Consider the following 43,849-nt stretch of genomic DNA (forward strand, 5'->3'; position numbering starts at 1 on the left):
CGAGAAAACCGATATCTTCTTCGGCTCCCAGGCGAATCAACGCCTTACCCAGCGTACTGCCACCACCCAGCAACAACAGGCGCATGCGCATAACGAAACTAGAGGCTCCACAATCAGGTTTGAGCTCGCACCGCGCGATGGCGCGCCAGCCGCTATATTCTCGGCAGATCCCGGACGGTTAAGCCCTGTGGCCTGCATTTTGCTGTTTTTACCCCGCGGCGTCACCAACCACGCATAACCTTGACGCGCTCCGGCGGCGCGAGGACACCTGAGCAGCCAACCTGCATCGCGGGCAACCCGCGCCGAATGCTGTGGTCATAGTGCCGAGCGAATCGACAAAGAAGAAAGGACAGAAAATTTGAGAAAGCTGATGTTCCTGGCCTGCTGCGCGGTGCTCGCCTACGGCCTGTTCCGCCCGGAGCCACCACCGGATCTGTTCGAGGAATCGGACAAATTCCTCCACCTGCTGGCCTTCGCCGGCTTTTCGCTGGTCAGCCGTATCGCCTTCCCCGCCATACCAGGTTGGCTGCTGTGGAGCCTGCTGTATATCCAGGCACCGCTATTGGAATGGTTGCAGCACTACTTTCAACCGAGCCGCGAATTCAGCCACTTGGACATTCTCGCCAACCTGTTCGGCATCAGTATCGCCCTGGTGCTGTGGATCTGCCAGGGCCTGCTGCGTAAACGCTTTTTCAGTCCGGCCTGATTTGCCACCTGGACGCTGAATGACAAAGGCCCCGCATTGCGGGGCCTTTTGCTGTCACGTCTGACGATCAGAAGGGGATATCGTCATCGAAGCTGTCGTAGTCCTGAGCCGGCTGCGGCTTCTGCTGCTGCGGAGCGGACTGACGCGGAGCCTGTTGCTGCGGCTCACGCTGCGGCGCTGGACGCTGCTGGCGCGGCTCGCCACCACCGGCATTGTCCGGACGGCCACCGAGCAGCTGCATGGTGCCCTGCATGTCGACGATGATTTCGGTGGTATAGCGCTTGACGCCATCCTTTTCCCACTCGCGGGTCTGCAGCTTGCCTTCGATGTAAACCTGGGAACCTTTGCGCAGATACTCACCGGCGATTTCCGCGACCTTGCCGAACAACGACACACGGTGCCACTCGGTCTTTTCGACCTTCTGCCCGGTCTGCTTGTCCGTCCACTGCTCGCTGGTAGCCAGACTCAGGTTGGTCACGGCGTTGCCGCTGGGCAGATAGCGCGTTTCCGGATCCTGTCCGCAGGTACCGACCAGAATGACTTTGTTAACCCCACGGGCCATAACGCTCTCCTACTTTCAGCACGTCACCGGCGCCGCTTCGATCAAGCGCTGCAGTGACGTGCGATCCAATTGTTGGGTATCCACTTTGACATAGATGGCGGCCTCTTCGGCCACCACCACGGCATCCGCCACTCCGGGCACTGCCTGAATACGCTCGGCCAGTCCTGCTTCCTGCAATGCCGTGCTCGAAAGCGACAAACGCAGGCTGGTGACATACGGCGGTTCGCGCATAGTAACAGCAAAGGCCAACCAAAAAACCGTCAGCAATGCACAGCCGCCGAACACACCGGCCAGGCCATGGTGCTGGTACAGCCAACCACCGAGAATGCCGCCCAGGGCCGAGCCGAGGAACTGGCTGGTCGAATACACGCCCATGGCCGTGCCCTTGCCACCCGCTGGCGCCACCTTGCTGACCAGCGATGGCAATGAGGCCTCGAGCAGATTGAAGGCGGTGAAGAACACGATGATGCCGAATACCAGGTTGCTCAGGTCGTGGCCGAATGCCCAGAAGTACAGCTCACAGCCAAGCAGCACCACCACCGCGCCGATCAGCACACGGCGCATCTGGCGTTTCTTCTCGCCATAGATGATGAACGGCACCATGGCGAAGAAACCCGCCAGCAGTGCGGTGAGATAAACCCACCAGTGCTGCTCCTTGGGCAGCCCGCCCTGCTCCACCAGCGCCAGGGGCAAGGCAATGAAGCTGGCCATCAGGATGGCATGCAGGGCGAAGATGGCGAAGTCCAGGCGCAGCAGATCCGGGTGACGCAGGGTCGGCCACAGCGCCTGTCTGGCAACCCCGGACTCACGGTGCTGCAACGGCCCCGCGCTGGACGGCACCATACCGGCAACGATGACGATGCCCAGCAGGGCCATGGCCGCCGTCGCCAGGAACAGACCGGACAGGCCGAAAGCGCGGGTCAGCAGCGGACCGACCACCATGGCCACGGCGAAGGACAAGCCGATACTCATGCCAATCATGGCCATGGCCTTGGTACGGTGCTGTTCGCGGGTCAGGTCGGAGAGCAGCGCCATCACCGCCGCGGAAATCGCCCCGGCGCCCTGCAGCACGCGACCGGCGATCACCCCCCAGATGGAATCGGCATTGGCCGCCAGCAAGCTGCCGGCAGCGAACACCACGAGACCGAAATAGATCACCGGACGCCGGCCGATACGATCGGACAGCACGCCAAAGGGAATCTGCAGAAAGGCCTGGGTCAGACCGTAGGCACCAATGGCCAGCCCGATCAGTGCCGGGGTTGAACCCGCGAGTTCCTGCCCATAAGTAGCCAATACCGGCAATACCATGAACATGCCCAGCATGCGAAAAGCGAACACCAGTGCCAGCCCACCGGCTGCCCGAGTCTCCGCGCCACTCATGCGTTCGCTGTGCGAATCGCGCATCGTCGATAACCTGTTGAAACAAGCCGGCGATTCTACCAGTCGAAACACCACTGGCACAGCAGCGGCGCTTTGCCGCAGGGCTGTCGCCCCCCGTATACTCGGCGGTTTATCCGCCCGCCACGCGAGGCTGTTTTGGACAAGATTCTGATCCGGGGTGCCCGCACCCATAATCTCAAGAACATCGACCTGACCCTACCGCGCGACAAGCTGATCGTGATTACCGGCCTGTCTGGCTCGGGCAAGTCGTCCCTGGCCTTCGACACCCTGTACGCCGAGGGTCAGCGCCGCTACGTCGAATCGCTGTCGGCCTACGCCCGGCAGTTCTTGTCGATGATGGAAAAACCCGACGTCGACACCATCGAGGGTTTGTCACCGGCTATCTCCATCGAGCAGAAATCCACGTCGCACAACCCCCGCTCGACGGTCGGCACCATCACCGAGATCTACGACTACCTGCGCCTGCTCTATGCCCGCGCCGGTACGCCGCGCTGCCCGGATCACGACCTGCCGCTGGAGGCGCAGACCGTCAGCCAGATGGTTGACCAGGTACTCGCCCTGCCTGAAGGCAGCAAGCTGATGCTGCTCGCTCCGGTGATTCGCGAGCGCAAGGGCGAGCACCTCGCGGTGTTCGATGAGTTGCGCGCTCAGGGTTTCGTACGGGTACGGGTCAACGGCAAGCTGTACGAGCTGGACGAACTGCCGAAACTCGACAAGCAGAAGAAGCACAGCATCGATGCTGTGGTCGACCGCTTCAAAGCCCGTGGCGACCTGCAACAGCGCCTGGCCGAATCCTTCGAGACCGCCCTCAAGCTGGCCGATGGCCTGGCGTTGATCGCCCCCATGGAAGGCGAGGAAGGTGAGGAGATCATCTTCTCCGCACGCTTCGCCTGTCCGGTCTGCGGTCACTCGATCAGCGAGCTTGAGCCCAAGCTGTTCTCCTTCAACAACCCGGCCGGCGCCTGCCCGACCTGCGACGGCCTGGGCGTGAAGCAGTTCTTCGACACCAAACGCCTGGTCAATGGTGAACTGACCCTGGCCGAAGGCGCGATACGCGGCTGGGACAGACGCAACGTCTACTACTTCCAGATGCTAGGCTCCCTGGCCTCGCATTACGGCTTCAGCCTGGACAAGCCCTTCGCCGAGTTGGACAGCGACCACCAGAAGGTCATTCTCGCCGGTAGCGGCTCACAGAACGTCGACTTCAAATACCTCAATGACCGTGGCGATATCGTCAAGCGTTCGCACCCGTTCGAAGGCATCGTGCCCAACCTCGAGCGCCGCTACCGCGAAACCGAGTCGGCCAGTGTCCGCGAGGAACTGGCCAAGTTCCTCAGCACCCAGCCGTGCCCCGACTGCCGCGGCACTCGCCTGCGTCGCGAGGCCCGTCACGTATGGGTCGGTGAGAAAACCCTGCCGGCAGTCACCGGCATGCCGATCGGTTCGGCCAGTGACTACTTCGGTGGCCTGACCCTGGAAGGCCGTCGTGGCGAGATCGCCAGCAAGATCCTCAAGGAAATTTGCGAGCGCCTGCAGTTCCTGGTCAATGTGGGCCTCGATTACCTGACCCTGGATCGCAGCGCCGACACCCTGTCCGGCGGTGAGGCCCAGCGCATCCGCCTGGCCAGCCAGATCGGCGCTGGCCTGGTGGGCGTCATGTACATCCTCGACGAACCCTCCATCGGCCTGCACCAGCGCGACAACGAGCGCCTGCTCGGCACCCTGCGCCACCTGCGCGACATCGGCAACACGGTGATCGTGGTCGAGCACGACGAGGACGCCATCCGCATGGCCGACTACGTGGTCGATATCGGCCCGGGCGCCGGCGTGCATGGCGGCCAGATCGTCGCCGAAGGCACGGCGGCCGAAGTCATGGCTCACCCGGACTCGGTTACCGGCAAATACTTGTCCGGCCGATTGAAGATCAAGGTACCGGCCAAACGCACGCCACGTGACAAGAAGCTCTCGCTGAAGATCAAGGGCGCCCGTGGCAACAACCTGCAGAACGTCAACCTGGATATTCCCATCGGCCTGCTGACCTGCGTGACCGGCGTGTCCGGCTCGGGCAAGTCGACGCTGATCAACAACACCCTGTTCCCGCTCAGCGCCACCGCCCTGAACGGCGCCACCACACTGGAAGCCGCCGTCCACGACAGCATCGACGGCCTGCAGCACCTGGACAAGGTGGTGGATATCGACCAGAGCCCGATCGGTCGTACACCGCGCTCCAACCCGGCAACCTACACCGGTTTGTTCACGCCGATTCGTGAGCTGTTCGCTGGCGTACCCGAGTCTCGATCGCGGGGTTACGGCCCGGGCCGCTTCTCGTTCAACGTCAAGGGCGGTCGCTGCGAGGCGTGCCAGGGCGACGGTCTGATCAAGGTGGAGATGCACTTCCTGCCGGATATCTACGTGCCTTGCGACGTGTGCAAGAGCAAGCGTTACAACCGTGAGACCCTGGAGATCAAGTACAAGGGCAAGAACATCCACGAAGTGCTGGAGATGACCATCGAGGACGCCCGCGGTTTCTTCGACGCCGTGCCGGCCCTGGCGCGCAAGCTGCAGACGTTGATGGACGTGGGGCTTTCGTATATCAAGCTCGGGCAGTCGGCGACCACCCTTTCCGGGGGCGAGGCGCAGCGGGTCAAGCTGTCACGCGAGCTGTCCAAGCGTGACACCGGCAAGACCCTGTACATACTCGACGAACCGACCACCGGCCTGCACTTCGCCGATATCCAGCAATTGCTCGACGTGCTGCACCGTCTGCGCGACCACGGCAACACCGTGGTGGTGATCGAGCACAACCTGGACGTGATCAAGACCGCCGACTGGCTGGTGGATCTGGGCCCCGAAGGCGGCTCCAAGGGCGGCCAGATCATCGCCGTCGGCACACCCGAGGAGGTCGCCGAGATGGCGCAATCGCACACCGGGCATTTCCTCAAGCCGTTGCTGGAAAGAGACAGCGACAAGCCGCAAGCTCCAAGCGGCAAGTAGAAGAAAAAGCAAAAGCCAGAGCGGATCACCTCCGCTCTGGCTTTTTCTTGTGGCTTGAAGCTTGCCGCTTACATCTGGCCCTGCAGGTATTTCTCCAGGCCCAGCTTGCCGATCAGTTGCAGCTGAATTTCCAGCCAGTAGGCGTGATCTTCCTCGGTATCCTTGAGCTGCAGCAGCAGGATATCGCGGCTCTGGTAATCCTGATGACGCTCGCACAGCTCGATGCCTTTGCTGAGCGCCGCACGCACCTGATACTCCAGCGCCAGATCCAGCTTGAGTGCGTCAGGCACGGTTTGGCCGAAGGTGAAGGCGTCGGGCACCATATCCGGCACGCCTTCGAGGAAGATGATCCGTTTGAGCAAAGCGTCAGCGTGCTGCGTCTCTTCTTCCATCTCGTGGTTGATGCGCTCGTAGAGCTTGCTGAAGCCCCAATCCTCATAGAGTCGCGAATGAATGAAGTACTGGTCGCGCGCGGCCAGTTCGCCCTTCAACAGGGTTTTGAGGTAGTCGATGACTTCGATGTGGCCCTTCATGCCTGGGAATCCTTGCTGCACCCGATGGAATGGACGAATGCTCCGCCCGACATCCGTTTCGGTCAAGTAAAAAGCACAACGCCTCCATTAAGGAGGCGCTGGCTGCATCGACTCGACAGACCGGGCGCAAGCGCCCGGCCAGCAGTCAGGCGAGATCGAAGCGGTCGAGGTTCATCACCTTGGTCCAGGCCGCCACGAAGTCCTCGATGAACCGAGCGTCGGCGCTGGCATAGACCTCGGCCTGGGCGCGCAGGATGGCGTTGGAACCGAACACCAGATCGACACGGGTGCCGATCCACTTGAGCTCACCGCTCTTGCGGTCACGCCCTTCGTACAGGTTGTCGTCGCCCGGCACTGCCTTCCACGCCGTGCCCATGTCGAGCAGGTTGACGAAGAAGTCGTTGCTCAGTGCTCCCGGCCTGTCGGTGAACACTCCATGACCAGCCTGGCCCACGTTGATATTGATCGCACGCAGGCCACCGATCAGCACCGTCAGCTCCGGCGCGGTCAAGGTCAGCAACTGCGCCTTGTCGATCAGCAACGCCTCGGCCGGCACGCTGTAGCGGCCCTTGAGGTAATTGCGGAAGCCGTCGGCGATCGGCTCGAGCACAGCGAAGGAGTCGACATCGGTCTGCTCCTGCGAGGCATCGGCCCGACCAGGCGAGAACGGTACGCTTACCGCGTGGCCGGCATTCCTGGCGGCCTGCTCGATGCCGGCATTACCGGCCAGCACGATCAGATCGGCCAAGGTTACCTGCTTGCCGCCGATGGCGGTGCGGTTGAACTCGCCACGGATACCCTCGAGCACCGCCAGAACCCTGGCCAATTGCTCGGGCTGGTTGGCGGCCCAGTCCTTCTGCGGCGCCAGGCGCAGACGTGCGCCGTTGGCCCCGCCGCGCTTGTCGGATCCACGGAAGGTGGAAGCCGAAGCCCAGGCCGTGCCAACCAGCTCGGATACCGATAGACCGGAGGCCAGCACCCGAGCCTTGAGCGCGGCGACATCCGCCTCGTCGATCAAGGGATGGTGGATGGCCGGCAGCGGGTCTTGCCAGAGCAGGTCTTCCTTCGGTACTTCCGGCCCCAGGTAGCGCGACTTCGGACCGAGGTCGCGGTGGGTCAGCTTGAACCAGGCGCGGGCGAATGCCTCGGCGAATGCCTGCGGGTTATCCAAGAAACGCCGCGAGATCTTCTCGTAGGCAGGGTCGAAACGCAGCGACAGGTCGGTGGTCAACATCGTCGGCAAACGCTTCTTCGACGGGTCGTGCGCATCGGGAATGATGGCCTCGGCGCCCTTGGCCACCCACTGGTGCGCACCCGCAGGGCTCTTGGTCAGTTCCCACTCGAACTTGAACAGGTTCTCGAAGAAGTTGTTGCTCCACTGCGCAGGTGTGGTCGTCCAGGTCACTTCCAGGCCGCTGGTGATCGCATCGCCGGCCTTGCCGCTGCCGAATGAGCTGCTCCAGCCCAGGCCCTGTTCCTCGAGACCAGCGGCCTCGGGCTCGGCGCCGACGTTGTCCGCCGGCCCGGCGCCATGAGTCTTGCCGAAGGTATGGCCGCCGGCGATCAGCGCGACGGTCTCTTCGTCGTTCATGGCCATGCGGGCGAAAGTCTCGCGGATGTCATGGGCCGCCGCGAGCGGATCGGGATTGCCCTCTGGGCCTTCGGGGTTGACGTAGATCAGCCCCATCGTGGTGGCGGCCAGCGGATTCTCGAGGTGACGATCCTGGCTGTCGGTGCGCTCCTTCTCGAGGCCGTGCAACTCGGGGTCGGCCACTATGGTGCCTTCGTCGCTGGCAGCGTTGGCTTTGGCCTTGCCGTAGCGCTCGTCGGTGCCCAGCCAGGTCTTCTCGGTGCCCCAGTAGACGTCCTGATCCGGTTCCCAGGTGTCCTCGCGTCCGCCAGCGAAGCCGAAAGTCCGGAAGCCCATGGTCTCCAGAGCGACGTTGCCGGTGAGCACCAGTAGGTCGGCCCAGGAAATCTTCTGGCCATACTTCTGCTTGATCGGCCACAGCAGGCGGCGCGACTTGTCGATATTGACGTTGTCCGGCCAGCTGTTGAGCGGCGCGAAACGCTGCTGCCCACGCCCGGCGCCGCCGCGACCATCGCCGGTACGGTAGGTGCCTGCAGCGTGCCAGGACATGCGGATGAATTGCGGGCCATAGTGGCCGAAGTCGGCCGGCCACCAGTCCTGCGAATCGGTCATCAAGGCACGCAAATCCTTTTTCAGCGCCTCGTAATCCAGCGACTGAAAGGCTTCGGCATAGCTGAAAGTCTCGCCCAACGGGTTGGACTTGGAGGAATGCTGGTGCAGCAGGTCGACGCGCAGTTGGTTCGGCCACCAGTCTCGGTTGCTCGTGCCGCCGCCAGCAGTATGCTTCGGCGTTGCCTCAGAGGCGCCCCCCGAGAAAGGGCATTTGCCTTCGGTCTTCTCGCTCATTTTCTATCTCCTTAACCAAGCCTGATCATTCCCGACTAAGCGGGATTGGCTTTGAGTATTGATGAGATACGGAGAACGGACAAATAAATAAGAACTTACATACCGATAGATTTTGACTAAATAAAAGGCATAAAAAAACCGGGCGTGGGCCCGGTTCTTCTTGCAACGATGCCTTACTCGGCAGCTTCTACTGCGCCACCGACCGGACGGTCGACCAGCTCAACATAAGCCATCGGGGCATTGTCGCCAGCGCGGAAGCCGCACTTGAGGATACGCAGGTAACCGCCCTGACGGGTGGCGTAGCGCTTGCCCAGATCGTTGAACAGTTTGCCAACGATAGCTTTCGAACGCGTACGGTCGAAAGCCAGACGACGGTTGGCAACGCTGTCTTCTTTAGCCAGGGTGATCAGCGGCTCGGCAACGCGGCGCAGTTCCTTGGCTTTCGGCAGAGTAGTTTTGATCAGCTCATGCTCGAACAGCGATACCGCCATGTTTTGAAACATGGCCTTGCGGTGAGCGCTGGTGCGGCTGAGGTGACGGCCACTTTTACGATGACGCATGGTTCAATTCCTTACCAAACTTCACGTTCGGTGATGATGACGATCAGGCAGTCGCCTTATCGTCTTTCTTCAGACTTGCCGGCGGCCAGTTGTCGAGGCGCATACCGAGGGACAGACCACGGGAAGCCAGAACGTCCTTGATTTCAGTCAGGGATTTCTTGCCCAGGTTCGGCGTTTTCAACAGCTCTACTTCGGTGCGCTGAATCAGGTCACCGATGTAGTAGATGTTTTCTGCCTTGAGGCAGTTGGCCGAACGAACGGTCAGTTCCAGATCATCAACCGGACGGAGCAGGATCGGATCGATCTCGTCTTCCTGTTCGATTACAACAGGCTCGCTGTCACCTTTGAGGTCGACGAATGCAGCCAACTGCTGTTGCAGGATGGTTGCAGCACGACGGATAGCCTCTTCAGGATCCAGGGTACCGTTGGTTTCGAGGTCGATAACCAGCTTGTCCAGGTTGGTACGCTGCTCAACACGAGCGTTTTCCACCACGTACGACACGCGACGCACCGGGCTGAAGGAAGAATCGAGCTGCAAGCGACCAATGCTGCGGCTCTCGTCTTCATCACTCTGGCGCGAATCAGCTGGCTCATAGCCGCGACCACGAGCTACTACGAGCTTCATGTTCAGCGCGCCATTGGAGGCCAGGTTGGCGATAACGTGGTCGCCGTTGACGATTTCAACATCATGATCCAGCTGAATATCGGCAGCGGTTACGACGCCAGAGCCCTTCTTCGCCAGAGTCAGTGTAACTTCGTCTCGACCGTGCAGCTTGATTGCCAGACCTTTAAGGTTGAGCAGGATTTCAATTACGTCTTCCTGAATACCTTCGATGGCGCTGTACTCATGGAGTACACCGTCAATCTCGGCCTCGACTACTGCACAGCCAGGCATGGAGGACAACAGGATGCGACGCAGCGCGTTGCCCAGGGTATGGCCGAAACCACGCTCGAGAGGCTCGAGAGTGATCTTGGCGCGGGTCGGACTGACCACCTGCACATCGATGTGGCGGGGGGTCAGGAACTCATTTACCGAAATCTGCATGGATGCACCTATTTTCTAGCCCTTACTTGGAGTAGAGCTCGACAATCAGGCTTTCGTTGATGTCAGCGGAGAGATCACCGCGAGCCGGGACGCTTTTGAACACGCCAGACTTCTTCTCGGTGTCTACATCTACCCATTCAACGCGGCCACGCTGGGCACACAGCTCGAGAGCTTGAACGATGCGCAGCTGATTCTTCGACTTCTCACGAACTGCAACGACGTCGCCAGCCTTAACCTGGAACGACGGTACGTTTACAGTCTTACCGTTCACGCTGATCGCTTTGTGCGAAACCAGCTGACGGGATTCAGCGCGGGTAGCACCGAAGCCCATGCGGTAAACAACGTTATCCAGACGGCATTCGAGCAGTTGCAGCAGGTTCTCACCAGTAGCGCCTTTCTTGCCGGCAGCTTCTTTGTAATAACCGCTGAATTGACGCTCGAGTACGCCATAGATACGACGAACTTTTTGCTTCTCACGCAGCTGGGTGCCGTAGTCGGACTGACGGCCACGGCGCTGGCCGTGAATACCTGGGGCTGCTTCGAGGTTGCACTTCGATTCCAGAGCGCGAACACCGCTTTTCAGGAAAAGATCAGTGCCTTCACGACGAGACAGTTTGCATTTGGGACCAATGTAACGAGCCATTTCTCACTGTCTCCTGATTACACGCGACGCTTCTTCGAAGGACGGCACCCGTTATGCGGGATAGGCGTCACATCGGTGATGCTGGCGATCTTGTAACCGCAACCGTTAAGAGCACGGACTGCGGACTCACGACCCGGACCTGGGCCCTTGACGTTCACGTCGAGGTTCTTCAGGCCGTATTCCAGCGCAGCTTGACCAGCACGCTCAGCAGCCACCTGGGCAGCGAACGGGGTGGACTTGCGAGAACCGCGGAAACCCGAACCACCGGAGGTTGCCCAGGACAGGGCGTTACCTTGACGGTCGGTGATGGTCACGATGGTGTTGTTGAAAGAAGCGTGGATGTGGGCGATGCCATCAACCACCGTCTTCTTGACTTTCTTACGAGTACGAGCAGCAGGTTTTGCCATGACTAAATTCCTGTCGATTCGCGAACGCGATTACTTGCGGATCGGCTTACGCGGGCCCTTACGGGTGCGCGCGTTGGTCTTGGTACGCTGACCGCGAACCGGGAGGCCGCGACGATGACGCAGACCGCGGTAGCAGCCCAGATCCATCAAGCGCTTGATTTTCATGTTCACTTCACGGCGCAGATCACCTTCGGTATTCACCTTGGCGACTTCACCACGCAGCTGCTCGATCTGCTCGTCAGAGAGATCCTTGATCTTTGCTGCCGGGTTTACACCGGTAGCTGCACAGATTTTCTGTGCGGTGGTGCGACCGACACCAAAGATGTAGGTCAGCGAGATAACAGCGTGCTTGTTATCCGGAATGTTAACGCCTGCAATACGGGCCATTCAGTGGAACTCCAATTGACAGCTACCTACGCCCCGGAAGCCAAGAAATGGGGCGCGAGATATTATCGCTGTAGAAACAAATAATCAACCCGGCAGCGCACTAGCTGCCGGGCTTATAGCTTCGATCACACTCAGCCTTGGCGCTGTTTGTGACGCGGTTCCGCGCTGCAAATCACTCGCACAACACCTTCACGGCGAATAATTTTGCAGTTACGGCACAGCTTTTTCACCGATGCACGAACTTTCATCACCAACTCCTCGAACCTTATGGACACTTCAGCGGAGCATGCCGCTGCCGTAGCCCTTCAGGTTGGCTTTCTTCATCAGGGATTCGTACTGGTGCGAAACGAGGTGCGATTGTACTTGGGACATGAAGTCCATCACAACCACTACCACGATCAGCAACGAGGTCCCGCCAAGGTAGAACGGTACGTTGGCCGCCACCACCAGGAACTGGGGCAACAAGCATACGGCCGTCATGTACAGAGCACCGAACATGGTCAAGCGAGTCAGAACGCCATCGATATAGCGCGCCGACTGCTCACCGGGACGGATACCCGGAATAAAGGCACCGGACTTCTTCAGGTTTTCCGCTACGTCTTTCGGGTTGAACATCAAGGCTGTGTAGAAGAAGCAGAAGAAAATGATCCCTGCACTAAACAGCAAAATGTTCAACGGCTGACCAGGAGCGATAGCCTGTGAAATATCCTGCAGCCAGCCCATACCTTCGGACTGACCAAACCAGGCACCCAGCGAGGCCGGGAACAACAGAAGGCTGCTGGCGAAAATGGCCGGGATTACGCCCGCCATGTTCACCTTCAACGGCAGGTGGCTGGTCTGCGCCGCGAAGACCTTACGGCCCTGCTGACGCTTGGCGTAGTGCACCGCAATGCGACGCTGACCACGCTCAATGAACACCACGAAACCGATAATCGCTACTGCCAGCAAACCGATGGCGATGAGAGCGAAGATATTGATATCGCCCTGCCGAGCAGACTCGAAAGACTGCCCGATCGCCGACGGCAGACCGGCTACGATGCCCGCAAAAATCAGCATCGAAATACCGTTGCCAACACCGCGCTCGGTGATCTGCTCGCCTAACCACATCATGAACATCGCACCCGCCACGAAGGTGGTGACTGCAACGAAGTGGAAGCCGAAATCGACCGAGAACGCTACGCCCTGACTCGCCAGACCAACGGACATGCCGATAGCCTGGACGAAAGCCAGAACCAAGGTGCCGTAGCGGGTGTATTGACTGATCTTGCGACGACCAGCCTCACCTTCCTTCTTCAACTGTTCCAGCTGCGGGCTGACGGCGGTCATCAGCTGCATGATGATCGATGCCGAGATGTACGGCATGATCCCCAGTGCAAAGATGCTCATCCGCTCCAGCGCGCCGCCGGAAAACATGTTGAACAAGCTAAGAATGGTCCCCTCATTCTGTCGGAACAGATCAGCTAGACGATCCGGGTTTATGCCTGGAACTGGGATATGCGCACCGATTCGATAGACGATGATCGCCATGAACAGAAAGCGCAGACGAGCCCAGAGCTCGGACAACCCGCCACCAGCCAGCGCAGAGAGAGCACCTTGCTTAGCCATTTATTCCTCGAACTTACCGCCAGCTGCTTCGATAGCCGCGCGCGCACCTTTGGTGGCGGCGATACCTTTAAGGGTGACCGCACGAGTAATCTCACCGGACAGCATGACTTTCACACGCTGTACGTTTTGATTAATCAGGTTGGCATCCTTCAGCGCTTGCAGAGTAACTACGTCGCCTTCGATCTTGTTCAGCTCGGAAGTACGCACTTCTGCGCGATCCATAGCTTTCAGAGACACGAAACCGAACTTGGGAAGACGACGGTGCAGAGGCTGCTGGCCGCCTTCGAAACCCGGAGCAATGGTGCCACCGGAGCGGGAGGTCTGACCTTTGTGGCCGCGGCCACCGGTCTTGCCCAAACCACTACCGATACCACGGCCCGGACGGTGCTTCTCGCGGCGGGAACCCGGCGCTGGACTCAAATCGTTCAGGTACATGGATCAACCCTCCACACGGAGAAGGTAATAAGCCTTGTTGATCATGCCGCGGTTTTCCGGAGTATCCAGAACTTCGACGGTATGATTGATGCGACGCAGGCCGAGACCCTTGACGCAGGCTTTGTGATTGGCCAGACGGCCATTGGTGCTCTTGATCAGAGTCACTTTGACGGTGTTAGCCATGGTTAGAGAATCTCCTCGACACTCTTGCCACGCTTGGCTGCAACCGAATCCGGAGACTGCATAGCCTTCAGACCTTTGAAAGTGGCATGAACCACGTTCACTGGGTTGGTAGAGCCGTAGCACTTGGCCAGAACGTTCTGAACACCAGCGACTTCCAGGACGGCACGCATGGCGCCACCAGCGATGATGCCGGTACCTTCGGAAGCAGGCTGCATGTACACCTTGGAAGCGCCATGGGCGGACTTCATTGCGTACTGCAGAGTGGTGCCGTTCAGATCAACTTGGATCATGTTGCGACGAGCAGCTTCCATAGCCTTCTGGATGGCAGCCGGCACTTCACGAGACTTGCCACGGCCAAAACCTACACGGCCCTTGCCATCACCCACCACGGTCAACGCGGTGAAGGTGAAGATACGGCCGCCTTTAACGGTCTTGGCAACGCGGTTCACTTGAACCAGCTTCTCGATATAGCCTTCGTCGCGCTTTTGGTCGTTATTTGCCATAACTTAGAACTCCAGCCCGCCTTCACGAGCAGCATCAGCCAGCGCCTTGACGCGGCCGTGGTACTTGAAGCCAGAACGGTCGAATGCAACCTGAGTCACACCAGCGGCTTTCGCACGCTCGGCAACCAGCTCACCAACTTTCTTGGCCGCGTCGACGTTGCCGGTGGCGCCGTCACGCAGTGCTTTGTCCAAGGTAGAGGCGCTGGCCAGAACCTTGCTGCCGTCGGCCGAGATGACCTGGGCATAGATATGCTGCGAAGAGCGATACACGCAGAGACGCACGGCTTCGAGCTCGTGCATTTTCAGGCGTGCTTTGCGAGCGCGACGCAGACGAGTAACTTTTTTGTCGGTCATTTCCTAGCCCCTTACTTCTTCTTGGCTTCTTTACGGCGGACGACTTCGTCAGCGTAACGAACACCTTTGCCCTTGTAAGGTTCAGGACGGCGGAAGTCACGAATCTCCGCGGCAACCTGACCAACCAGCTGCTTGTCGACACCCTTGATGAGGATCTCGGTCTGGTTCGGGGTTTCGGCCACAACGCCTTCCGGCAGTTGATAGTCGATAGGGTGAGAGAAGCCCAACGCCAGATTGAGAACCTGGCCCTTGGCCTGTGCCTTGTAACCAACACCGACCAGCTGGAGCTTGCGCTCGAAGCCTTGGCTTACGCCGATGACCATGTTGTTAACCAGTGCACGGGTAGTACCAGCCATCGCACGAGTCTGCTGATCGCCATTGCGAGCAGCGAAACGCAGCTCACCGGATTCCTGCAGAACTTCAACGGACGAGTGAACGTTCAGTTCCAGAGTGCCCTTGGCACCCTTCACCGAAAGCTGCTGACCGGCGAGTTTGATCTCTACACCAGCAGGCAGCTTGACGGGGTTCTTAGCAACGCGAGACATGCTTATCCCCCCTTAGAACACAGTGCAAAGCACTTCGCCGCCGACACCGGCAGCGCGCGCAGCGCGGTCCGTCATCACACCTTTGTTGGTGGAGACGATGGAAACACCGAGACCGCCGCGAACTTTCGGCAGATCATCGACGGATTTGTACTGGCGAAGGCCGGGACGGCTGACGCGCTTGACTTCTTCGATAACCGGACGGCCTTCGAAGTATTTCAGCTCGATGGACAGCTGCGGCTTTGCTTCGCCGCTGATCTGATAACCCGCAATATAACCTTCGTCTTTCAGAACTTTGGCTACAGCCACCTTCAGGGTAGAAGAAGGCATGCTTACGACGGACTTTTCAGCCATCTGGGCATTACGGATACGAGTTAGCATGTCCGCTAACGGGTCCTGCATACTCATGGGCTAGACGCTCCTGATACAAAAAGAATTAGCCTTTCGGCTAAGAATCACCAGAGCTCACGAAAATCCGGGCTCAGGCGAGCCGGGCATTCTAGAGACTGATCAAAAATGAATCAAGCCCCAAAAGGGGCTTGATTCATTTTGCTTGTCCGCCGGAGCTAACTCCGGCGTTTACCGCAGCGGCTTACCAGCTGGCTTTAACCAGACCTGGTACGTCGCCACGCATGGCTGCTTCACGCAGCTTGATGCGCGACAGACCGAACTTGCGGAAGACACCGTGCGGGCGGCCGGTGATACGGCAGCGGTTGCGCAGGCGCGAGGCGCTGGCATCACGGGGTTGCTTCTGCAGGGCGACCTGGGCTTCCCAACGCGCTTCCGGAGAGGTTTCCGGATTGACGATGGTAGCTTTCAGCTCGGCACGCTTTTTGGCGTACTTGGCAACCGTGCGCTGACGCTTCAGCTCGCGGTTTTTCATGCTCGTCTTGGCCATGTTCCTACTCCAATCAGTTGCGGAACGGGAATTTGAAAGCACGCAGCAGAGCGCGGCCTTCGTCATCCGTACGGGCAGTAGTGGTCAGAGTGATGTCCAGACCACGCAGTGCATCGATCTTGTCGTAATCGATTTCCGGGAAGATGATCTGCTCTTTCACGCCCATGCTGTAGTTGCCACGACCATCGAAGGACTTGGCATTCAGGCCGCGGAAGTCACGCACGCGCGGCAGGGAGATGGACAGCAGACGATCCAGGAACTCGTACATACGCTCGCGACGCAGAGTGACCTTGACGCCGATCGGCCAGCCCTCACGAACCTTGAAACCTGCGATCGATTTACGAGCATAAGTCACAATGACTTTCTGACCGGTAATCTTCTCGAGGTCGGCAACTGCGTTTTCGATGATTTTCTTGTCACCGATCGCTTCGCCCAGGCCCATGTTCAGGGTGATCTTGGTGATGCGTGGAACTTCCATCACGTTACCCAGCTTCAGTTCTTCCTTCAGCTTGGGCGCGATTTCCTTCCGGTAAATCTCTTTCAGTCGTGCCATGGTGTTTTACCTATGATTCTCAAGCGCCAACCGGCTTCTGGGTGGACTTGAAGACACGAATTTTCTTGCCGTCTTCAACCTTGAAACCAACGCGGTCAGCCTTGTTGGTTTCGCCATTGAAAATGGCAACGTTGGAAGCGTGCAGAGGCGCTTCTTTCTCGACGATACCGCCTTGAACGCCCGACATCGGGTTCGGCTTGGTATGACGCTTCACCAGGTTGATGCCACCGACGACCAGACGGTCGTCAGCGAGAACCTTGAGCACCTTACCGCGCTTACCTTTGTCTTTGCCGGCGATCACGATGATCTCGTCGTCACGACGAATCTTTTGCATGTCGGATCTCCTTAAAGCACTTCAGGGGCGAGCGAGACGATCTTCATGAACTTCTCAGTACGAAGTTCACGGGTCACTGGCCCGAAGATACGGGTACCGATCGGCTCTTGCTTGTTGTTCAGCAGAACAGCAGCGTTGCCGTCGAAGCGGATGATCGAACCGTCGGCACGGCGAACGCCGTGACGGGTGCGAACGACCACTGCGGTCATGACCTGACCTTTCTTCACTTTGCCGCGCGGAATTGCTTCCTTGACGGTGACCTTGATGATGTCGCCGATGCCAGCGTAGCGGCGATGCGAGCCACCCAGCACCTTGATGCACATGACGCGGCGTGCACCACTGTTGTCGGCCACATCGAGCATGGATTGAGTCTGAATCATATAATTTCTCCGACCCCTAGCCCTTAGACTTCCACTGCGCGTTCGAGAACTTCAACCAGCGCCCAAGACTTGGTCTTGGCCAGCGGACGAGTTTCGGTAATCGAAACCTTGTCGCCGATTTTGCATTGGTTGCTTTCGTCGTGCGCGTGCAGCTTGGTCGAACGCTTGACATATTTGCCGTAGATCGGGTGCTTGACACGACGCTCGATCAATACGGTGATGGTCTTGTCCATCTTGTCGCTGACGACACGGCCGGTCAGCGTACGGACTGTTTTTTCGGCTTCAGCCATGATCACTTACCTGCCTGCTGGTTGAGCACAGTTTTCACACGAGCGATGTCGCGCTTAACTTGCGAGAGCAGGTGAGACTGCCCCAACTGGCCAGTTGCTTTCTGCATGCGCAGATTGAACTGGTCGCGCAGCAGGCCGAGCAGTTGCTCGTTCAGCTGCTGTGCTGATTTTTCACGAAGTTCATTCGCTTTCATCACATCACCGTCCGCTTAACAAAAGTGGTGGCGAGCGGCAGCTTTGCAGCAGCCAGGGCGAAAGCCTCACGCGCCAACTCTTCGGAAACGCCTTCGATCTCGTACAGGACTTTGCCTGGCTGGATCTGGGCTACCCAATATTCAACGCTACCCTTCCCTTTACCCATCCGCACTTCGAGAGGCTTCTTGGTAACAGGCTTGTCAGGGAACACGCGAATCCAGATTTTCCCGCCACGCTTAACGTGACGAGTCAGAGCACGACGAGCGGACTCGATCTGGCGGGCGGTGAGACGACCGCGGGCAACAGACTTCAGCGCGAATTCGCCGAAGCTGACTTTGCTACCGCGCTGAGCCAGACCACGGTTGTGGCCGGTCATCTGCTTGCGGAACTTCGTACGCTTTGGTTGCAACATTTGGCGTACCCCTTACTTAGCAGCTTTTTTACGAGGCGCAGGTGCTTGCGGCTTCAGTTCTTCATGGCGGCCACCAATGACCTCACCCTTGAAGATCCAAACCTTGACACCGATCACACCGTAGGTGGTGTGCGCTTCGTACGTGGCATAGTCGATATCGGCACGCAGGGTGTGCAACGGCACACGACCTTCGCGATACCATTCGGTACGTGCGATTTCCGCACCGCCGAGACGACCGCTCACTTGGATTTTGATGCCCTTGGCACCAATACGCATGGCGTTCTGTACAGCGCGCTTCATGGCGCGACGGAACATCACACGACGCTCCAGCTGCTGAGCTACGCTCTGCGCAACCAGCATACCGTCGAGCTCCGGCTTGCGGATCTCTTCGATGTTGATGTGCACAGGCACACCCATTTGCTTGGTCAGGTCCTGACGCAGCTTCTCAACATCTTCACCTTTCTTCCCGATAACGATACCTGGACGAGCGGTGTGGATGGTGATGCGTGCGGTTTGAGCCGGACGAGCAATCTCGACACGGCTTACGGACGCGCTTTTTAGTTTGTCGAGGAGATACTCACGCACCTTCAGATCAGCGAACAGATAGTCCGCATAAGTCCGGCCGTCTGCATACCAGACGGAGGTGTGATCCTTGACGATTCCCAGGCGAATGCCAGTGGGATGTACTTTCTGACCCATCTGATCGACTCCGTTACTTGTCCGCAACCTTGACAGTGATATGGCAAGACCGCTTGACGATGCGATCAGCGCGGCCTTTGGCACGCGGCATGATTCGCTTCAGCGAACGCCCCTCGTTGACGAAAACGGTGCTGACCTTCAGGTCATCAACGTCTGCGCCTTCGTTGTGCTCGGCGTTGGCTACAGCCGACTCCAGCACTTTCTTGATGATTTCAGCGGCTTTCTTACTGCTGAAAGCCAGCAGGTTGAGCGCTTCGCCCACCCTCTTCCCGCGAATCTGGTCGGCGACCAAGCGGGCTTTCTGGGCGGAGATGCGAGCGCCCGACAACTTAGCGGCTACTTCCATTTCCTTACCCCTTAACGCTTGGCTTTCTTGTCAGCCACGTGCCCACGATAGGTACGGGTGCCGGCAAATTCGCCCAGTTTGTGGCCGACCATGTCTTCGTTCACGAGAACGGGGACGTGTTGGCGACCGTTATGCACGGCGATGGTCAGACCGACCATCTGCGGCAGAATCATGGAACGGCGCGACCAGGTTTTCACTGGCTTGCGATCGTTCTTTTCTGCTGCCACTTCGACCTTCTTCAGTAGGTGAAGATCGATAAAAGGACCTTTTTTCAGAGAACGTGGCACTGTCGTATCCCTCTAGTTACTTGCGACGACGGACGATCATATTGTCGGTGCGTTTGTTACCACGAGTCTTCGCGCCCTTAGTCGGGAAGCCCCATGGAGACACCGGATGACGACCACCAGAGGTACGACCTTCACCACCACCGTGTGGGTGGTCGACCGGGTTCATGGCAACACCACGAACGGTCGGGCGAACGCCACGCCAGCGTTTGGCACCAGCTTTACCCAACGAACGCAGGCTGTGCTCGGAGTTCGAGACTTCACCCAGGGTCGCGCGGCATTCGGCCAGCACTTTACGCATTTCACCGCTGCGCAGACGCAGGGTGACGTAGACGCCTTCACGAGCGATCAGCTGAGCCGAAGCACCAGCGGAACGAGCGATTTGAGCACCCTTGCCCGGCTTCAGTTCGATACCGTGAACGGTCGAACCAACCGGAATGTTACGCAGCGGCAGGCTGTTACCAGCCTTGATCGGCGCCATCGAACCTGCAACCAGCTGATCGCCGGCGCTCACACCTTTCGGTGCGATGATGTAACGACGCTCACCATCTGCATATTTCAGCAGGGCGATGTGCGCGGTACGGTTCGGGTCATATTCCACGCGTTCGACAGTGGCAGGAATGCCATCTTTGTCGTTGCGGCGGAAATCGACCAGACGGTAATGCTGCTTGTGACCACCACCGATATGACGGGTAGTGATACGGCCGTTGTTGTTACGACCGCCAGTCTTCGACTTCTTCTCGAGCAGTGGAGCATGAGGAGCGCCTTTGTGCAGCTCCTGATTGACCACCTTGACCACAAAACGGCGGCCCGCGGAAGTCGGTTTGCATTTAACGATTGCCATGATGCACCCCTTCCTTACTCAGCACTGCTGGTGGCGAAATCGAGATCTTGGCCTGGCTGAAGGGAGATGATCGCCTTCTTCCAGTCGTTACGCTTGCCCAGACCGCGAGCGGTGCGCTTGCTCTTACCCAGAACGTTCTGAGTAGTGACATGCTGAACCTTCACGCTGAACAGGCTTTCGACGGCCTTCTTGATTTCCAGCTTGGTTGCATCGGTTGCAACCTTGAAAACGAACTGGCTTTTCTTGTCTGCCAGAGTCGTGGCCTTCTCGGAGATGTGCGGGCCAAGCAGCACTTTGAATACGCGTTCCTGGTTCATCCCAGCAGCTCCTCGAATTTCTTCACGGCAGAAACGGTGACCAGCACCTTTTCATACGCGATCAGACTGACCGGATCGGAACCCTGCACGTCACGAACATCGACATGCGGCAGGTTGCGGGCAGCCAGGTACAGATTTTGATCGACAGCGTCGGACACGATCAGAACGTCAGTCAGACCCATGTCGTTCAGCTTGCCCAGCAGCTCTTTGGTTTTCGGAGCTTCGACAGCGAAGTCTTCAACCACTACCAGACGGTCGCTACGAACCAGCTCAGCAAGAATCGAACGGATCGCAGCGCGATACATCTTCTTGTTCAGCTTCTGATCATGATTCTGCGGACGAGCTGCGAAGGTCACACCACCGCCACGCCAGATCGGACCACGAGTGGTACCGGCACGCGCACGGCCAGTACCCTTCTGACGCCATGGGCGTTTGCCGCCACCGGAAACGTCGGAACGAGTCTTCTGCTGCTTGCTGCCCTGACGGCCGCCAGCCATGTAGGCTACGACAGCTTGGTGAACCAGGGTCTCGTTGTAGTCGCCACCGAAAGTCGCATCAGAGACTTCGATCGCTTGAGCGCCATTTACATTTAATTGCATGTCAGCTTCCCCTTAACCGCGAGCCTTGGCAGCCGGACGTACAACCAGGTTGCCGCCAGTAGCGCCAGGAACGGCACCCTTGACCAGCAGCAGGTTGCGTTCAGCATCCACGCGCACTACTTCCAGGGACTGCACAGTCACGCGCTCAGCACCCATGTGACCGGACATTTTCTTGCCCTTGAAGACACGACCCGGAGTCTGGCACTGGCCAATCGAACCCGGAACGCGGTGGGACACGGAGTTACCGTGAGTGTTGTCTTGGCCGCGGAAGTTCCAACGCTTGATGGTACCGGCAAAGCCTTTACCTTTGGACTGACCGGTCACGTCGACCAGTTGACCAGCTTGGAAGATTTCAGCGTTGATCAGATCGCCAGCCTGGTAGTCGCCTTCTTCAAGACGGAATTCCAGAACGGTACGACCTGCCGCGACGTTCGCCTTGGCGAAGTGACCGGCCTGAGCCTTGCTGACACGAGAAACGCGACGCTCACCGACAGTGACTTGCACTGCACGATAGCCATCGGACTCTTCAGTTTTAAACTGGGTGACGCGATTCGGTTCGATCTCAATGACCGTGACCGGAATGGAGACACCTTCTTCGGTGAAAATACGGGTCATGCCGCATTTACGACCGACTACACCAATAGTCATGTTGTAACCTCATGAGTGTACGGGGCTTTCACCCGCTATGGCCGCCCATTTCAGAGCGTTACACGACTAAAACCGCTGGGTTTTAGCCGAGGCTGATCTGCACTTCCACGCCAGCCGCAAGATCGAGCTTCATAAGAGCATCAACGGTTTTATCCGTTGGCTGGACGATGTCCAGTACGCGCTTATGAGTGCGGATTTCGAACTGATCGCGCGCGTCTTTGTTGACGTGTGGCGAAGTCAGAACGGTGAACCGCTCTTTGCGAGTTGGCAGAGGAATCGGACCACGCACCTGAGCACCAGTACGTTTCGCGGTTTCCACGATTTCCTGGGTTGATTGATCGATCAGGCGATGGTCAAAAGCCTTCAACCGTATACGGATTTGTTGGTTTTGCATTTTGACCTCAGATTCCAAGCTGCGAGTCCCAGTCAACGGACGCAGTACGCCCGTTAAAAGGAGGCGTGATTCTATAGACGCCCCCTGAGGGTGTCAACCCGGTTAGAAAATAACCAACGAAGATACCGTCCATAAAAAAGCCCCCGCAATGCGGGGGCCTTTTTTACATCAGATCAGACGATTACTCGACGATCTTGGCAACTACACCAGCACCAACGGTACGACCACCTTCGCGAATCGCGAAGCGCAGGCCGTCTTCCATGGCGATCGGCTTGATCAGGGTGACAACCATCTTGATGTTGTCGCCCGGCATTACCATCTCAACGCCTTCCGGCAGTTCGCACGAACCGGTCACGTCAGTGGTACGGAAGTAGAACTGCGGACGGTAGCCCTTGAAGAACGGGGTGTGACGACCACCTTCTTCTTTGGACAGAACGTACACTTCAGCTTCGAACTTGGTGTGCGGCTTGATGGTGCCTGGCTTGGCCAGAACCTGACCACGCTCCACGTCGTCACGCTTGGTGCCGCGCAGCAGTACACCGCAGTTCTCGCCAGCACGACCTTCGTCGAGCAGCTTGCGGAACATCTCGACACCGGTACAGGTGGTCTTGGTGGTGTCACGCAGACCAACGATCTCGATTTCTTCCTGGATCTTGACGATACCGCGCTCTACACGACCGGTAACTACAGTACCGCGGCCGGAGATCGAGAATACGTCTTCGATCGGCATCAGGAACGGACGGTCGATGGCACGAACCGGCTCCGGGATGTAGCTGTCCAGAGTTTCGACGAGTTTCTTGACGGCAGTGGTGCCCATCTCGTTGTCGTCCTGGCCGTTCAGAGCCATCAGCGCGGAACCGATGATGATCGGCGTGTCGTCGCCCGGGAAGTCGTAAGTGCTCAGCAGATCGCGCACTTCCATTTCCACCAGCTCCAGCAGCTCGGCGTCATCGACCATGTCAGCCTTGTTCAGGAACACGACGATGTACGGAACGCCTACCTGACGCGACAGCAGGATGTGCTCGCGAGTCTGAGGCATCGGGCCGTCAGCGGCCGAACAAACCAGGATCGCGCCATCCATCTGCGCAGCACCGGTGATCATGTTCTTGACGTAGTCAGCGTGACCCGGGCAGTCAACGTGTGCGTAGTGACGTACGGACGAATCGTACTCAACGTGCGCAGTGTTGATGGTGATACCACGAGCCTTCTCTTCCGGCGCGCTGTCGATCTTGTCGAAGTCGACCTTGGCCGAACCGAATACTTCGGAGCAGACGCGGGTCAGAGCAGCGGTCAGAGTGGTTTTACCGTGGTCAACGTGACCGATGGTGCCGACGTTGACGTGCGGTTTGTTACGTTCGAATTTTTCTTTAGCCACGACAATTAACTCCTAGCGTAAAGGGGCTGAATCAGCCTTGTTTTTTAACCAGAGCTTCGACGATGTTCGACGGAGCTTCGGAGTATTTGGAGAATTCCATAGAGTAGCTCGCGCGACCCTGAGACATGGAACGAACGTCGGTTGCGTAACCGAACATCTCACCCAGCGGCACTTCGGCACGGATTACCTTGCCGGACACTGTGTCTTCCATACCCTGGATCAGACCACGACGACGATTCAGGTCACCCATCACGTCACCCATGTAGTCTTCTGGGGTTACCACTTCCACTTTCATGATCGGCTCAAGCACTACACCGCCGCCCTTCTGGGCCAGCTGCTTGGTCGCCATGGAAGCGGCCACCTTGAACGCCATCTCGTTGGAGTCGACGTCATGGTAGGAACCGTCGAAAACGGTAGCCTTCAGGCCGATGAGCGGATAGCCGGCAACGACGCCGTTCTTCATCTGCTCTTCGATACCCTTCTGGATGGCCGGGATGTATTCCTTCGGAACCACACCGCCCACGACTTCGTTGACGAACACCAGACCTTCCTGACCTTCGTCTGCCGGCGCGAAGCGAATCCAGCAGTGACCGAACTGACCACGACCACCGGACTGACGCACGAACTTGCCTTCGATTTCGCAGTTCTTGGTGATCTTCTCGCGGTAGGAAACCTGCGGCTTGCCGATGTTCGCCTCGACGTTGAACTCGCGACGCATACGGTCAACGAGAATGTCCAGGTGCAGCTCGCCCATACCGGAGATGATGGTCTGGCCGGTTTCTTCGTCGGTCTTGACGCGGAACGACGGGTCTTCCTGAGCGAGCTTGCCCAGTGCGATACCCATCTTCTCCTGGTCAGCCTTGGTCTTCGGCTCAACAGCTACCGAGATCACGGGCTCCGGGAAGTCCATACGCTCGAGGATGATCGGCTTGTCGGCGTTGCACAGGGTGTCACCAGTGGTGACGTCCTTCATGCCGATCAGAGCTGCGATGTCGCCTGCGCGCACTTCTTTGATCTCTTCACGCTGGTTGGCGTGCATCTGCACCATACGACCAACGCGCTCTTTCTTGCCCTTGACCGAGTTGATCACGGAGTCGCCCGAGGTCAGGAAACCCGAGTAGACGCGCACGAAAGTCAGAGTGCCCACGAACGGGTCGGTGGCAATCTTGAAGGCCAGAGCCGAGAACGGCTCGTTGTCGTCGGCATGACGCTCATCGAAGTCAGCATCGACCAGCTCTTCTTTCGGCTTGTCGATGAGATCCGGATGAATACCCTTGATCGCAGGGATCTCGGTCGGCGCCGGCAGGTAGTCGATGACGGCGTCGAGAACCAGAGGAACACCCTTGTTCTTGAAGGAAGAACCGCAGACAGCCGGAACAATCTCGCTGGCCAGAGTGCGCGCACGCAGCCCCGCCTTGATTTCCTCGATGGTCAGTTCACCGCCTTCAAGGTACTTGTTCATCAGCTCTTCGTTGGCTTCGGCAGCGGCTTCAACCATGTTGGAGCGCCACTCTTCAGCCAGCTCCAGCATATCGGCAGGAATCTCTTCCTCGCGATAGGTGGTGCCTTTGTCATCGTCGTTCCAGTAGATAGCCTTCATCTTGATCAGGTCGACCTGACCCTGGAAGTTATCTTCCGAACCGATAGCCAGCTGGATCGGCACCGGGGTGTGACCCAGACGGTTCTTGATCTGAGCTACAACACGCAGGAAGTTGGCACCGGCGCGATCCATCTTGTTCACGTAAACGACACGTGGAACGCCGTACTTGTTGGCCTGACGCCATACGGTTTCGGACTGAGGCTCGACACCGGAGGTGCCGCAGAACACCACGACCGCGCCATCGAGTACGCGCAGCGAACGCTCTACTTCAATGGTGAAGTCAACGTGGCCGGGGGTATCGATGACGTTTACGCGATAGTTGTCGTACTGACCAACCGAACCTTTCCAGAAGGTGGTAACGGCAGCGGAGGTAATGGTGATACCACGCTCCTGCTCCTGCACCATCCAGTCGGTAGTGGCTGCACCGTCATGCACCTCACCCATTTTGTGGCTGAGGCCTGTGTAGAACAGGATCCGCTCGGTAGTAGTGGTCTTGCCCGCATCGACGTGCGCACAAATACCAATGTTACGGTAGCGGTTAATTGCTGTATTACGAGCCATAAAGCCCTCGCAAATTGAGTGATGCCGGATTTAGAAACGGTAGTGCGAGAACGCTTTGTTGGCCTCGGCCATACGGTGCACATCTTCACGCTTCTTAACTGCGGCGCCTTTGCCTTCGGCAGCGTCCAGCAGTTCACCAGCCAGGCGCAGAGCCATGGATTTCTCACCACGCTTACGGGCGAAATCCACCAGCCAGCGCATGGCCAGGGCGTTACGACGGGAGGGACGAACTTCGACCGGAACCTGGTAAGTAGCACCACCTACACGGCGCGACTTCACTTCGACCAGCGGAGCGATGGCGTCGAGAGCTTTCTCGAAGATTTCCAGGGGATCGCTGTTCTTACGCTCTTTAACCTTGTCCAGGGCGCCATAAACGATACGCTCGGCAACGGCTTTCTTGCCGCTTTCCATCACGTGGTTCATGAACTTGGCCAGGATTTGGCTTCCGTATTTTGGATCGTCAAGCACTTCGCGCTTGGCTGCTACACGACGTCTTGGCATTTGATAAGCCCTCAAACGGTCTTCAGGTTAGCTCGGAACTGTAACCATGGGGGTTACGCCCGACCTTACTCTTATCGACTCAATAAAATTAGAAACTGCATTCAGTACTGACGACCGATCACTTCGGACGCTTGGTACCGTATTTCGAACGACCCTGGTTACGGCCTTTGACACCCGAGGTGTCCAGCGAGCCGCGAACGGTGTGATAACGCACACCTGGCAAGTCTTTTACACGACCGCCACGGATCAGCACGACGCTGTGCTCTTGCAGGTTGTGGCCTTCACCACCGATGTACGAGGAAACCTCGAAACCATTGGTCAGACGCACACGGCAAACTTTACGCAGTGCCGAGTTAGGTTTTTTCGGGGTGGTGGTATACACGCGAGTGCACACGCCACGACGCTGGGGGCAGTTCTGCAGCGCAGGTACGTCGGATTTCTCGACGATACGCTTGCGCGGCTGACGCACCAGCTGGTTGATAGTTGCCATCTACTAGCTCCACTGTCCGTCTTTCGACGCTATTTATTTACACCATAAATAAATGGCAGGGCTTATGCCCTGCCATATTTAGGGGTGCATGAGTCTAAAGAGACTCTCACCCCCAGTCAAGACACGAGCCCCGACCGCCAGGCGGCCGGGGCACGTTCTCAATTGTCGCTGGAGTTCAACGCTTCGGTCAGCGCCGCTTCCACTTCGCTCGCGCTCACACGCACAGGCTTGTCAGCCTCGCGACGACGTTTGCGTTCGCTGTGGTAAGCCAGGCCGGTACCTGCCGGGATCAGACGACCCACGACCACGTTCTCCTTCAGGCCACGCAGGAAGTCGCGCTTGCCAGTAACCGCCGCCTCGGTGAGGACGCGAGTGGTTTCCTGGAAGGATGCCGCCGAGATGAACGACTCGGTGGACAGCGACGCCTTGGTGATACCCAGCAGTACGCGGGAGTACTTGGCGATGAACTTCTCCTGCTCGGCCAGGCGCTCGTTCTCGCCCAGTACCTGAGTCAGCTCCATCTGGTCGCCCTTGATGAAGGTGGAATCTCCGGACTCGGCGATCTCGACCTTGCGCAACATCTGACGCAGGATGGTCTCGATGTGCTTGTCGTTGATCTTCACGCCCTGCAGACGGTAAACGTCCTGGATCTCGTTGACGATGTACTTGGCCAGCGCGCTGACGCCCAACAGACGCAGGATGTCGTGCGGATCGCTCGGACCGTCGGAGATGACTTCGCCCTTGTTGACCTGTTCACCTTCGAACACGTTCAGGTGACGCCATTTCGGGATCAGCTCTTCGTACGGATCACTGCCATCGGTCGGCGTGATGACCAGGCGGCGCTTGCCCTTGGTCTCCTTGCCGAACGAGATGGTGCCGCTGATTTCCGCCAGAATCGAAGCTTCTTTCGGACGACGCGCTTCGAACAGGTCGGCAACGCGCGGCAGACCACCGGTGATGTCACGGGTCTTCGAGGTTTCCTGCGGGATACGGGCGATAACGTCACCGACCGCAACCTGGGCACCATCCGCCACACCGACAAGGGCGTTGGCAGGCAGGAAGTACTGAGCAGGCACGTCGGTACCTGGCAGCAGCAGATCCTTGCCGTTGGCGTCGACCAGTTTCACCGCCGGGCGGATTTCCTTGCCGGCAGCCGGACGATCCTTGGCATCGAGAACCTCGATGTTGGTCAAACCGGTCAGTTCGTCGGTCTGACGCTTGATGGTGATACCTTCCTCCATACCCACGAAGGTGACGGTACCTTTCATCTCGGTAACGATCGGGTGGGTGTGCGGATCCCACTTGGCGACGATGGCGCCAGCGTCGACCTTGTCGCCTTCCTTCACGGAAATCACCGCGCCGTACGGCAACTTGTAGCGCTCGCGCTCACGACCGAACTCGTCAGCGATAGCCAGCTCACCGGAACGCGATACCGCGATCAGGTTGCCGTCCAGACGCTCGACGTGCTTCAGGTTGTGCAGGCGAACCGCACCACCGTTCTTCACCTGGACGCTGTCGGCAGCCGAAGTCCGGCTTGCCGCACCACCGATGTGGAACGTACGCATGGTCAGCTGGGTACCCGGCTCACCGATCGACTGGGCAGCGATAACGCCGACTGCTTCGCCGATGTTGATCTGGTGACCACGAGCCAGGTCACGACCGTAGCACTTGGCGCAGATGCCGTAACGGGTTTCACAGCTGATCGGCGAACGCACGACGACTTCGTCGATGCTGTTCAGTTCGATGAACTCGACCCACTGCTCGTCGACCAGCGTACCGGCCGGAACGATGACTTCTTCGGTACCCGGCTTGAACACGTCGCGAGCGATGACACGGCCCAGTACGCGCTCACCGAGCGGCTCGACCACGTCGCCACCTTCGATGTGCGGGGTCATGTACAGACCCTGCTCGGTGCCGCAATCGATCTCGGTCACCACCAGATCCTGGGCCACGTCGACGAGACGACGAGTCAGGTAACCGGAGTTCGCGGTCTTCAGTGCGGTATCCGCCAGACCTTTACGAGCACCGTGCGTGGAGATGAAGTACTGCAGTACCGACAGACCTTCGCGGAAGTTCGCGGTGATCGGCGTTTCGATGATCGAGCCGTCCGGCTTGGCCATCAGACCACGCATACCGGCCAGCTGACGGATCTGCGCGGCGGAACCACGAGCACCGGAGTCGGCCATCATGTACATGGAGTTGAAGGACTCCTGATCGACTTCGTTGCCATCGCGGTCGATGACCTTCTCTTTCGAGAGGTTCGACATCATCGCCTTGGACACTTCATCGTTGGCCTTCGACCACAGGTCGATCACCTTGTTGTACTTCTCGCCCTGGGTAACCAGGCCGGAGGCGTACTGCGATTCGATTTCCTTCACTTCCTCGGTGGCGGCATCGATGATGCGTGCCTTCTCATCCGGGATGACGAAGTCGTTCACGCCGATCGACACACCGGAGATGGTCGAGTAGGCGAAACCGGTGTACATCAACTGGTCGGCGAAGATCACGGTATCCTTCAGACCAACGGTGCGGTAGCACTGGTTGATCAGCTTGGAGATCGCCTTCTTCTTCATCGACTGGTTGACCACGTCGTACGACAGGCCGGCAGGAACCACCTGGAACAGCAGCGCACGGCCGACAGTGGTGTCGACGATACGGGTGTTCTTGGTGATGCTGCCATCGCGGTCTTTGATGACTTCGTTGATGCGCACTTTCACACGGGCGTGCAGGGATGCTTCGCCAGCGCGGAACACGCGGTCGACTTCCTGCAGGTCAGCGAACACGCGACCTTCGCCTTTGGCGTTGATGGCTTCGCGGGTCATGTAGTACAGACCCAATACAACGTCCTGGGACGGAACGATGATTGGCTCACCGTTGGCAGGCGACAGGATGTTGTTGGTGGACATCATCAGCGCGCGAGCTTCGAGCTGGGCTTCCAGCGTCAGCGGCACGTGAACGGCCATCTGGTCACCGTCGAAGTCGGCGTTGTACGCGGCGCAGACCAGCGGGTGCAGCTGGATGGCCTTACCTTCGATCAGTACCGGCTCGAAGGCCTGGATACCCAGACGGTGAAGGGTCGGTGCACGGTTGAGCAATACAGGGTGTTCGCGAATCACTTCGGCGAGAACGTCCCACACTTCCGGCAGCTCGCGCTCGACCATCTTCTTGGCAGCCTTGATGGTGGTCGCCAGACCACGCATTTCCAGCTTGCCGAAAATGAACGGCTTGAACAGCTCGAGGGCCATCTTCTTCGGCAGACCGCACTGGTGCAGACGCAGCGCCGGACCTACGGTAATTACCGAACGGCCGGAGTAGTCAACGCGCTTACCGAGCAGGTTCTGACGGAAACGACCCTGTTTACCCTTGATCATATCGGCCAGAGACTTCAGAGGACGCTTGTTCGAACCGGTGATGGCGCGACCGCGACGACCGTTGTCGAGCAGTGCGTCGACAGCTTCCTGCAACATGCGCTTTTCGTTGCGCACGATGATGTCGGGAGCCGAGAGGTCGAGCAGACGCTTCAGGCGGTTGTTACGGTTGATGACGCGGCGATACAGGTCGTTCAGGTCGCTCGTTGCGAAGCGGCCACCGTCCAGCGGAACGAGCGGACGCAGATCTGGCGGCAGAACCGGCAGAACGGTCAGCACCATCCACTCTGGCAGGTTGCCGGAGCCCAGGAAGGCTTCCATCAACTTCAGACGCTTGGACAGCTTCTTGATCTTGGTTTCCGAGTTGGTCTGCGGAATCTCTTCGCGCAGGCGACCGATCTCGTGTTCCAGGTCGATAGCGTGCAGCAGCTCGCGAACGGCCTCGGCACCCATGCGGGCGTCGAAGTCGTCACCGAACTCCTCCAGTGCCTCGAAGTACTGCTCGTCGTTGAGCAGTTGACCCTTTTCGAGGGTGGTCATGCCCGGATCGATAACGACGTAGCTCTCGAAATAGAGAACGCGTTCGATATCACGCAGGGTCATGTCCATCAGCAGGCCGATACGGCTCGGCAGGGACTTCAGGAACCAGATGTGGGCGACCGGCGAAGCCAGTTCGATGTGCGCCATGCGCTCACGACGAACCTTGGCCAGGGCGACTTCGACACCGCACTTCTCACAGATCACACCACGGTGCTTCAGGCGCTTGTACTTACCGCACAGGCACTCGTAATCCTTGACCGGGCCAAAGATCTTGGCGCAGAACAGGCCGTCACGCTCAGGCTTGAACGTACGGTAGTTGATGGTTTCCGGCTTTTTAACTTCACCGAACGACCACGAACGGATCATCTCAGGCGAAGCAAGGCCGATGCGAATGGCATCGAACTCTTCGACTTGACCCTGGTTTTTCAGCAAATTCAGTAGGTCTTTCAAGGCCTTTCCTCCTGGCGGAGCAGGCAGCGGGCATATTGCCCCGCTGCCGATTCACGTCGTGTTATTCGGTTTCCAGATCGATATCGATACCGAGCGAACGGATCTCTTTGATCAACACGTTGAAGGACTCGGGCATGCCCGGCTCCATGCGGTGATCGCCATCCACGATGTTCTTGTACATCTTGGTACGGCCGTTCACGTCGTCCGACTTGACGGTCAACATTTCCTGCAGGGTATAGGCGGCACCATAAGCTTCCAGAGCCCAGACCTCCATCTCCCCGAAGCGCTGACCACCGAACTGCGCCTTACCACCCAGCGGCTGCTGGGTAACCAGGCTGTAGGAACCCGTGGAACGCGCGTGCATCTTGTCGTCCACCAGGTGGTTCAGTTTCAGCATGTACATGTAGCCAACGGTGGTCGGACGCTCGAACTGGTTCCCCGTACGGCCGTCGATCAGGCGCATCTGGCCGCTTTCCGGCAGATCTGCCAGTTTCAGCATGGCCTTGATTTCGCTTTCCTTGGCACCGTCGAAAACCGGAGTAGCCATCGGCACGCCTTTGCGCAGGTTGTTGGCCAGGGCCAGCACTTCCTGATCGCTCAGCTCGTCGAGGTTCTCCTGACGCCCACCGATCTCGTTGTAGATCTCGTTGAGGAACTTGCGCAGATCAGCGATCTTGCGCTGCTCCTCGAGCATCAGGTTGATCTTCTCGCCCAGGCCCTTGGCCGCGAGGCCCAGGTGGGTTTCGAGGATCTGACCGACGTTCATACGCGACGGTACGCCGAGCGGGTTGAGGACGATGTCGACCGGCGTGCCATGCACGTCGTGCGGCATGTCTTCGACCGGCATGATCACCGAGACAACACCCTTGTTACCGTGACGACCCGCCATCTTGTCACCCGGCTGGATGCGACGGCGGATGGCCAGGTAGACCTTGACGATCTTCAGTACGCCCGGAGCCAGGTCATCGCCCTGCTGCAGTTTGCGTTTCTTGTCTTCGAACTTGTCGTCGAGCAGCTGACGGCGGTCGGAGATGTAGGCCTGGGCCTTTTCCAACTGCTCGTTCAGTGCATCTTCAGCCATGCGCAGCTTGAACCACTGGCCACGCTCCAGACCGTCGAGCACTTCGTCAGTGATCGCAGCACCTTTCTTCAGGCCAGCGCCGCCTTCGGCGACCTTGCCAACCAGAGCGGCACGCAGACGCTCGAAGGTCGCGCCTTCGACGATGCGGAACTCTTCGTTCAGATCCTTGCGGATCTCGTCCAGCTGGCTCTTCTCGATCGACAGAGCACGAGCATCACGCTCGACGCCGTCACGGGTGAAGACCTGTACGTCGATGACGGTACCCTTGGTGCCGGTCGGCACGCGCAGGGAGGTGTCCTTAACGTCGCTGGCCTTCTCACCGAAGATCGCACGCAACAGCTTCTCTTCAGGCGTCAGCTGGGTCTCGCCTTTCGGCGTGACTTTACCAACCAGAATGTCGCCTGGGCCGACTTCGGCACCGACGTAGACGATACCGGCTTCGTCGAGCTTGTTCAGTGCAGCTTCACCCACGTTCGGGATGTCCGCAGAGATTTCCTCTGGGCCGAGCTTGGTGTCACGCGCCACGCAGGTCAGTTCCTGGATGTGGATCGTGGTGAAGCGGTCTTCCTGAACCACGCGCTCGGAGAGCAGGATGGAGTCTTCGAAGTTGTAACCGTTCCACGGCATGAACGCGACGCGCATGTTCTGACCCAGCGCCAGTTCCCCCATGTCGGTGGACGGGCCGTCAGCCATGATGTCGCCACGCGCAACCACATCACCTTTCTGCACCAGCGGACGCTGGTTGATGCAGGTGTTCTGGTTGGAGCGGGTGTATTTGGTCAGGTTGTAGATGTCCACACCGGCTTCACCGGTTTCGACTTCATCGTTGGCAACGCGAACCACGATACGGCTGGCATCGACGGAGTCGATCACACCACCGCGGCGAGCCACGACGCAGACGCCGGAGTCACGGGCGACGTTGCGCTCCATGCCGGTACCGACCAGCGGCTTGTCCGAACGCAGGGTCGGGACGGCCTGACGCTGCATGTTCGAACCCATGAGTGCACGGTTGGCGTCGTCGTGCTCGAGGAACGGAATCAACGAGGCAGCGACGGATACGACCTGCTTCGGCGATACGTCCATCAGCGTGACGTCTTCCGGCGCCTTCACGGTGAACTCGTTGAGGTGACGCACGGCAACCAGCTCGTCGATCAGCTGACCCTTGTCGTTCAGGGTCGCGGATGCCTGGGCGATGACGTGATCGGCCTCTTCGATGGCGGACAGGAACACGATCTCGTCGGTGACCTTGCCTTCCTGAACAACGCGGTACGGACTTTCCAGGAAGCCGTACTGGTTGGTGCGGGCATAGGCCGCCAGGGAGTTGATCAGACCGATGTTCGGGCCTTCCGGCGTTTCGATCGGGCACACACGGCCGTAATGGGTCGGGTGTACGTCACGGACTTCGAAGCCTGCGCGCTCACGGGTCAGACCGCCCGGGCCGAGTGCGGAAACACGGCGCTTGTGGGTGATCTCGGAGAGCGGGTTGTTCTGATCCATGAACTGGGAAAGCTGGCTGGAACCGAAGAATTCCTTCACCGCCGCCGCAACCGGCTTGGCGTTGATCAGATCCTGCGGCATCAGGCCTTCGCTTTCGGCCATCGACAGACGTTCCTTGACCGCGCGCTCGACGCGCACCAGGCCAACACGGAACTGGTTCTCGGCCATCTCGCCGACGCAACGTACACGGCGGTTACCCAGGTGGTCGATGTCATCGACGATACCTTTGCCGTTACGGATGTCGACCAGAGTCTTGAGCACTTCGACGATATCTTCGCGGCTCAACACGCCCGAACCTTCGATCTCGGTGCGACCGATACGACGGTTGAACTTCATGCGGCCCACGGCAGACAGGTCGTAACGCTCGGCGCTGAAGAACAGGTTGTTGAACAGCGTCTCGGCGGCATCCTTGGTAGGTGGCTCGCCAGGACGCATCATGCGATAGATCTCGACCAGCGCTTCCAGCTGATTGGTGGTGCTGTCGATCTTCAGCGTATCGCTGATGAACGGGCCACAGTCGATGTCGTTGGTGTACAGGGTCTCGATGCGCACGACCTGAGCCTTGGCGATCTTCGCCAGCAACTCGACCGACAGCTCGGTATTGCACTCGCAGAGAATTTCACCAGTGGCCGGGTGCACGATCGCCTTGGCGGAGGTGCGGCCGATCAGGTAGTCGAACGGTACGTCCAATTCCTTGATGCCGGCTTTGTCCAGCTGGTTGATGTGGCGAGCGGTAATACGACGACCCTGCTCGACAATCACTTTGCCGTTGCCGTCCAGAATGTCCTGGCTGGCGATTTCACCACGCAGACGCTGCGGTACGAGCTCCAGGCTCAGGCCTTCACCTTTGACGTGGAAAACGTTGGTGGTATAGAAGGCGTCCAGCACTTCTTCAGTGCTATAGCCCAGCGCGCGCAGCAGTACCGAGGCCGGCAGTTTGCGGCGGCGGTCGATACGCACGAACACCGCGTCCTTCGGATCGAACTCGAAGTCCAACCAGGAACCGCGGTAAGGAATGATGCGAGCGGAGTACAGCAGCTTGCCCGAACTGTGAGTCTTGCCACGGTCGTGGTCGAAGAACACACCCGGGGAACGGTGCAGCTGGGAAACGATCACACGCTCGGTACCGTTGATGACGAAGGTACCGTTCTCGGTCATGAGCGGAATTTCGCCCATGTACACTTCCTGCTCCTTGATGTCCTTGATCGCTTTGTTCGACGATTCTTTGTCGAAAATGATCAGGCGCACTTTCACGCGCAGCGGGACGGCGAAGGTCACGCCACGCAGCACGCACTCCTTGACGTCGAACGCCGGCTCGCCCAGGCGATAACCGACGTATTCCAGAGCAGCGTTGCCGGAGTAGCTGATGATCGGGAATACAGATTTGAAGGCCGCATGCAGGCCGATGTCGCGGAACTGTTCCTTGCTCGCGCCTTGCTGCAGGAATTCGCGGTACGAATCCAGCTGGATGGCCAGGAGGTAAGGCACATCCATGACATCCGGCAACTTGCTAAAGTCCTTGCGGATACGTTTTTTCTCAGTGTATGAGTAAGCCATCAGCGTTCCCCAGCTTGGTCACCTGCTTATTTGGCTTCTCCGACGGGAGCAGCCAGAAACTCGTGCAAACCCTAGGTTTGCTCCACCTCGTTGGTGGGTCTTTTCACGCTCCAAGACAGGGCCATTGAGCAGCCGAGCTAGAACGGAAAAAGGCCGGTGGCAAGAGCCACCAGCCGTCAGCCTTGTGCGAATCGCGCGGGCTGTAGACGCAAGGTCGTCGCTTACTTGAGCTCGACTTTGGCGCCTGCTTCTTCCAGAGCTTTCTTGGCAGCTTCGGCTTCGTCTTTCGACACGCCTTCTTTGACCACGCCAGGAGCGCCGTCAACAACTGCTTTAGCTTCTTTCAGACCCAGACCGGTCAGTTCGCGAACGGCTTTGATGACGTTCACTTTCTTCTCGCCAGCTTCGGTCAGGATGACGTTGAACTCGGTTTGCTCTTCAGCAACGGCAGCAGCCGGGCCAGCAGCAGCAACGGTAGCAGCAGCGGCGGTAACGCCGAACTTCTCTTCCATTGCCTTGATCAGTTCAACAACTTCCAGAACGGATTTCTGGCCGATTGCTTCGATGATATCTTCGTTAGACAGAGCCATGACTCTAATTCCTGTATTGGGGGACAGCCTTCGCGACCGTCAAATTAAACAAATAAGCGCGAGAACGAATGACGTGCCTTAAGCGGCAGCGGCTTCTTTCTGGTCGCGAACGGCCGCCAGAGTACGAGCCAGTTTGCTGGTAGCGCCTTGAATCACGCTCATCAGCTGGGAAATGGCTTCGTCATAGGTCGGCAGAGTTGCCAGTACGTCGATCTGATTGGCTGCGAGGAACTGACCCTCGAACGCAGCTGCCTTGATCTCGAACTTGTCCTGACCCTTGGCGAAATCCTTGAAGATACGAGCAGCAGCGCCCGGATGTTCGGTGGAGAAAGCGATAAGGGTCGGGCCTTTGAACACGTCGTTGAGCACATCATACTGAGTGCCTTCAACAGCGCGCTTGAGCAGGGTGTTACGTACGACACGTACGTATACGCCAGCTTCGCGGGCCTCTTTACGGAGTCCGGTCATAGCACCTACGGTCACGCCACGGGCATCAGCCACGACAGCGGACAGGGCAGCTTTGGCAGCCTCGTTGACTTCAGCGACGATGGCCTTCTTGTCTTCGAGTTTAATTGCCACGGGTTTACTCCTGGATGTTACCGTTTCGCCCGGCCTGAGCCGGACGGCGTTTTGGTGTCTGATTCGGTAAGAATCGGGAGCACCATCTGCGTAGGGTGGAAGATTGCTCTTCTGGTTTGAGGCTTGCGCCCCCTACGGTCTTGGATAGCCCCCGCCAGGCAGGGACCCCAATTTTTCGCTGCAGGCGCACCAGGTGCGCCTGCCGTCATTCGTTAAGCGTCCAGCGAGCCTTGGTCGATCAGCAGACCTGGGCCCATAGTGGTGCTCAGAGTCACGCGCTTGACGTAGATGCCTTTCGAGGTCGACGGCTTCAGGCGCTTCAGATCGGCCAGCAGTGCTTCCACGTTCTGCTTCAGCTTGTCGGCTTCGAAGCCAACCTTGCCAACGGAGCTGTGGATGATGCCGTTCTTGTCAGTACGGAAACGTACTTGACCAGCTTTGGCATTCTTGACTGCAGTAGCGACGTCCGGAGTCACGGTACCGACTTTCGGGTTCGGCATCAGACCGCGCGGGCCGAGAACCTGACCCAGCTGGCCGACGACGCGCATGGCGTCCGGAGAAGCGATGACCACGTCATAGTTCAGATCGCCGCCTTTCATTTCAGCAGCCAGATCGTCCATGCCTACACGGTCAGCGCCGGCAGCCAGAGCAGCTTCAGCGCCCGGGCCCTGGGTGAAGACGGCAACGCGTACGCTTTTGCCAGTGCCGTTCGGCAGCACGGTAGCGCCACGCACGACCTGATCCGATTTACGCGGGTCAACGCCGAGGTTGATAGCGATATCAACGGACTCGGAGAACTTGACGGCGGAGATTTCAGCCAGCAACGCAGCAGCGTCGGTGAAGCTGTAGGCTTTACCCGGCTCGATCTTGGCCGCGATAGCCTTTTGGCGCTTGGTCAGCTTAGCCATTATACACCCTCCACGTTGAGGCCCATGCTACGAGCGGAACCGGCGATGGTACGCACGGCCGCATCCATATCAGCTGCAGTCAGATCGGCCTGTTTGGTTTTGGCGATCTCTTCGAGCTGGGCACGGGTAACGGTGCCGACCTTGACAGTATTCGGACGAGCCGAACCGCTGGTCAGACCGGCTGCTTTTTTCAGCAGCACGGAAGCCGGGGTGCTCTTGGTTTCGAAGGTGAAGCTACGGTCGCTGTATACAGTGATGATCACTGGAGTCGGCAGACCAGGTTCCATGCCCTGAGTCTTGGCGTTGAACGCCTTGCAGAATTCCATGATGTTCACGCCGTGCTGACCCAGAGCCGGGCCGACGGGTGGCGACGGGTTGGCCTGACCGGCCTTTACTTGCAGCTTGATATAAGCCGTGATTTTCTTAGCCATTAGCTACTCCAGTTACGGGTTCTAGCGCCTCGCGGCTCCCCGGACTATTGCCTGTTTATCCCAGTGACAACAAAACCCCGCAGCCTACGGCTGCGGGGTATGGGATGCGTTTGTCAGTTACGACTTCTCGACCTGACTGAACTCCAGCTCGACCGGTGTCGAGCGACCAAAAATGGTCACTGCCACCTGGATACGGCTTTTCTCGTAATTGACTTCTTCGACGACGCCACTGAAATCAGCGAACGGGCCATCAGTGACTCGAACCATCTCGCCCGGCTCGAACAGAGTCTTGGGCTTCGGCTTGTCACCGCTATCGGCGACACGACGCAGGATGGCGTCAGCTTCTTTTTCAGTAATTGGTGCAGGCTTATCAGCAGTACCACCGATGAACCCCATAACGCGCGGCGTATCCTTGATCAAGTGCCAAGTCGCCTCGTTCATTTCCATCTGCACCAGCACATAACCTGGAAAGAACTTTCGCTCGCTCTTGCGCTTCTGGCCATTACGCATTTCCACCACTTCTTCGGTGGGAACCAGAATATCGCCGAAATCATCTTCCATTCCGGCGAATTTGACGCGCTCGATCAGCGAACGCATTACATGCTTCTCGTAACCCGAGTAAGCATGCACAACGTACCAACGCTTAGCCACGGGACACCCTATTTCAACTTACGATAAACGACACAAGCCAACCCAGGAGCGAATCGAGCCCCCACAACATCAGAGCCATGACCAGCACGACAAGGACGACGATCAGCGTGGTTTGCGTGGTTTCCTGGCGCGTCGGCCAGACAACCTTGCGAATCTCGACGCGAGCTTCCTTCGCCAGACCAAAGAAGGCCCGACCCTTTGTCGTCTGCAGGGCGATGGCAGCAGCAGCTACCGCAAGCACCAACAGCACGACGACGCGGTACAGAATCGGCTCACCAGAGAAGTACTGATTACCGACTACCCCAGCAACAACGAGCAGGGACGCTACAATCCACTTGAGCAGATCGAAGCGAGAGTCTTTGGCTTCAGACTTAGCATTCATGAACAAGGATCCTGTGAGAAGACACGCCAAATTCGTTAGAAAATGGCAGGTCAGGAGGGAATCGAACCCCCAACCTGCGGTTTTGGAGACCGCCGCTCTGCCAATTGAGCTACTGACCTAGAACAAAAATCAGGCCGACCATTATGCCGGCCTGACAGGGACAGATCAATCGATTATTCGACGATCTTGGCAACTACACCAGCACCAACGGTACGACCACCTTCGCGAATCGCGAAGCGCAGGCCGTCTTCCATGGCGATCGGCTTGATCAGGGTGACAACCATCTTGATGTTGTCGCCCGGCATTACCATCTCAACGCCTTCCGGCAGTTCGCACGAACCGGTCACGTCAGTGGTACGGAAGTAGAACTGCGGACGGTAGCCCTTGAAGAACGGGGTGTGACGACCACCTTCTTCTTTGGACAGAACGTACACTTCAGCTTCGAACTTGGTGTGCGGCTTGATGGTGCCTGGCTTGGCCAGAACCTGACCACGCTCCACGTCGTCACGCTTGGTGCCGCGCAGCAGTACACCGCAGTTCTCGCCAGCACGACCTTCGTCGAGCAGCTTGCGGAACATCTCGACACCGGTACAGGTGGTCTTGGTGGTGTCACGCAGACCAACGATCTCGATTTCTTCCTGGATCTTGACGATACCGCGCTCTACACGACCGGTAACTACAGTACCGCGGCCGGAGATCGAGAATACGTCTTCGATCGGCATCAGGAACGGACGGTCGATGGCACGAACCGGCTCCGGGATGTAGCTGTCCAGAGTTTCGACGAGTTTCTTGACGGCAGTGGTGCCCATCTCGTTGTCGTCCTGGCCGTTCAGAGCCATCAGCGCGGAACCGATGATGATCGGCGTGTCGTCGCCCGGGAAGTCGTAAGTGCTCAGCAGATCGCGCACTTCCATTTCCACCAGCTCCAGCAGCTCGGCGTCATCGACCATGTCAGCCTTGTTCAGGAACACGACGATGTACGGAACGCCTACCTGACGCGACAGCAGGATGTGCTCGCGAGTCTGAGGCATCGGGCCGTCAGCGGCCGAACAAACCAGGATCGCGCCATCCATCTGCGCAGCACCGGTGATCATGTTCTTGACGTAGTCAGCGTGACCCGGGCAGTCAACGTGTGCGTAGTGACGTACGGACGAATCGTACTCAACGTGCGCAGTGTTGATGGTGATACCACGAGCCTTCTCTTCCGGCGCGCTGTCGATCTTGTCGAAGTCGACCTTGGCCGAACCGAATACTTCGGAGCAGACGCGGGTCAGAGCAGCGGTCAGAGTGGTTTTACCGTGGTCAACGTGACCGATGGTGCCGACGTTGACGTGCGGCTTGTTACGTTCAAACTTTTCTTTAGCCATTTTGACCGTCTCCGAACGAAGAATTCAGCTAGCGATACCGCCATTAAAACAAAGGCAGATACTTTCATATCTGCCTTTATCAAATGGAGCTCATGAGCGGATTCGAACCGCTGACCTCACCCTTACCAAGGGTGTGCTCTACCAACTGAGCTACATGAGCAAATATGTTGCACGACCAACAAAGCTGGAGCGGGCAGCGGGAATCGAACCCGCATCATCAGCTTGGAAGGCTGAGGTTCTACCACTGAACTATGCCCGCGGAGCCTGCAGCTCACGCTTAAATCTGGTGGAGGGAGAAGGATTCGAACCTTCGAAGTCGATGACGTCAGATTTACAGTCTGATCCCTTTGGCCGCTCGGGAATCCCTCCATAAGGAGGCGGCATTCTCAATATCTGCCACCCTACTGTCAAGCACTTTCTCATTTAAAAACCTGAGCTTAGCGACACTAACAGCAACTTCACATACACACCCGTGAAGGCGTCCACCCTGCGAAGCGGGCGCCATTCTATGCATTCTATCGAGGGCTTGCAACCCCCTCGCACGGCATTAATTGATGTTGTAAGCCTTTGAAGTCCAAAGACAAACGCTCGAGCAGTGAATCATCGACCAAGCGCCGGCTTTCTGGAGCGACGCGCACCCAATGACGGCGGTTCGCCCGCGGCAGCTCACGGAGCAACGGTTCGTAGCCCGCACCGCGTAATCGCGAGATCACGCTATCGGCAGAATCGTGACGGGGAAAGATTCCCAGGGAGATACCGTTGGAAAGATCACCCTGGGTAATGATGTAGCTGTCTATCTTGCGTGCCTGTAATTCTCGCAATTGCCTCAACGAGGCCTGACGCGAAGCCAGCGGCGGCAGGTAAACCCAGTAGTCGACCGCACCCGCAGACTCGACTATCTGCATCTGCGAGCGAATATCCAGGCTGAGCAGGCGCTGCTCGACCTGCTCGGCCTCGGCACTTTCCTCAAAACTACCCAGGAACAGACATACCGACTCGTTGGCCGGCGTTTCCTTCACCGCAGGAGCACGTCGCTGCTGCAGTTCGGACTCACTGAGCAGTTGAATGTCGCGCCGGCTTTCCTGATACAGCGACAGGGGGGCGACTTCTTTCGCATACATTGGCGCCTGCTGCTGATGCCAGACGTAGTAGAAAGCATTCAGCACCACCAGGAGCATGAAAATCCAGCGCATAACCTATCCCCTCGCCAGTGGACAGGCGATCGCCAAGCCAATAAACACCAGATCCGGCACCACGCGCGCAGCAGGCACCCATTCGGCGGCCAGTACAGCATCCCCACCAGTAAGAAATACGGTCACATCATCGCCACATTGCTGGCGAGCAAGCTCAAGCTGGGTATCGACGAAGCCGCGCAACATCAGTAGGCAACCACGCTCCACGGCTTCAGCCGTTGAACGTCCAGGCGTCAGGCTGTGCTGCGCCCGCTCAGCAACAGCATCGTCATAACGAATGCGGCGAGTATGGGTGCGCAGTTGATTGCGCATCAGCGGCATCCCCGGACAGATGAAACCGCCCAGGTGGTTGCCAGCCGCATTGATGAAGTCCGAGGTGATCGCAGTACCCAGATCCAGAACCAGACAGGCACGCCGCTCCAAGCTGTAAGCGCCGACTACCGCAAGCCATCGATCGAGTCCCAAGCGCTGGTATTCATCATAGCCATTGCTCACACCAGCCAGCTCCTTCGCCGGCGCGGCAATCATGCAATCGATACCGAAACGCGCCTTCAAGGCATCCACCAGGAGTCGCGTTTCATCTTCAGTACGCACACTGACAAGGCGACAGGTGAACAGCTCTCCAGGAAAGCGAGAGATCAGCGCACCGAGAAGCTCCTCATCGCTACCGACCACGCCACCGGCAACCACCCGAGCATCATCCTGCCTAGGCAGAACACGCCACTTGATAAAGCTGTTGCCACAATCAAGCTCAAGAATCATCACGCAACCTCAAGCTAAGCTCCCCACCACTGAACACGCGCTCGCTACCATCAATATCGAGGCGCAATGCGCCGCTGTCATCGACACCCAGAACACACCCATCCACAGACTGCACACCGACTGCGAGTGACACCGCTCGACCTTGCCACAGGTGATTAGCCTCCCACTGTTCACGCAGAGCGGCAAAACCATCCCGTCGATGCAATTCCAGGTAGCACTCAAGCTGGAGACTGAGGTCGCTCACGAAACGGTTGCGATCGATCTGTGCCCCCAGGATCTGCCTGATCGACGTCCAAGGCTGATCGATGACATCTCCAGCCACTACCCGCATATTGATGTTGACCCCAATTCCGATTACTACATGGCAAACATCAGCGGGGTCACCGGATAACTCCAGTAGGATGCCGGCAATCTTGCGCCCACCCACCAACAAGTCATTGGGCCACTTCAGGCCAACATCAGTAACACCTGCCCCGCGGATGGTATGCAGCAAGGCGAGGCCAACCACCAGGCTCAAGCCTTCTATCTGACGCATGCCCCCGGTGATACGCAGCACCAGGCTGTAGTACAGGTTCTCCCCGAAAGGGCTCACCCAACTCCGCCCACGACGCCCGCGGCCTGCAGTCTGCTGCTCTGCAATGACCAGAAAAGGCGGCACCGCTGCAGATGCCAGACGACGCAGGGCTTCCGCGTTGGTGGAGTCCACCTGCTGCAGGAGCGTGACGGACCAGCCACTCGGCAGGCCAAGTGCGTCATCCGCCAATAGAGAAAGCGGCGCCTCAAGACGATAACCGCGACCACGCACCTTGTGGATGCTGAGATCGAACTCAGCCTCGAGCGCCTGCAGCCGCTTCCATATCGCAGCGCGGCTCACACCAATCGCTGCACCGAGTTCTTCGCCCGAATGGAACTGGCCATCTTGTAAAAGTCGCAATAAAGGCTGCATGCCGAACCTGCCGTGCAATAAGGTGCGCATGATAGCGATGCGCTCCGCCGCTGCCTACCGAGGGCGGAAACGCAATTGCCTCGCTGGTGTGAAAATGAACAGATATGGAAGACGCTCCACCCTTCCACCCTTCCACCCTTCCAGCACGAGCCCACCACCACGCTAAGGCCGTACGGTTGCTTCTTCCGTAGCCTGGGTTGAGCGCAGCGATACCCGCGGAGGGCCACCAACGCCAAAGGCCCTCGCGCGTAGGACGGGCTTTTGTAGGAGCTGCGGGGGCGCCTAGCCTTGCCGGCGAGCCGCGGTTCAAGAGCCTCGCCGGCAAGCCGACTCCGGCGTGCGACCTGTAGCTTGCCCGCACACGCTCGCTCCCTGCCTGCCTGCGGCCTTTTTCCCGCGCCATAAAGACGAAACCCCAGACCTCTGTCGAGATCTGGGGTTTCTAGTAGAAGCTTGACGATGACCTACTCTCACATGGGGAGACCCCACACTACCATCGGCGATGCATTGTTTCACTACTGAGTTCGGGA

At 58.4% G+C, this 43,849-nt stretch carries 50 protein-coding genes, 4 tRNA genes, 1 rRNA gene and 1 pseudogene; 2 read left to right on the forward strand and 54 right to left on the reverse strand.

Annotated elements, in window-relative coordinates; genetic code table 11:
- Positions 1 to 91, reverse strand: a pseudogene (locus tag DNK06_RS22530) (NAD(P)-dependent oxidoreductase); the annotation flags it as partial.
- Between the two features lie 267 nt (positions 92 to 358).
- On the opposite strand from DNK06_RS22530, the gene DNK06_RS22535 reads away from it, so the two are divergent.
- Positions 359 to 706 (forward strand): VanZ family protein, encoded by a 348-nt coding sequence (locus DNK06_RS22535; RefSeq protein WP_131182229.1) that lies wholly within the window; start codon positions 359 to 361, stop codon positions 704 to 706.
- Between the two features lie 67 nt (positions 707 to 773).
- Here the strand turns inward: DNK06_RS22535 and DNK06_RS22540 are convergent, their stop codons facing one another.
- Together DNK06_RS22540 and DNK06_RS22545 are read right to left on the reverse strand one after the other, a co-directional pair.
- On the reverse strand, positions 774 to 1,268 hold the full coding sequence (locus DNK06_RS22540) for a single-stranded DNA-binding protein (protein ID WP_131182230.1): 495 nt from the start codon (positions 1,266 to 1,268) through the stop codon (positions 774 to 776).
- Positions 1,269 to 1,283: 15 nt separating this feature from the next.
- Positions 1,284 to 2,672, reverse strand: a complete 1,389-nt coding sequence (locus DNK06_RS22545; RefSeq protein WP_131182231.1) for an MFS transporter — start codon at positions 2,670 to 2,672, stop codon at positions 1,284 to 1,286.
- A gap of 132 nt (positions 2,673 to 2,804) precedes the next feature.
- On the opposite strand from DNK06_RS22545, the gene uvrA reads away from it, so the two are divergent.
- Entirely contained in the window at positions 2,805 to 5,663 is a 2,859-nt protein-coding gene (gene uvrA / locus DNK06_RS22550; RefSeq protein ID WP_131182232.1) for an excinuclease ABC subunit UvrA, read from the forward strand.
- Between the two features lie 68 nt (positions 5,664 to 5,731).
- Here the strand turns inward: uvrA and bfr are convergent, their stop codons facing one another.
- The 51 genes from bfr to rrf all read right to left on the reverse strand — a co-directional run.
- Positions 5,732 to 6,196: a bacterioferritin gene (gene bfr, locus DNK06_RS22555; protein ID WP_131182233.1), complete on the reverse strand. Its 465-nt coding sequence runs from the start codon at positions 6,194 to 6,196 to the stop codon at positions 5,732 to 5,734.
- A 145-nt stretch (positions 6,197 to 6,341) separates the two neighbouring features.
- Positions 6,342 to 8,633 (reverse strand): catalase/peroxidase HPI, encoded by a 2,292-nt coding sequence (gene katG / locus DNK06_RS22560; protein WP_131182234.1) that lies wholly within the window; start codon positions 8,631 to 8,633, stop codon positions 6,342 to 6,344.
- A gap of 173 nt (positions 8,634 to 8,806) precedes the next feature.
- Positions 8,807 to 9,193 (reverse strand): 50S ribosomal protein L17, encoded by a 387-nt coding sequence (gene rplQ / locus DNK06_RS22565; protein WP_042552930.1) that lies wholly within the window; start codon positions 9,191 to 9,193, stop codon positions 8,807 to 8,809.
- 43 nt (positions 9,194 to 9,236) lie between these two features.
- Positions 9,237 to 10,238 carry a DNA-directed RNA polymerase subunit alpha gene (locus tag DNK06_RS22570; protein ID WP_131182235.1) on the reverse strand — a complete coding sequence of 334 codons (1,002 nt, stop codon included), beginning with the start codon at positions 10,236 to 10,238 and terminating at the stop codon, positions 9,237 to 9,239.
- A gap of 22 nt (positions 10,239 to 10,260) precedes the next feature.
- On the reverse strand, positions 10,261 to 10,881 hold the full coding sequence (gene rpsD, locus DNK06_RS22575; protein WP_131182236.1) for a 30S ribosomal protein S4: 621 nt from the start codon (positions 10,879 to 10,881) through the stop codon (positions 10,261 to 10,263).
- A gap of 17 nt (positions 10,882 to 10,898) precedes the next feature.
- Positions 10,899 to 11,288 carry a 30S ribosomal protein S11 gene (gene rpsK / locus DNK06_RS22580; RefSeq protein WP_013789773.1) on the reverse strand — a complete coding sequence of 130 codons (390 nt, stop codon included), beginning with the start codon at positions 11,286 to 11,288 and terminating at the stop codon, positions 10,899 to 10,901.
- Positions 11,289 to 11,318: 30 nt separating this feature from the next.
- Positions 11,319 to 11,675, reverse strand: a complete 357-nt coding sequence (gene rpsM / locus DNK06_RS22585; protein WP_131182237.1) for a 30S ribosomal protein S13 — start codon at positions 11,673 to 11,675, stop codon at positions 11,319 to 11,321.
- A gap of 131 nt (positions 11,676 to 11,806) precedes the next feature.
- Positions 11,807 to 11,923, reverse strand: a complete 117-nt coding sequence (rpmJ, locus tag DNK06_RS22590; RefSeq protein WP_002555468.1) for a 50S ribosomal protein L36 — start codon at positions 11,921 to 11,923, stop codon at positions 11,807 to 11,809.
- 28 nt (positions 11,924 to 11,951) lie between these two features.
- The gene (gene secY, locus DNK06_RS22595; protein ID WP_013789771.1) at positions 11,952 to 13,280 is read right to left on the reverse strand and encodes a preprotein translocase subunit SecY; all 1,329 of its coding nucleotides are present in this window, start codon (positions 13,278 to 13,280) and stop codon (positions 11,952 to 11,954) included.
- Positions 13,281 to 13,715, reverse strand: a complete 435-nt coding sequence (rplO, locus tag DNK06_RS22600) for a 50S ribosomal protein L15 (RefSeq protein ID WP_013789770.1) — start codon at positions 13,713 to 13,715, stop codon at positions 13,281 to 13,283.
- 3 nt (positions 13,716 to 13,718) lie between these two features.
- Positions 13,719 to 13,898 (reverse strand): 50S ribosomal protein L30, encoded by a 180-nt coding sequence (gene rpmD / locus DNK06_RS22605; RefSeq protein WP_013789769.1) that lies wholly within the window; start codon positions 13,896 to 13,898, stop codon positions 13,719 to 13,721.
- A gap of 2 nt (positions 13,899 to 13,900) precedes the next feature.
- Positions 13,901 to 14,401, reverse strand: a complete 501-nt coding sequence (gene rpsE / locus DNK06_RS22610) for a 30S ribosomal protein S5 (protein ID WP_013789768.1) — start codon at positions 14,399 to 14,401, stop codon at positions 13,901 to 13,903.
- 3 nt (positions 14,402 to 14,404) lie between these two features.
- On the reverse strand, positions 14,405 to 14,755 hold the full coding sequence (rplR, locus tag DNK06_RS22615) for a 50S ribosomal protein L18 (protein WP_003293038.1): 351 nt from the start codon (positions 14,753 to 14,755) through the stop codon (positions 14,405 to 14,407).
- Between the two features lie 11 nt (positions 14,756 to 14,766).
- Positions 14,767 to 15,300 (reverse strand): 50S ribosomal protein L6, encoded by a 534-nt coding sequence (rplF, locus tag DNK06_RS22620; protein WP_042552935.1) that lies wholly within the window; start codon positions 15,298 to 15,300, stop codon positions 14,767 to 14,769.
- Between the two features lie 12 nt (positions 15,301 to 15,312).
- Entirely contained in the window at positions 15,313 to 15,705 is a 393-nt protein-coding gene (rpsH, locus tag DNK06_RS22625; protein ID WP_013789766.1) for a 30S ribosomal protein S8, read from the reverse strand.
- Positions 15,706 to 15,889: 184 nt separating this feature from the next.
- The gene (rpsN, locus tag DNK06_RS22630) at positions 15,890 to 16,195 is read right to left on the reverse strand and encodes a 30S ribosomal protein S14 (protein ID WP_042552936.1); all 306 of its coding nucleotides are present in this window, start codon (positions 16,193 to 16,195) and stop codon (positions 15,890 to 15,892) included.
- Positions 16,196 to 16,208: 13 nt separating this feature from the next.
- Complete coding sequence (gene rplE, locus DNK06_RS22635; RefSeq protein ID WP_131182238.1) at positions 16,209 to 16,748, reverse strand: 50S ribosomal protein L5; 540 nt, start codon at positions 16,746 to 16,748, stop codon at positions 16,209 to 16,211.
- A gap of 19 nt (positions 16,749 to 16,767) precedes the next feature.
- Entirely contained in the window at positions 16,768 to 17,082 is a 315-nt protein-coding gene (gene rplX, locus DNK06_RS22640) for a 50S ribosomal protein L24 (RefSeq protein WP_042552938.1), read from the reverse strand.
- A gap of 11 nt (positions 17,083 to 17,093) precedes the next feature.
- Positions 17,094 to 17,462, reverse strand: a complete 369-nt coding sequence (gene rplN, locus DNK06_RS22645; protein WP_002555479.1) for a 50S ribosomal protein L14 — start codon at positions 17,460 to 17,462, stop codon at positions 17,094 to 17,096.
- A gap of 23 nt (positions 17,463 to 17,485) precedes the next feature.
- On the reverse strand, positions 17,486 to 17,752 hold the full coding sequence (rpsQ, locus tag DNK06_RS22650) for a 30S ribosomal protein S17 (RefSeq protein WP_131182239.1): 267 nt from the start codon (positions 17,750 to 17,752) through the stop codon (positions 17,486 to 17,488).
- Between the two features lie 2 nt (positions 17,753 to 17,754).
- The gene (gene rpmC / locus DNK06_RS22655; RefSeq protein WP_002555481.1) at positions 17,755 to 17,946 is read right to left on the reverse strand and encodes a 50S ribosomal protein L29; all 192 of its coding nucleotides are present in this window, start codon (positions 17,944 to 17,946) and stop codon (positions 17,755 to 17,757) included.
- Complete coding sequence (gene rplP / locus DNK06_RS22660) at positions 17,946 to 18,359, reverse strand: 50S ribosomal protein L16 (RefSeq protein WP_042552939.1); 414 nt, start codon at positions 18,357 to 18,359, stop codon at positions 17,946 to 17,948. The genes rpmC and rplP overlap by 1 nt, the downstream gene beginning before the upstream one ends.
- 12 nt (positions 18,360 to 18,371) lie before the next feature.
- Positions 18,372 to 19,058 carry a 30S ribosomal protein S3 gene (gene rpsC, locus DNK06_RS22665; RefSeq protein ID WP_131182240.1) on the reverse strand — a complete coding sequence of 229 codons (687 nt, stop codon included), beginning with the start codon at positions 19,056 to 19,058 and terminating at the stop codon, positions 18,372 to 18,374.
- A gap of 13 nt (positions 19,059 to 19,071) precedes the next feature.
- The gene (rplV, locus tag DNK06_RS22670) at positions 19,072 to 19,404 is read right to left on the reverse strand and encodes a 50S ribosomal protein L22 (protein WP_131182241.1); all 333 of its coding nucleotides are present in this window, start codon (positions 19,402 to 19,404) and stop codon (positions 19,072 to 19,074) included.
- Between the two features lie 11 nt (positions 19,405 to 19,415).
- A complete protein-coding gene (gene rpsS / locus DNK06_RS22675) occupies positions 19,416 to 19,691 on the reverse strand; it encodes a 30S ribosomal protein S19 (protein WP_013789761.1) in 276 nt (91 codons plus the stop codon).
- 16 nt (positions 19,692 to 19,707) lie between these two features.
- Complete coding sequence (gene rplB / locus DNK06_RS22680; RefSeq protein WP_073267839.1) at positions 19,708 to 20,532, reverse strand: 50S ribosomal protein L2; 825 nt, start codon at positions 20,530 to 20,532, stop codon at positions 19,708 to 19,710.
- Positions 20,533 to 20,546: 14 nt separating this feature from the next.
- A complete protein-coding gene (gene rplW, locus DNK06_RS22685; RefSeq protein ID WP_013789759.1) occupies positions 20,547 to 20,849 on the reverse strand; it encodes a 50S ribosomal protein L23 in 303 nt (100 codons plus the stop codon).
- Positions 20,846 to 21,448 carry a 50S ribosomal protein L4 gene (rplD, locus tag DNK06_RS22690; protein WP_042552942.1) on the reverse strand — a complete coding sequence of 201 codons (603 nt, stop codon included), beginning with the start codon at positions 21,446 to 21,448 and terminating at the stop codon, positions 20,846 to 20,848. Before rplD ends, rplW begins: the two co-directional genes overlap by 4 nt.
- A 12-nt stretch (positions 21,449 to 21,460) precedes the next feature.
- Positions 21,461 to 22,096 (reverse strand): 50S ribosomal protein L3, encoded by a 636-nt coding sequence (rplC, locus tag DNK06_RS22695; protein WP_013789757.1) that lies wholly within the window; start codon positions 22,094 to 22,096, stop codon positions 21,461 to 21,463.
- Positions 22,097 to 22,178: 82 nt separating this feature from the next.
- Positions 22,179 to 22,490, reverse strand: coding sequence for a 30S ribosomal protein S10 (gene rpsJ / locus DNK06_RS22700; RefSeq protein WP_010486970.1), 312 nt, complete (start codon positions 22,488 to 22,490; stop codon positions 22,179 to 22,181).
- Between the two features lie 181 nt (positions 22,491 to 22,671).
- Entirely contained in the window at positions 22,672 to 23,865 is a 1,194-nt protein-coding gene (gene tuf / locus DNK06_RS22705) for an elongation factor Tu (RefSeq protein WP_084307122.1), read from the reverse strand.
- Between the two features lie 31 nt (positions 23,866 to 23,896).
- Positions 23,897 to 26,026 carry an elongation factor G gene (fusA, locus tag DNK06_RS22710; RefSeq protein ID WP_131182242.1) on the reverse strand — a complete coding sequence of 710 codons (2,130 nt, stop codon included), beginning with the start codon at positions 26,024 to 26,026 and terminating at the stop codon, positions 23,897 to 23,899.
- 30 nt (positions 26,027 to 26,056) lie between these two features.
- Positions 26,057 to 26,527, reverse strand: coding sequence for a 30S ribosomal protein S7 (rpsG, locus tag DNK06_RS22715; protein ID WP_010490886.1), 471 nt, complete (start codon positions 26,525 to 26,527; stop codon positions 26,057 to 26,059).
- Positions 26,528 to 26,645: 118 nt separating this feature from the next.
- Positions 26,646 to 27,017, reverse strand: coding sequence for a 30S ribosomal protein S12 (gene rpsL / locus DNK06_RS22720; protein ID WP_003186084.1), 372 nt, complete (start codon positions 27,015 to 27,017; stop codon positions 26,646 to 26,648).
- 158 nt (positions 27,018 to 27,175) lie between these two features.
- Positions 27,176 to 31,375 (reverse strand): DNA-directed RNA polymerase subunit beta', encoded by a 4,200-nt coding sequence (gene rpoC, locus DNK06_RS22725; protein ID WP_131182243.1) that lies wholly within the window; start codon positions 31,373 to 31,375, stop codon positions 27,176 to 27,178.
- Positions 31,376 to 31,436: 61 nt separating this feature from the next.
- The gene (gene rpoB, locus DNK06_RS22730) at positions 31,437 to 35,510 is read right to left on the reverse strand and encodes a DNA-directed RNA polymerase subunit beta (protein ID WP_131182244.1); all 4,074 of its coding nucleotides are present in this window, start codon (positions 35,508 to 35,510) and stop codon (positions 31,437 to 31,439) included.
- 221 nt (positions 35,511 to 35,731) lie between these two features.
- On the reverse strand, positions 35,732 to 36,100 hold the full coding sequence (gene rplL, locus DNK06_RS22735) for a 50S ribosomal protein L7/L12 (protein WP_084307130.1): 369 nt from the start codon (positions 36,098 to 36,100) through the stop codon (positions 35,732 to 35,734).
- A gap of 78 nt (positions 36,101 to 36,178) precedes the next feature.
- Positions 36,179 to 36,679: a 50S ribosomal protein L10 gene (gene rplJ, locus DNK06_RS22740; protein ID WP_084307131.1), complete on the reverse strand. Its 501-nt coding sequence runs from the start codon at positions 36,677 to 36,679 to the stop codon at positions 36,179 to 36,181.
- Between the two features lie 212 nt (positions 36,680 to 36,891).
- Positions 36,892 to 37,587 carry a 50S ribosomal protein L1 gene (rplA, locus tag DNK06_RS22745; protein ID WP_131182245.1) on the reverse strand — a complete coding sequence of 232 codons (696 nt, stop codon included), beginning with the start codon at positions 37,585 to 37,587 and terminating at the stop codon, positions 36,892 to 36,894.
- Complete coding sequence (gene rplK, locus DNK06_RS22750) at positions 37,587 to 38,018, reverse strand: 50S ribosomal protein L11 (RefSeq protein ID WP_013789749.1); 432 nt, start codon at positions 38,016 to 38,018, stop codon at positions 37,587 to 37,589. Before rplK ends, rplA begins: the two co-directional genes overlap by 1 nt.
- A gap of 117 nt (positions 38,019 to 38,135) precedes the next feature.
- Positions 38,136 to 38,669 (reverse strand): transcription termination/antitermination protein NusG, encoded by a 534-nt coding sequence (nusG, locus tag DNK06_RS22755; RefSeq protein ID WP_131182246.1) that lies wholly within the window; start codon positions 38,667 to 38,669, stop codon positions 38,136 to 38,138.
- Positions 38,670 to 38,682: 13 nt separating this feature from the next.
- Positions 38,683 to 39,051 (reverse strand): preprotein translocase subunit SecE, encoded by a 369-nt coding sequence (gene secE / locus DNK06_RS22760; protein ID WP_131182247.1) that lies wholly within the window; start codon positions 39,049 to 39,051, stop codon positions 38,683 to 38,685.
- 43 nt (positions 39,052 to 39,094) lie between these two features.
- Positions 39,095 to 39,170: transfer RNA gene (locus DNK06_RS22765), tRNA-Trp, on the reverse strand.
- A 54-nt stretch (positions 39,171 to 39,224) separates the two neighbouring features.
- A complete protein-coding gene (gene tuf / locus DNK06_RS22770) occupies positions 39,225 to 40,418 on the reverse strand; it encodes an elongation factor Tu (RefSeq protein WP_084307122.1) in 1,194 nt (397 codons plus the stop codon).
- Positions 40,419 to 40,502: 84 nt separating this feature from the next.
- A tRNA-Thr gene (locus tag DNK06_RS22775) sits at positions 40,503 to 40,578 on the reverse strand.
- 25 nt (positions 40,579 to 40,603) lie between these two features.
- Positions 40,604 to 40,677, reverse strand: a tRNA-Gly gene (locus DNK06_RS22780).
- Between the two features lie 25 nt (positions 40,678 to 40,702).
- Positions 40,703 to 40,787: transfer RNA gene (locus tag DNK06_RS22785), tRNA-Tyr, on the reverse strand.
- Between the two features lie 146 nt (positions 40,788 to 40,933).
- Positions 40,934 to 41,611, reverse strand: coding sequence for an SPOR domain-containing protein (locus DNK06_RS22790; protein ID WP_131182248.1), 678 nt, complete (start codon positions 41,609 to 41,611; stop codon positions 40,934 to 40,936).
- Positions 41,612 to 41,614: 3 nt separating this feature from the next.
- Positions 41,615 to 42,373, reverse strand: coding sequence for a pantothenate kinase (locus DNK06_RS22795; RefSeq protein ID WP_131182249.1), 759 nt, complete (start codon positions 42,371 to 42,373; stop codon positions 41,615 to 41,617).
- Complete coding sequence (gene birA, locus DNK06_RS22800) at positions 42,363 to 43,319, reverse strand: bifunctional biotin--[acetyl-CoA-carboxylase] ligase/biotin operon repressor BirA (RefSeq protein WP_131182250.1); 957 nt, start codon at positions 43,317 to 43,319, stop codon at positions 42,363 to 42,365. Before birA ends, DNK06_RS22795 begins: the two co-directional genes overlap by 11 nt.
- Before the next feature lie 451 nt (positions 43,320 to 43,770).
- Positions 43,771 to 43,849 (reverse strand): 5S ribosomal RNA (gene rrf, locus DNK06_RS25560); the annotation flags it as partial.

It is taken from the genome of Phytopseudomonas daroniae (assembly GCF_004327285.1).
Taxonomy (GTDB): domain Bacteria; phylum Pseudomonadota; class Gammaproteobacteria; order Pseudomonadales; family Pseudomonadaceae; genus Aquipseudomonas; species Aquipseudomonas daroniae.

Bases quoted from the DNA above. Each gene is read 5' to 3' on its own strand.
- rplO (WP_013789770.1), bottom strand. From the start codon at position 13,715: ATGTACCTGAACGATTTGAGTCCAGCGCCGGGTTCCCGCCGCGAGAAG.
- rplK (WP_013789749.1), bottom strand. From the start codon at position 38,018: ATGGCTAAGAAAATCACGGCTTATATCAAGCTGCAAGTAAAGGCCGGT.
- rplR (WP_003293038.1), bottom strand. From the start codon at position 14,755: ATGACCGACAAAAAAGTTACTCGTCTGCGTCGCGCTCGCAAAGCACGC.
- rpsG (WP_010490886.1), bottom strand. From the start codon at position 26,527: ATGCCAAGACGTCGTGTAGCAGCCAAGCGCGAAGTGCTTGACGATCCA.
- DNK06_RS22545 (WP_131182231.1), bottom strand. From the start codon at position 2,672: ATGCGCGATTCGCACAGCGAACGCATGAGTGGCGCGGAGACTCGGGCA.
- rplD (WP_042552942.1), bottom strand. From the start codon at position 21,448: ATGCAATTAAATGTAAATGGCGCTCAAGCGATCGAAGTCTCTGATGCG.
- rpsK (WP_013789773.1), bottom strand. From the start codon at position 11,288: ATGGCAAAACCTGCTGCTCGTACTCGTAAGAAAGTCAAGAAGACGGTG.
- rplQ (WP_042552930.1), bottom strand. From the start codon at position 9,193: ATGCGTCATCGTAAAAGTGGCCGTCACCTCAGCCGCACCAGCGCTCAC.
- katG (WP_131182234.1), bottom strand. From the start codon at position 8,633: ATGAGCGAGAAGACCGAAGGCAAATGCCCTTTCTCGGGGGGCGCCTCT.
- rplW (WP_013789759.1), bottom strand. From the start codon at position 20,849: ATGAACCAGGAACGCGTATTCAAAGTGCTGCTTGGCCCGCACATCTCC.
- rpsH (WP_013789766.1), bottom strand. From the start codon at position 15,705: ATGAGTATGCAGGACCCGTTAGCGGACATGCTAACTCGTATCCGTAAT.
- rplL (WP_084307130.1), bottom strand. From the start codon at position 36,100: ATGGCTCTGTCTAACGAAGATATCATCGAAGCAATCGGCCAGAAATCC.
- rpsD (WP_131182236.1), bottom strand. From the start codon at position 10,881: ATGGCTCGTTACATTGGTCCCAAATGCAAACTGTCTCGTCGTGAAGGC.
- DNK06_RS22795 (WP_131182249.1), bottom strand. From the start codon at position 42,373: ATGATTCTTGAGCTTGATTGTGGCAACAGCTTTATCAAGTGGCGTGTT.
- tuf (WP_084307122.1), bottom strand. From the start codon at position 40,418: ATGGCTAAAGAAAAGTTTGAACGTAACAAGCCGCACGTCAACGTCGGC.
- rpsM (WP_131182237.1), bottom strand. From the start codon at position 11,675: ATGGCCCGTATTGCAGGCGTTAACATTCCGGATAACAAGCACGCTGTT.
- birA (WP_131182250.1), bottom strand. From the start codon at position 43,319: ATGCAGCCTTTATTGCGACTTTTACAAGATGGCCAGTTCCATTCGGGC.
- rplP (WP_042552939.1), bottom strand. From the start codon at position 18,359: ATGTTGCAACCAAAGCGTACGAAGTTCCGCAAGCAGATGACCGGCCAC.
- rplF (WP_042552935.1), bottom strand. From the start codon at position 15,300: ATGTCTCGCGTTGCTAAGAACCCCGTCAAGCTGCCTGCTGGTGTAGAG.
- rpsL (WP_003186084.1), bottom strand. From the start codon at position 27,017: ATGGCAACTATCAACCAGCTGGTGCGTCAGCCGCGCAAGCGTATCGTC.
- rplC (WP_013789757.1), bottom strand. From the start codon at position 22,096: ATGACTATTGGTGTAGTCGGTCGTAAATGCGGCATGACCCGTATTTTC.
- rplB (WP_073267839.1), bottom strand. From the start codon at position 20,532: ATGGCAATCGTTAAATGCAAACCGACTTCCGCGGGCCGCCGTTTTGTG.
- rpsC (WP_131182240.1), bottom strand. From the start codon at position 19,058: ATGGGTCAGAAAGTACATCCCACTGGCATTCGCCTGGGAATCGTCAAG.
- bfr (WP_131182233.1), bottom strand. From the start codon at position 6,196: ATGAAGGGCCACATCGAAGTCATCGACTACCTCAAAACCCTGTTGAAG.
- rplX (WP_042552938.1), bottom strand. From the start codon at position 17,082: ATGCAAAAGATTCGTCGTGACGACGAGATCATCGTGATCGCCGGCAAA.
- rpsQ (WP_131182239.1), bottom strand. From the start codon at position 17,752: ATGGCTGAAGCCGAAAAAACAGTCCGTACGCTGACCGGCCGTGTCGTC.
- rpmD (WP_013789769.1), bottom strand. From the start codon at position 13,898: ATGGCTAACACCGTCAAAGTGACTCTGATCAAGAGCACCAATGGCCGT.
- DNK06_RS22790 (WP_131182248.1), bottom strand. From the start codon at position 41,611: ATGCGCTGGATTTTCATGCTCCTGGTGGTGCTGAATGCTTTCTACTAC.
- rpsJ (WP_010486970.1), bottom strand. From the start codon at position 22,490: ATGCAAAACCAACAAATCCGTATACGGTTGAAGGCTTTTGACCATCGC.
- rplA (WP_131182245.1), bottom strand. From the start codon at position 37,587: ATGGCTAAGCTGACCAAGCGCCAAAAGGCTATCGCGGCCAAGATCGAG.
- rplE (WP_131182238.1), bottom strand. From the start codon at position 16,748: ATGGCACGACTGAAAGAGATTTACCGGAAGGAAATCGCGCCCAAGCTG.
- rpsN (WP_042552936.1), bottom strand. From the start codon at position 16,195: ATGGCCAAGACGAGCATGAAAAACCGCGAGCTGAAGCGTCAGCGCACG.
- fusA (WP_131182242.1), bottom strand. From the start codon at position 26,026: ATGGCTCGTAATACAGCAATTAACCGCTACCGTAACATTGGTATTTGT.
- rplN (WP_002555479.1), bottom strand. From the start codon at position 17,462: ATGATTCAGACTCAATCCATGCTCGATGTGGCCGACAACAGTGGTGCA.
- secE (WP_131182247.1), bottom strand. From the start codon at position 39,051: ATGAATGCTAAGTCTGAAGCCAAAGACTCTCGCTTCGATCTGCTCAAG.
- rpsE (WP_013789768.1), bottom strand. From the start codon at position 14,401: ATGGCAAATAACGACCAAAAGCGCGACGAAGGCTATATCGAGAAGCTG.
- secY (WP_013789771.1), bottom strand. From the start codon at position 13,280: ATGGCTAAGCAAGGTGCTCTCTCTGCGCTGGCTGGTGGCGGGTTGTCC.
- rplV (WP_131182241.1), bottom strand. From the start codon at position 19,404: ATGGAAGTAGCCGCTAAGTTGTCGGGCGCTCGCATCTCCGCCCAGAAA.
- DNK06_RS22540 (WP_131182230.1), bottom strand. From the start codon at position 1,268: ATGGCCCGTGGGGTTAACAAAGTCATTCTGGTCGGTACCTGCGGACAG.
- DNK06_RS22570 (WP_131182235.1), bottom strand. From the start codon at position 10,238: ATGCAGATTTCGGTAAATGAGTTCCTGACCCCCCGCCACATCGATGTG.
- rpmJ (WP_002555468.1), bottom strand. From the start codon at position 11,923: ATGAAAGTTCGTGCATCGGTGAAAAAGCTGTGCCGTAACTGCAAAATT.
- rpmC (WP_002555481.1), bottom strand. From the start codon at position 17,946: ATGAAAGCGAATGAACTTCGTGAAAAATCAGCACAGCAGCTGAACGAG.
- rpoB (WP_131182244.1), bottom strand. From the start codon at position 35,510: ATGGCTTACTCATACACTGAGAAAAAACGTATCCGCAAGGACTTTAGC.